Below are 46216 nucleotides of genomic sequence, written 5' to 3'. Positions count from 1 at the left end.
AGAACGACCGAAGAAAGAACTCAGCGGGCTGACGCCCGCTGACTACGCTGCGCGGATGGCCGCAGAAGCGGCCATTTAAACCCTGGGGCTCTGGATCGAAACGCTACTGAAACCGGGGTATGGTCGGCCCCACACTCTCTTCCTACCTATCCCATTCGTCGGAACGTTCCGACAGATGTTGCCCCGCACTCTCTTCCTACCTATCCCATTCGTCGGAACGTTCCGACAGATGTTGTCCCGGGAGCAAAGGCCGACGGTGATCAACGGTGCGACGCAGCGTTTCGCCAAGTGGCTTAGCGAAGTCTAGGCGACGGTCGCCCACGAAGACTCACTGCCTGTCCGCTTCGCGGCCACCACCGATGCGGTTTCGGGCTCAATGAACGGCCCTCCATCGCATTGGCGGCGAGAGCTGTGGATTTCGTGGGCGATCCCACTCATGGGGTGGGGTGCCTAATAAATAGACCCTTCGTGGGGGCGACCTGTCGGCCCGGGCCGACGCAGCGCAGTTTGCGTCTCACGTAATTTGCGGAGATGACGCTAAGAACGAGGTCTAAGATCCGCCATTCTTAGATGGGTTTTAGATCGCTTGAGAAATCTGCCGCCCGGCCGTCCGGCTTCGCTCGGCGACATTACCAATCAGCGACGAGCTCAGGGTCAGCATCGATGCATTTACCTTGTACGCTGCCGGTGCAATGCTCTGAATTGAGACACTTCTGAAGTGGAGGAATCATGATCAACATTCTAGGCATCGTCGGCGTCCTGGCTACGGTTGCCGTAGTCATCGGCGGTCTCGCATACGCTCAAAAGAAACACCGAAATAGCCTCCACCATTGAGCCTAGAAGCCCTGCAGAGGCCAGTATGGGGTTCGGTCGCTAAGTTCCAGTAGCCCGATTTTCGCCAGGCACCATGACGCTTAGTAGTACACAGTACTTGTGGATAAGCCCGTGGGTATGTCCATGTGCAAGGGTACGTTTAAAGGTCTCGGATACCTCTGGTTAAAACTCAACCACACTGAGGCGCAATGCGCGTCGATACGTCGGCCATCTTGGCCTGCGTCATGCAGCCGCGACCGCTATCCCCCCAAGGCTCGACGACGACCGATTCCCTGAAACAGCGGCCTTTCGACCCACAATGACGCGGTGTCGTGAGCGGCAGGTCTGTTTCGTGGCCAGCGAGCGATCAATAGGCGCGACCGCTATCCCCCTTGGGGCATTTCGCCACTCGCGTTGCAGAGGCTATCTGCGTTGGCTGTTATTCCATAAGTACAAACTGGTCATATTCGAGCTTTAGATCGTATGACACCCTCTGGGAAGGCTGATGCTGACGGTCGTCCGGGCCATAAGCGATGCCCTCTAGATGAAGTATTTCATCTCTTGCAGACATACTGCGGAGTTTTACCAGCTCCAGGTTCGGGATGGTGAAATCCGCTTTAATCACTGGCTCGGCCGAGCCGAATCCGCTGTGTTCGACAACAGTGAAGTGCGGAAGGGACGTGCCATTCCCGCCGCTACAACCATAATCACCGTTCCAGTGAACAACCCAAACAGCGCCGAAAGTGCTTAAGCCGGCTTCCATTCCCTCCTTGATCTGTACCGCCTTGTATTGATTCGGCGGATAGTCACTTGGATCAGGTAACTGGCACGCAATGAGTTCGCTGTATTGCTGCACTTTTTTCGACGCGTCACTAGTATCGAACGCGTGAGCCGACGTGGCGACAGCGACGAGAGCGAGCCCGGTGGTTACCTTTCTCATTGTCTTGCCTCATTAATGTTCCTCGATACCTCAAGATCGGTATCGGCGTCAGGCATGGGGCCTTTAGCATTCCGCAAGAGTGAGCTGCTCAACTATATTGAGTAATCGTCATTCGCACGGTTGCCGATGCTTTCGCTAATGACCCAACTCTCGTAAGCCGGATAACGACCCTCGCGCAGTAACCCGTTTAGTGCCGAGATGTCCTTATCGGGGCTAAGCCATTTTCGTGCAGCCTCGGCCGTGAGTGCTTGAGGCTGGCGATCGTGGATATGCGCGATGTCATCGTTCGCCGGGCCCGTCAGGATTGCGAACGTGACTTGCCCACTAGCCGCATGATCGTCAGGTAGTCGGGATGCTTTGGACCAGATGCCGGCGAAGAAGAATGGCTGCTGGGTTTTTGGTTGGATAGCGTAGGGCTGCTTGCGATCGCCGGCGCGCTGCCATTCGTACCACCAGTCCGCTGCGATCAAGCATCGCTGGTGTCGAAATGACTTGGCGAAGAGCTTTTTCTCGTGGGCTGTCTCTGACCTGGCGTTGATAGGAGCCAATTTAGTGCCGGCCGCCCAGTTCGGTATGAAGCCCCACCATCCGGGGCCAAGTGTCAGCTCGCCAGTATCCGGATTCTTCAGCGCGCAGAGCTGGAACGTACCCGGCGGCCGGTTATAGCTCGCCGTATCGTCTAGTTTTGGCGAGACCGTAGCGCCGATGATTTTCGCGTAGGCCTCGGCAGCAGTGGTTCGCCCATAACTTCCGCACATCGGTTATCGACTGCGTACTAGATCCACTTCGCGCTCCAACGTCTTCGCACGAGATTCGGCTGCTTCTCGTTCTTTGCGTTCCTCGTAGCGATGCTGAAGAACGGCCACCGCTATGCCGGCGACTAAAAGGAACGCCAACACGCAGAACAGTGGTATTAGGCTCGCCATAGCAGGCACCTCGTTGTCCGCTTACCGTTTTTCTTATCGTCGCATCAATCCGTCTTGAGCTGCCGACTCGGTGCTTATCTCCAACAAGAGATGCTTGCGCAAAGCTGCTGAATTTCGCGCTCCGACTGCTGCGATTTCGACTTTTCCACAGTTTTTGGCCGCCTACTATAGGACTCCTCCTATAGGTACTATAGGAGGGGCTCTGAAGCCATTGGGGCGCAATGGTTTCAAGCGGTCTTGGTGACCGTTTATGCGTAATTTTGTGACCGTTTATGCGTAAAACCGGCAAAATTTGGTGACCGTTTATGCGTGGATAAGTTGGGCTATCCAGAGGGTTATCCACAGTTGATCAACGCGCAGCCTGATCGACAGCTGGGTTCTTCTCGCCAGCTGAACCGGCTCATCTGGCAGGTGCAATAGAGGTACATCCGCAAGTTGCGCCAACAATGCGTAAAACACCGTAATTAGCTGTTTATAAAGAGCAATCGTGTTTTATAGAGTGCCGTCGTATGTTGTTGATTTGCCTTATAATCACCTATTGCTGCAGAACTCATAATCCCTTGGTCGCAGGTTCGAGTCCTGCCGGGCCCACCATATTTGCTGCAGCCCTCCGCTACTAAGTCGTTAACCAATTAAGTGTTTCGAATGCACGTAATTGGTTTGCATCTGAGTAGCGCCAATACCCTGCCCCGCGCGCGATTTCTGAGGAAATAGCGTTAACAACTGATCGTTAGACCTACGCATCGGGACCGTTGACACCGAGCAAGAAATCGCCTGCGATCCGGCCGAACCAGCTGCGGGGTGATGTCGTCGGAGATCTACGTATATGCCAGTGCGGTTTCGATTCGCACACCGCCACCGTCGAAAAGACTGGCCATGAGTCGCGGGATCGCTAGGTGAACATGGCGGAGGCTGTGTCTGTCACGGCGTCAAAACTGTTCACGCTGTCGTCCATGCCTCCGGAATGGCTGTGCGCAGGTAGTCGAGCAGGCATTTTGTCTTGCGCGGCAGCTGACCGAACGGATAGGCCAGCGATACAGGCACGGCGGGCAGGCGCCAGTCGTGCAGGCAACGCAGCAGCTCTCCGGGATGCGCCCGCGAACGACGTTCGGCCGTCCAGTCGTAAAGCACGCCCAGGCCCTTGCCGCGTACGATTGCGTCGGCCTGGAGCACGACCTGGTCCGCGCGCGACCGCGTATGCACCGGCGCCATGCGGTAAGGCTCGCCGTCGACATGTTCCAGCGTCAGCCCGTCGTCGAGCACGCCGAGCATGTCTACCCAGGCGTGGTCTGCAAGATCACGCGGATGGCTCGGGGCGCCGCGCGCGTGAATATACGACGGCGCCGCATAAATTCCGCGAGTGAGTGCCCCGACCTGCTCGACGCGCAGCCCGCAGTCGCCGAGGGCACCGGGCCACAGGCAAATGGACACGCCGGCGTCGTGCTGCGGTGGCGTAGTCAGCGTGGAAAGGGTCAGTTCCATCTCGACAAACCGTGCCAGAAAATCCTCGATGCGATGCGCAAACCAGCTGCGCATAAACAGAGGATGCGCGTGCACGGTGATCCCGCCGCGCACACGCTCGCGCAGGTTATCGAGCGCGAGTCGGCTTTCGCGGTTCAGATCGAGCATGCGCTGACAGTAGTCGGCGAACGTATCGCCCGCTTCAGTCGGCACTAACCGGTTTGACTGACGGCGCAGCAACGGCTGGCCGAGCCGCCGTTCAAGACGACTCAAACGCCGGCTCAACGTTGATTTCGCCACCCCCATGGCGCGAGCGCTGGCAGACAGGCTCTGAGCCTCTAGTACCGCCACGAATACCGCGAGCTCGTCGAGATGATGCATGCACATTCCTTTCGTGTAGGTGCAGACAGCCACGCTGCGTTGCGTTTTCTGAAACCGGGCGTTGCCTCTGCTGCAGACGGCTTTATAGCACAATATTAATGAGAATGATTCGTATTCATTAGACGAGGGGGATACATGCGTTTGGTACAGCGTAGCGGCCTGTCTCTGGCCGCGGTGGCGGCTTCATGCGGAACTGCCCATGCCCAGAACGATATGGCGCTGAGCGAGGTCGTGGTAACAGCCGCCGGCTACGAGCAGGCGGTCGAAAACGCGCCGGCATCCATTAGCACGGTGGACCGTGAGACGCTTGAAAAGCGCTACTACCGCAATGTCACCGATGCACTGCGCGAAATTCCGGGCGTGATCGTGACCGGCGGCGGCGCAGGCGACAATGGCCGCGACATCAGCATTCGCGGCCTGCCCGCCCAGTACACGCTGATCCTGGTCGACGGCAGGCGTCAGAACACGCGCGAGACGCGCCCGAATGGCAGTGCCGGATTCGAACAGGATTTTCTCCCGCCACTACAGGCAATCGAGCGCATCGAGGTCATTCGCGGCCCGATGTCCACGCTCTACGGCTCGGACGCGATCGGCGGCGTGATCAACATCATCACCCGCAAGGTACCGGATGACTGGGGCGGCGCAGTACAGCTGGATACCTTTATTCAGGAAAACGGTGATTCCGGCGACCGGCAGCAGGCTAATTTCTACACCGGCGGACCGCTGGTCGAGGATCTCGTCGGGCTACAGCTGTACGGCCAGGTCAGCCGCCGCGAGGAGGACGAGATCATCAACGGCTATGAAGGCAAGGAGCTGCGTAATCTCACGGCCAAGCTTGCCTTCACACCTAGCGATAACCACGACCTCATTCTGGAAGCAGGCGCTGAAGAACAGACCCGCGAGCAGAACGTCGGCCGTTCCGGGCAAGTGACCGGCTGTCGCGGCGGCTGCACGGATTCCTTCGGCCGCTATCAGCGCGAACACTATTCGTTAAGCCATATGGGCCGCTGGTCGTTCGGCACCACCGACTCTTACATCCAGCGCGAGGTGGCGGAAAACCGCAGCCGTGAAATGGAAATCACAAACACGGTGGCCAAATCCAGCCTGGTCATGCCGATGGGCATGCATATCGTCACGCTCGGCGGCATGTTCGAAAAAGAAGAACTCTATGACGGCACGTCGAATCAGATATCCGATCGCACGAATATCGATAACACCAAATGGGCGGTGTTCGCGGAAGACGAGTGGATGATCACGCAGACCTTCGCGCTGACCGGCGGCGTACGTCTGGACGAGGACGAAAACTTCGACAGCCACGTGAGTCCGCGTCTGTATGGTGTCTGGAACGCGCTAGAGAACTGGACCCTCAAGGGCGGCGTATCAACCGGCTTCCGGGCCCCGGATCTGCGTGAAATCACGCCGGACTTCGGCCAGGTCAGTCGCGGCGGCAATGTGTACGGCAACCCCGACCTCGAGCCTGAAACCTCGGTCAATAAGGAGCTCGGACTGCTCTACGCGGCCGGCTGGGGTGCCAACGCGAGCGTGACCATCTTTCATACCGACTTCAAGGACAAGATCACCCGCGTCGCCTGCCCGATCGAGATCTGCGCCGCGGGCCCCAACCAGTTCGGCTCGGATCCAACTTATCGCATCAACGTCGACGAGGCCGTCACGCAAGGCGTGGAAGCCAGCGTCTCGGCGCCTTTGGGCGACAGCCTGAACTTCACCGCCAGCTACACCTACACCGATTCCGAACAGAAATCCGGCGAGTACGAAGGCGAGCCACTCACTCAACTGCCCAAGCATCTGGCCACGGCTACGCTGAACTGGCGGCCCACCGTGCGGCTCTCGCCGTGGGCGCGCCTGACCTACCGAGGCGAGGAAAGCCAACCCACGACGGGACCCTCACAGAACGCGCTGATTGCGCCTTCCTACACCTTCGTCGATGTCGGCACGAGCTACCTTTTGGCCGAAGGCACCACCGTCAATCTTGGCGTCTACAATATGTTCGACGAAGACGTCACCTACGACGAATACGGCTACGTCGAGGACGGCCGGCGCTACTGGTTGGGGCTGAACCTGGAGTTCTAGACCGGCACCGCGCGCTTTTATCCATGCGCGGTCGCCGCAGCGCCCGCGTTTTTCACGGAGTTCGAACCATGTTTTTTAATCGATCCCGCCCGCCCCGCGTATCGGGCATCGCCCTGTTGTGCGGCGTCGCGCTGCTTGTCGTCAGTACCGTCGGCGCGGCACGCACCCTCGATACGAAATACGGCGATGTCGAGGTCGATGGCACCCCGGAACGCGTGGTCACCCTCTACGAAGGTGCGCTCGATGCGGCCGTCGCGCTCGGCGCGACACCGGTCGCGGCCATCGCCACGCGCGGCGGCGACGGGGTGGCGCGCTATATGAGCGACCGCGTGGGCGCCATCGACATCGTCGGCACCGCGCGCGAGACCAACATCGAAGCCGTCGTCGCCCAGCGGCCGGATCTCATCCTGGCTTCGTCCCGACTCACGCAAAAACAGTACGCGCTGCTGTCGAAGATCGCGCACACGATCGTACCCGCAAACGATACGTTTGCGTCCGATGCCTGGCAGCAGGAGACCCGGCTTTACGGCGCAGCGCTCGGTCGAGGCGAACAGGCCGAATCGTTGATCGCGCAATACGAAGCACGCGCTGCGGCGATCCGCGCGCGTGTTTCCGACGACACCAGCGCTAAGCTCGTGCGCTGGATGCCACAGGGGCCGCTCGTTATGGCCGATATCATTTTCTCCTCGCGCGTACTGGCCGATGCCGGCTTCGACGTCGACGATGACGCACTGGTGCCGCAAGGCCGTCCGCACAGTGATCCGCTGAGCCTGGAGAATGTCGACCGCATCGACAGCGACTGGCTGTTTCTCGCCACGCTGAACGCCGATGGCGAGAAGGCGCTGGAAACCGCTCGCACGTCACCGGCCTTCACCCGCCTGAACGTCGTCAAGCGTGACCAGGTCGTGCCTGTAGACGGCCAGTTATGGACCAGCGCATCGGGCCCGATCGCCGCCGAAGCCATCCTCGACGATATCGCCGGCGCGCTGGGCGTCGACGCGCCGCGTTGAGCAGGCCGCCGGCCGCACGCACCCACACGCGCCGGCGGCCGGGCCTTTGGTTCGCGCTGCTGACCGCAGCGCTCGCCCTGGTCTGTATCGCCAGTCTGATGTTCGGCGCCGGCTCGACCGGCCCGATCACATCCCTGGCCACGCTGCTGCATGCCCCGGCCGGCGATGGCGGCTGGGCGTCGAGCGGTGAAGCGCGTTTCGTCATCGAATCCCTGCGTGGGCCGCGCACGATCGTCGGCGTGCTGGTCGGCGCAGCGCTTGGTGTTGCCGGGGCCCTGCTACAGGCCGTCACGCGCAACCCGCTGGCCGAGCCCGGGCTGCTCGGGGTAAGCGCGGGCAGCGTGCTCGCGGTCGCCCTGGCCCTGGCCTTCGGCGAAAGCGCGGCCACGCTGCGGGTGCCCGTCGCCCAGCTCGGCGCGCTCGCCGGCTGCATGGCGGTGCTCGCCGCGGCTCGATTGCGCGGCGTGGGCAACGACCCGGTCCGGCTGGTGCTGGCCGGCGCAGTGCTTTCGGGCGTGCTCGATGCGCTGACCTACATGATTCTGCTCGTCGACGAGCGCACCGCCGACGAGATCCGCTTCTGGATCGTCGGCAGTCTGGCGGGCCGTCGCCTGACAGATGTCACGGCGCTGCTGCCGGGACTCGCGATCGCGGCTGCGATCGTGGTTGCGATCGCCCGTCCGCTGGCCGCACTCGCGCTCGGCGAACGCGTGGCCACAGGGCTTGGCCACCGACCACGCCTCGTGCGCTTCATGGTCGTGATCGCGGTTGCATTGCTGGTGGGGTCGGCCACTGCCATCGCCGGGCTGATCGCGTTCGTGGGTCTGGTCGCCCCGTTCGCCGCCCGCGCGCTCGCCGGCCCCGACGTGCGCCGTACGCTCTGGCTGTGCCTGCCCGCGGGCGCGCTCATGGTTGTGACCGCCGATATCGTCTCGCGCCTGGTGGTGCGCCCTTCGGAGCTACCGATCGGTGTGCTGACCGCACTCATCGGCGCGCCCGTTCTTGTTGCGGTAGTGCGGCTGCGGCGGCTGCCAAGCCTGTGAGCACGGTGCGAACGCTCTCTAACGCGCGCGACCCCGTCGCGCCACCGGCCGGGACATGGCGGATTGGCCTTTCGCGCGGTCCGACCCAGCGCGCGGTACTGATCGACCGGCGAACCGTCGCCGCAAACGGGCTGCTCGCCCTGCTTCTGGCCGCTGTCGCGCTGGCCTCGCTATGTCTCGGCAGCGTGCCGATCGCACCGCAGGCTGCGCTGCGGGCGATTTTCGGCCAGGGCGATGCGATGGACGTGTTCGTGATCCAGGAACTGCGGCTCGCCCGTGTGGAGGCCGCGCTGCTGACCGGCGCGGCATTTTCGCTGGCAGGCTGTTTGACTCAGACGCTGGCGCGCAACCGACTCGCCACCCCGGGCATCATCGGCATCGATAACGGGGCGACCGCCTTCGCCGTAGCCACAGTCACCGGCGTGAGCGCGCATTTCGCGCCGGCGGTAATGGCACTGGCCGGGGCGGCGACCGCCACCGCCGTCACGTTCTCCCTGGCCGGCGGCATCGGCACGCGCGGCTATCGCTTCATCGTTGCCGGCCTGGGCGTTGGTGCGGCCTTTCGCGCGGTCACCCATCTCATGCTCGCCCGCGCGCCCATTGATGATGCCAACGCGGCCTACGCCTGGACGGTCGGCAGCCTGAACGCGCCCGAGGCCGGCTCGATCGCGCTGCTCGCTGCTGGGCTGGTCGTCGGAATGGTCGCGGCGCTCATGCTGGCACGCTCGCTGGCCGTGCTGCGTTTTTCCGACGCGACGGCGCAGACGCTGGGTATCAACGTGCGCGGCTGCCGGCTCGCCGCACTTGCGATTGCGGTCGTGCTCAGCGCGCTGGCGGTGGCGGTAGCCGGTCCGGTCGCGCTGGTCGCGCTCATGGGCCCGGAGATCGCGCGGCACCTGTCCTCGCATCGTGGCGTGCCGCTGGTCGGCGCCGCGCTCGCGGGGGCTGCGATCATGACCGCGGCAGACTTGGCCGGGCGCCTGCTGCTCGCGCCGATCGAGATTCCCGTGGGGCTGGTCACGGCGGTGGTGGGCGGGCCGTTCCTGCTCTGGATACTCCTGCGTCCGGGCCACAGAATAGCGCCATGAACGATCCAGCCTTCGACTCGTCGGCGCTCGCGTCGAGCCCGCTCGGTGCGCAGGGCCTGACGCTGGCCTACGGCAAGCGCGCCGTCATCCGGAACCTGGATCTGGCCCTGCCCGCGCGGCGCGTGACCGCGATCGTCGGCCCAAACGGCTGCGGCAAGTCGACGCTGCTCGCGGGTCTCGCGCGCCTGCATACGCCCGAAACGGGCCACGTGACGCTTGACGGGCGGGATATACGCGAATTCGGCGGGCGTGAGCTGGCCCGCGCGCTCGCCCTGCTGCCGCAGAGCGTGAGCGCGCCGGAGGGGTTGACCGCCGCAGAGCTCATCCGCTTCGGCCGGCAGCCGCATCAGGGTTGGCTGCGCCACTGGTCAGCCGAGGACGCGCGCGTGGTCTCAGCAGCACTGGCCGCCGCCGATCTCGAGGCGCTGGCCGATCGTCCGCTGGACGCCATGTCGGGTGGTCAGCGCCAGCGGGCCTGGATCGCCATGACCGTTGCCCAGCAGACACCGCTGCTGCTGCTCGACGAGCCTACGACCGCGCTCGATCTCGGCCATGCCATCGAGGTCTTCGAACTGATCCGCGAGCTCGCAGCGGCCGGCAAGACCGTCGTCATGGTACTGCACGACCTGGTCAACGCCTGCCGCTACGCCGATCACCTGATCGCGATGCGCGCCGGCGAGATCATCGCCGCCGGCGCACCGAGCGAGGTTGTGACAACTGATCTCGTGCGCGAACTCTACGGTATCGACTGCACGCTGCTCGCCGACCCGGGCACCGGCTCGCCCGTGCTCACGAACCTTCGGCGCACGCGCGAACCTGCACCCGCGTGCGCCGTAAGTCGATGAATGGTCAGGTATCGAACGCCGACCATCTGACCGCCGTATCCGACTTCATTGTTACGCGAGGTGACCATGGGCGAACGCATTGAGGACGTGCTCGCACACTACGACGAACTGCTGCGCGAAGAGCGTGCCCACCGCGACGATCCCGCGGTACAACGCGACCGACATACCGACCGCGACCGCCGTCTGCTCGCCGTCGGTCCGCATACCGGCCGGCTGATCAACGTGCTCGCGCGCAGCCTCGACGCCCCGCATATTCTCGAGCTGGGCACCTCCTACGGCTACTCCACGATCTGGCTCGGCGAGGCGGCACGCGCCGCCGGCGGCCGCGTGACGACCATGGAAATGCAGGACTACAAATCGCGATACGCCCGCGATATGGCAGCACGCGCCGGACTGGACAGCCATATCGACTTCCAGGTCGGCGATGCGGTCGAGATGATCGACGAGCTGACCGATCCGATCGATTTCGTGCTGCTGGATCTCTGGAAGGATCTCTACATGCCCTGCCTGAAGGCCTTCTATCCGAAGCTGGCGCCCGGCGCGATCGTCGTGGCGGACAACATGCTGCGGCCGGGTGGCGAGAACGTGCAGCGCTATGGCCAGGCCGTGCGCGCCAAGGCGGGCATCGACAGCGTATTGCTGCCGGTGGGCTCCGGACTCGAAGTCAGCCGTCTCGCATCGGCCTGAGCGGTCGGCCGCGCTGTCGCGGTAGCCGCATGTTGCGGATTTTACAACGCGCCGTTGCGTCTGCGTCGGTTGTGCAACGCAAACGAACCGAACCAAAATCTGCGCTAGAACGAAATAACGACTGCTTCAACACGACCCCGCGCCTGATCGCGAGGTCAAGAACGGAAAAAGACGATGGACACGCGCGTAATGGACCACGAACACGGCTACGGGCTCGCCAGCCGTTTTTTCCACTGGTCGATGTTTTTGCTGCTGCTCTGGCAGATCACCTCGGCGGTACTGCACTACGCTCTAGACGACACGGCGATTACGGACTTCTTCTTTGGCTTTCATTTTTCCAACGGCGTACTGATTCTGGTCCTTGCCGTGCTGCGCGGTGCCTGGGGCCTACTCAATCTTTCCCGCCGCCCGTCACACGCGGGCGCGCTCAACAGGCTCGCCGCTCTCGGTCATGTCGCGATGTATTTGCTGCTGATCGCCGTCCCCGTGGTCGCGATAATCCGCGCCTACGGTTCCACCCGCCCCTTCTCGGCGCTGGGCATCGACATCTTCGCGAGCCGCGCAAACGAGATCGCATGGATGACCGATCTCGGCGGCGCCTGGCACGGCTTCCTCGGCTGGACCCTGTTCGCGCTCATCGCTGGGCACATCGCGATGGCGTTCATGCACACCTACGCGTGGAAAGAGCCGCTGATCGCGCGCATGACAAAGGGCGACGAGCTGGGCTAACCGCCCGCGCCAAGGTATTCAGTCCGCCGCGTTGAACGCGTCCATCACGCGATGACGCTCGCCGTGGTAGTGCTCCTCGGCCGCCGCGGCCTTCCAGTACGGCACGGTGTAGATACAGCGCCGATCGTAGCCACGCACGCGGAGCAAATGATCGCGCAGCGCTAACACTGTCGCGTTTTCCCCCGCCACCCACGCTGCGCTGCCGACCGGGGCGACGTCGGCACGCACCGCGCGTATAAGTGCGGTATCCAACGCACCCGGGAGCGTATCCGACACCAACCAGGTGATCGGCACATCGGCCTCGTAAACCAGCGACTGCCGATCGTCAGCGTGGGGAATTTCGATGAAAGCCCGGCCGGTCGCGCTGGCCGGCAACGATTCCAGCAGCGCACTGATCGCCGGTAGCGCGCTCATGTCGCCGGCCAGCAGCACGTCATTCGTCGCCGCGAGCAGCGGGTAAGGCCCGCCGGGGCCGGCGAAGCCGATGACATCGCCGGGCGCCGCCCGCGCGGCCCAGGCCGAGGCGGGGCCATCGTCGCCGTGAAGCACGAAATCGACCTCGACGGCGGGCGCGGCAGCATCGAAGCGGCGGATCGAATAAGTCCGCGTGATCGGCCTTGCGTCGGCACCCGGCCAGACCAGCCCATTCGGCCCCAATTCGGGCAGACACGGCACGCGCTGGCCCGCGCGCGCAAAGAACAGCTTGATGTGGGCACCGGCGCAGTCTTGCGGCAGCGCGACCAATGGTCCGCCGGTTAGACGCACGCGGGCCATCCTCGGGCTCACGCGCATAACCGCGGTCACGGTCAACAATGTCGGCTCGAGCCGCGAGCGGCCAACCTCTTTGCGTGCTTCGTCGACCATCCCTGCTTCCTCAGTTTCCGTTCGTACCGCGGGGCGCATCACCCAGCCAACGGTCGAGAGCGGCGAATAGCCCCGCGCGCAGGGCGTCGCGATGGCCGGCCTGGGCGAGCACGCGCTGGGCCACGTCCAGTCCACCGCAGCGACGCAGCTCGCGTGCCGCCCAGCGCGTATTGTCCACCATCCGACGTGTTGCCAGACGCTCAACACGCGCTTTTCCCAGCCGCGCACGGACGTCACGATCCACGGGCTGCTCGTTACGACCGACCGTGAGTGTGACCTGTTGTGACTGCGCTGCTTCGCCACAGCCGCCCGCCGCGAACGCCGCCAGCCGGGGCTTGAAGGCCCCCTCTCCCCACCAAAGCGAGGGGCTCGCGGCGAAGTAGGCAGAAAACGCCGTTGGGTCGCGCACCAGCTGGGCCAGCACCGTCAACCCGCCGAGCGAATGCCCGTACAACGCCTGACGCGCTTCGTCGAGGGCAAAGCGTTCGGCGATGCGCCGGCGCACCTGTCGGGCAACAAAATCGAGAAACGCATCCGCCCGACCACTGCCGGCGTGTTCGGCCCCCGAAACCGGGGTGAGATCGACGAAACGACGCGGGATATTGAAGTTGTCCGTATCCGGATAACCGATGCCCACGACCAACACACGGCCCGCGAGTCCGTGATCGGCCAGCCACTGTCGCGCCAGCGGCGCGGTGGCATTGCCATCGAGCAGATAGATTGCCGGATAACCGGCGGGCGGCGGCGGCGCGGTCGGCCGCGAGACGAGCAGCTGATAGGTCTCGCCGCCAACCCGATCGACCACGTTCGTGATATCGAAGCCCGCGGGCGTCCGCGCCTGGACGCTGCCCACGACACCCAGCGCCAGGCCGACCGAAGCCACACGCATGATCGCCACCAGAGCTTGCCGCTTGCGACCGGCCACGCGCGATCAGAAGTCGTAGCGCAGCGACGCCACCAGACTGCGCGGCGCGCCGTAGAAGTTGAACGTGCCGGTGCTGCCGACGCGGTTGTAATACGCCTTGTCTAGCAGGTTGTTGACGTTGAGCTGGCCGGACAGCTGATCGGTGAATTCGTAGCCGAGCATGGCGTCGACCACCGCATAGCCGGGCGCCTCGACCCCCTGCGACGAGCTGAAGTCGCTAAGCGCGGTCACGCCGCCGCCAACGCTGAAGCCGTCGAGGGTCCCGCCTTCGAAACCGTATTGCGCCCATAGGTTGAGGATGTGATCGGGCATGAGCAGGAAGGTGGCGTCCGGGTCGCCGCGCTCGACCTCGGTATCCATATAGGTATAACCGGCGATCAGATCGAACTGCTCGATCGGCGAACCGCTGATCTCGACTTCAGCCCCCTTGATCGTACGCTTGCCGATAGCCGCGGAATAGGTTTCGCCCGGCACGCCGGCGGCGTAGTTTCGATCGGTGAGATTGAAGGCGCTGACCCGCGCGTTCAGGTTGCCTGCGAAATAGCTGCCCTTGATGCCCGCTTCGTATTGGGTGCCCTCGCGCGGCTCGATCAGATCGTTGTTCTCGTCGTTCGCCGTCTGCGGTTTGAAAACCTCCGAATAGCTCGCGTAAAGCGAGTGGTGGGCATCCAGGTCAAACACGAGGCCGCCGTAGGGGGTGAGCTTGCCATTGCGGTCACGCTCGCTGGTGGCACCTGTCTCGAGATCGGTGAGTTCGACCTTGTAATCACTCACACGCGCGCCGCCGATCAGAGCCAGGCGCTCGATCGGGCGGAAGGTCAGCTTGGAATAGACGCCGATCTCCTCGAGTTTCTGGTTATTGGCGGATAACGCGCCGGTTTCGAGAAAATCGACGTAAGCGATCTCGTCGAAATCCTCCAGCTGGGTGGCGGGCAACCGCGCGCGCGCACGGATCGAATCGGTGTCGTAGTGCTTGTAGTCCGAGCCAATCACGAATTCGCTAACCTGTCCGAGCGCCTCGAACGGCTGGCTGTAGCTCGCGTCGGCGGAAAACGCGGTTTCGTCGATGTCGCCGGCCGTTCCGGCCACAGTGACGGTCCCGTCGTCGCCGAGCGGCCCGCCGCCGAAGGCGTAGTTGTAGTCGGCGTTGCGGTCGGAATAGCGCGCGGCGACGCGCCCGTAGCCGCCATTTTCGAAACGGTGGGTGAGTTCGCCAATGACGTCGTCGCTGTCCATGGAAAAATCGTTCCAGTCGGCGCCGAAGAACGTGGAACGGTCGATGTCCAACAGATTGCCGTCGGCGTCGGTGGCCAGGCCGTTGTTGACGGTAATATCGCGCTCCTGACGCAGATAGGCCAGCGACACGGTAGTGTCCGGGTCGATGTCGTACTCGAGCGTGCCGTAGAAGGTCTGGCTGGCGTTGTCGTTGTGATCGACGAAGCCGTCGGTGTCGCTGTCGGCGGCCACTGCGCGTCCACGCAGCCGCCCGTCTTCGGTGATCGGCCCGCCGACGTCGGCTTCCAGATAATGCTGGTTCCAACGTCCATAGCGGCCGGTGATGTGGCCCTGGAAGGTATCGGTCGGGCGCTTGCGCACGAGATTGACGATGCCGCCCATTTCGCTGGTGCTGTTGAACAGACCCGAAGGCCCGCGCATGACCTCGACGCGATCAAAGGCGGCGAGATTGGGCAGCGTGCCGTTGATACTGGCCATCGGCGCGGGCAGACCGTCGATGTTGTATTCATCGTACTCGTAGCCGCGCGCGTAAATAGATGAGCGTCCAGCGTCGTTGGTCAAGACCCGCAGGCCTGGCGTGCGCCGGGCGAGTTCGTCGAGGGTGTCGAGGTTGCGATCCTCGATCGCGTCGCGCGTCACCACCGTAACCGACTGCGGGATGTCACGCAGCGCCGCCGGCGTCTTCGTGCCCACGGTGGCGGCGTCCACCGCATAACCGCGGGTTTGTTCGGAGGGCAGCATGTCGTAGAGAAGGTTGCCTTCCACCGTGACCATTTCGAGCGTCAGCGCGTCGGCCTCATTGTCCTGGGCATGGGCCGAACAACCGGCCCACAGCAGACAACTGGTCAGTCCGGTCGTAGCGATATGGCGAAGCATTTGCGTCATGTGCAGCGAGTCCCCTTGTGCAAGGCCCTCAGCCGTAAGTCGGGCGTAGGCATTCGGCGTGATCGCAAATGCGAATCTTTTGCATTTGCAGCGTCAGCGCTGCATTATTTCAGACGTTTTGCACTCGCACCTTTGCCCTCGGATCAAATGTTTTTGCAATCGGATACCTCGGCGCAAGTTACCGCCGGCCACGAGCCTTCTACCCTTGCTGGCGGCCGAGCGATCCGTGAGGCCGAGTTGTCTCACCATGCCGCCCAGTTGGGCCATAGCTACCGAACGCAGACATCTGCCGGCCGCGCCGCCGCCCCACTGGAAGGCGATGTCGGGGTCGATGCTTTGGCGGGCGGTCTTTTGCTGCGCCGCGCCCAAGTACACAACACCCAGGACATGCGGTGTTTCGCCCGGCTCAGCCCCGGGATCAAGATCGTGCTGGTACTCGACGGCGAGGTCGACGTGCGCTTCGGCGGTCAACCCTTACCGACCGACGGGCGGCAGTGTTGCTTCGGGGTCGTCGTAAACCTGACCCAACCCACCGATTTCGAGCGCCGCGCGCGAGCCGGCACCCATGAAAAAAGCCTGACGCTCACGTTGCCCGGCGACTGGCTAGAACGGCGCGCGGCACGCCTGAGTCGCGCCGTGCCGCGCTTGGGCTGCGGACTGGCCCATCTCGCAATGGCGCCGTGGCAGCCGAGCGACACACTGTGCGCACTCGCGCAGACGCTATTCGACCAGCGCCCGGCCGTGATCGACGCGGCTTGGCTGCTCCATTGCGAAAGCCTCGCCTTGGCGATGGCGGCCGCAGCCTGGCCGGCATTGATCGATACGCCGGTCCCGGTCAAACCGGAGACGGCGATCGACAATCGGCGCACGCGACGCATGCGCGATCTAGCCGACAGCGGACGCATGGAACGAATGACGCTGGATGAAATCGCGCGTGAGACCGGCATGAGCCGCGCAAGCCTGCAGCGTCATTTCCGCCGCTGCTATGACATGAGCGTACAGCAGTACGCCCGCCACCAGCGCTTGCAGCGGGCCCGACGAGCGCTGGCGGACACTGACTGCAGCGTGGCTACGGCCGCTGAGATTGCAGGCTATACAAATGCCGCCAACTTCACCACGGCATTCAAACGCATGTTCGGCGAGACTCCAAGCCGGCTTCGTCACCACGTGGCCGATTGAGGCAGCCGTCGTCCAACCTACCCGCCAGCACCAATAGAGCGGCGCGCTTTGACTGCCAACGGAATCGGCATGGACTGAAATGTTCACCCGAGAGTTTTTCGCATTTCTTGTCCAGTAGGCGGCCGATACTCTGATGGCACAACCAAACGGGCACACTCAGCATTAGTGGATCTTCGACCACGCCGCCGAATTATCATATCGGCAGGAGAGACGCCGTTTCCGATGTAGCCAGAATTTGAACGCCTGTTGACAATGCGGCGCAGGCATCGAGCCCCTGGTTTGAGAATTAAGCCATTTGATCGCCTCACATTCGCAAATGGGCCAGTTCTTAGCGGAACAATCCCCTGCTCTGTGCGACTGTCGACAATAATAGAGCTGACGACCAATAGTTAAGCGGATAGCTGTTGGCCTCGCGAACGGCGCTGCTGTCGAAACCCCCTGTGGGCTGAATCAGATTTCTTCGCCCTATTTTGACCTACTAGCAGTCGTTCGCTGCGAACCGCGTGGTACCAGCAGGCGCACAATCGTTTTACGGTTCAACTGCCACAGCGCACGCGGTCGACTGGCCAAAGATCTCCTACGGTAACGCGCACGACGGCCGATAATGTCAGAGCCTGTCCGAGCGCTGGCCACAGCCGACGCTCGGAGAGCTGGACAAACGTTCACCCCCAGGGGAGCGGGCTCATGAGTGACCATAACGCACGCGTTTCCGATGTGATCAGCGGCCGCGCGCTTGATGCCGCGGCCACGCAGATCTTTGCCAACATCGCCGACGGCGTGGTCCTGACTGACGAGAACCGGCGCATCATCTTCACCAACGAGGCCACCGACCAGATGTTCGGCTACGGCGAGGCCGAACTCGTGGGCCAGAGCACCAGTACGCTGTACGCGAACAGCGATGAGTTCGCCGTGCAGGGTGCGAAGCGTTTCAACCCGACCGCGTCTGACGACCACCAGACCTACGTCACCCGCTATCGACGCAAGGACGGCACGGTCTTCGACGGCGAAACCACCGGCGGCCCCATTCACGAGCCGGGCACGGGGCGCGTGCTCTATCTCGGCATCGTGCGCGACGTCACGACGCGACTGTCTGCCGAAACGGTACTCAACCAGTTGCACCGGGTCACATCGGACCGCTCGCTGGAGTTCGACGCCCGTCGCACCGAAATCCTGCGTCTCGGCTGTCGTCATTTCGGCCTGCCGATCGGCATCGTGAGCCATATCGACGGGGATCGCTACGAAGTCCTCGAAGCGATTCATCCGGAAGACGCGATTCCGCCGGGGGCGACATTCGAACTCGGCGAGACCTATTGCTGCCATACCCTGGCGGCCGACCAGCCGATCGGATTTCATCACGCCGGGCGCAGCGAAATTCGCGACCATCCCTGCTACAAGGGCTTCCAGTTGGAAAGCTATCTCGGCAGCCCGATCACGGTCGACGGCGAGCTTTACGGCACGCTCAATTTTTCGAGCCCGGCACCGACCCGCCCCTTCAATCGACAGGATCTGGAACTCATCGGCCTGTTCGCGCAATGGCTCGGCCATGAGCTTGCGCGAGAGGCCGATCTTCAGGCGCTTCAGGCCGCGCAACTGCTGCTACGCCGTGCCGCCACGACCGACGAACTCACTGGGCTCGCCAACCGCCGTCTGCTCGGCGATCGCCTTCAGGCCGAGCGCCAGCGCATGAACCGTTATGGCGGCAGCTTCGCGGTGGCGCTGGTCGATTTCGACCACTTCAAGAAGCTCAATGATCAGTACGGCCATGCCACGGGCGACGCCGCACTTGTCGAGTTCGCCGGCATCGCGAAGAAGCTCCTGCGCGCCGTGGATACGGCCGGGCGCTGGGGCGGCGAAGAATTTCTGATCCTACTGCCCAATACCACGATGGAAGGCGCACTCACGATCGCGCAACGCCTGGCCGACCGAATTGGCGAAGCCACGCTCGAAACGGACGGCGGCGAGAGCGTTGCGCTGAGCGTCAGTATCGGCGTGACCATCTCCAGCGGCGAAGAGGCCATCGAGACCGTGATCGCCCGTGCCGACGAGGCACTCTACACCGCCAAATCCGACGGGCGCGGCTGCGTGCGCTGGCTCGGCGGTAATCCTAGCGTACCGTTGGGTACGCTGCGGACCACGGCCGGCTGAAGGCCTCACCGCCCGGGCCTCGCGCCGCCTATCGCTGCAGCACGAGCAGCGGATCGATCCGGGTACTGAACCAGGTCATGCCCCAGTGCAGATGCGGGCCGGTGGCACGTCCGGTGGCGCCGACCGCGCCGATGATTTCACCCTGCTCCACGGTATCGCCCACAGCCACGTCGAGCCGCGACAGGTGCAGGAAATTCGACCCGATACCGTAGCCGTGGTCGATGAGCACGGTGCCGCCGGTGAGATACAGATCAGGCTCGGCGAGCACGACTTCACCCGAGGCCGGCGCCTTGACCGGCGTACCGGTCGCCGCGGCGATATCCATGCCGGAATGAGCCGAGCCAGGTGTGCCGTTGTATATGCGCTGGTTGCCGAACCGGCCGCTGATACGACCTTCAACCGGCCAGATGAAATGCTGGGCAAAACCCAGGCCATTATTGCTCGTCGCCCGCGCGCGACTCACGGCCTGCTGTTCGCGAGCGATGCGTTCGGCGATGGCCGGTGGCGGCGAGACGGTCTTGGGCGGCACGCCATTGATACGTTCGACCGGAAAATCCCGGGGGCGTATCTCGACCGCGACCCGGCGGGGTTGGCCATTGGGCGGGGTTACCGCCACGCGGGCGCTTCCCCGGGCATCGCGCCCGACGCCGAACACGATGGTGCCGTAGTCGGTGACGTCCAGCGTACGGCCGTCGTAGACCACACGGCTGCCGGCCGGGACCTTGCCAATTACCATCGCGCCCTGCTGCACATGCGCCGGGAGGACCACCTCGTCGGTTGCAGCAAGGGCCGTGCCGGCGAAAGACAACACGGCGCCGAGACACGTTATGAAAAACGAACGGCAGCGGCGCCGATACAGGGCTTTTGATTCGATCATCAGTGGCGTTTAGGTCGTGGAGGGAGTTGTATAGCGCGATGATACGCGCCGCGTGGCGGTAATCCGGCACATGAGTATCGACGCCGCATGATGACTCGGCCGGATAATCAAACGCGCTTCAACCCCTCGGGTTATTGGCGTGGCGCAACAGGAATCCGCCGGTATCGGCAGTGTCGATATCGTTCAGAGAGACGCGTCGCGCAATCAGCCGTTCGCGAGCCCGTCGAGATCATCGTCACCGCCGAGCGCGCGCTCGGCAGGCTCAGGGCGATGAAAGAGATAGCCCTGGAAGCGGCGCATGCCGGCGCGCCGCAGCAGGGCGAGCACGGCTTCGGTCTCTACGCCTTCTGCCGTAACGCCAATATCGAGGGCACGCGACACCGCGCCTATGGAGCGCACAACGGCTCGATCGATCGGATCCTTCTCAAGACCCCCGACGAATGAACGGTCGATCTTTATGCCATCGACCGAGGCCCGCTTGAGCATGTCGAAGCTGTTGTAGCCGCTCGCGAAGTCGTCGAGCCAGACGCCGTAGCCGCGGTCCCGCAGGCTCTGGATCAGCTGCGGGTAGTGCTCCCCATAGAGGGCCTCGCTCTCCGTAATCTCGAAGATGAGCTGACTCGCGCTCGCGTGCTGTTGTTCGAGCAACACCATCAGCTCTGCATGGAATTTCGGATCGGCCACACTGACAGGGCTGAGATTGACGCTGAGAACGCAATGCTTTGGCCAGAGGCCGCGGCGCTCGTAGTGCTTGATCAACGCGATCGCCTGCGTGATCACCCAGCGATCAATACGGCTCATCAAACCCAGACGCTTCGCTGTCGGCAGAAAGGCATCCGGCCCGATTACGCCGTCGTCGGCGTTGAATCGCAGCAGTGCCTCGTAACCTAGCCGCTTGCCGTGTTCGTCGACAATCGCCTGAAGGTAAAGGGTGAACCGGTCCTGTTCCAGGCCGCTTCGCAGCAGTTCCGCCGTATCGACATAGCGCGACGCTTCGGCGCCGGCTTCGTTGCTGTCGCTATAGACATGGTAACGATTGCGCCCCGTATCCTTGGATACGTAAAGCGCAGCGTCGGCGTGGATGAGCGCGACTTCGGTCGACGCCAGCCGCCGATCCAGGGCGGCGATACCGATGCTCACGCCCACCGCGTAGCCTCGCCCTTCATGCACAAAATCGAGCGACGAGACCGTATCGACGATCTTGTCGGCCACGATACGCGCGCCTTCGGCGTCCTCGCTGTGCACGATGGCTGCAAATTCATCACCGCCCAGTCGGGCAAGCACGTCACTCCCACGCAGCAGCGCGCGCAGGCGCAGCCCGATCTGGCGCAGCAGTTCGTCGCCCGCCGAGTGACCGCCGGTGTCGTTGATGGTCTTGAAGTGATCCAGATCCAGATACAGCACGAAGGCACGCAACGCGCCCTGCTTCACGCGCGCCCAGGTATGGTCCAGCGCCTCCTGGAACCCGCGCCGATTCGGCAGTCCGGTCAGCGCATCGTGGCTGGCCTGGTGGACCAGCTCGTCGGTCATGCGACGCGCTTCGCTGATGTCCTGGAACACGAACACTGCGCCCTGAATCTCGCCGGTGTCGTCGTGGATGGGCGAGATCGAGTCCACGATCGAAATATAGTCGCCGTCGGCGCGCTGGAGCCGCGTGAAGATCGGCACCCGCACGCGGTCGCCGATACTCAGCACACCGGGCAAGGGATCGGGCAGCTGGCGATCCTCATCGGCATCGAAAAAACGAACCGTTTCGCCGAACGGCTTGCCGATGATCTGCGAACGCGGCACGCCCAGCAGCTGGGCCGCCGCGCTGTTGAGTTCGGAGACGATCGCGTTCGCATCGACCCGGATCACGCCTTCACCGATAGCCTCGAAGGTGACGTCGGCCAGCTCCTTGGCTTCGAACAACTCGCGATGCGCGCGCTTGCGCTCGGAGATGTCCTGGATATGGGATATGAAATACAGCGGCTCGCCCTGCTCGTCGCGCAGCAGCGAGACATCGAGCTGAATGTCGACGACGTGACCCTGTTTGTGGAAGTACCGCTTTTCCATCCGATAGCCGACACGGCGACCGTCGAGCAGTTCCTGGACATAGGTCAGGTCGGTCTCGAGATCGTCCGGATGGGTGATCTCCTGAAACGTCGTGCGCAGCAGTTCGACTTCGCCATAGCCGACGATTTCGCACAGCGCGCGGTTGACCGACAGCCAACGGCCATCCGGCGATACCAGCGCAATGCCGGTCGGGGCGTGGCTGATCGTTTCCTTGAGGCGACGCTGTGACTGGTGCAATGCCGCCTGGCTGCGTTTACGCGCGGTGATGTCGGATAACGTGCCGACAATCCTTCGGTCGGCGGCGTCATCGAGCTTCTGGCCAGCCTCCTTGATCCATATCTCGTCGCGATCCGGGACGTTGAGGCGGTATTCCGTGAGATAGGACGGCGAGTTGCCGGCCAGGTGCGCATCGATCTGGCGCTTGCGCTCGGCCCGGTCGTCTTCGTGAATCCAGGCCAGCCACTGGTCGCGGGCAAGCGTGGCCTCGGCCGCCTCGCTGAGCCCTGCACGCGAATTGAACCGTCCGTAGATACGGTAAATATCGCGATCCATGTCGATATCGATCAGCCCGAGACCGGCGTTCTCGCCGGCCGTACGCCACCGCGCGGTTTCTTCGAGCAAGCGGCGCTCGCGCTCGGTGCTCTCGTTCTGGCTGACGACCTGGTCATGGACGTCCAGCAACGCACCGGCAATCAGTGGCGGCCGGCCTTCGCGAACCTCAACCTGGCCGATCGCCTGCACGTAGCGGCGCGTGCCATTACTGCGACAGATCTCGGCGGTTACGCTGTATCCCGACCCCTCGGACGTGGCGCGTTCCAGCGCCGCCTCCAACTGCGTGCGAGACGCTTCGGTATAGAACGACAGCGCCGATTCGAGATCCGGGGTGTATTCCTCGCGGGTCAGCCCATGCAGCGTGTAGATCCCGTCCGACCAGTAGATCACGCCGGTTTCGGTGTCGTACCACCAGGTCCCGCCACGTGCGTGGCGTTCGAGCACTTCGATTCCGACCTGATGCATGCGTTACCTTTACCTGCCGGTCGAGGCGTGCAGATCGCATCGCGTGGCGGCGAACACGCGCGCGTGCCGGCAGCGGCACAACGCCGGGTCGCTGCGGCAGACGCCAATCCTGCACGGAGTCCAGCTTCCGTTCGTTACGCAGATTCTATCGTGTTTATAGGGACAGGCCCATGTCGGCCCCGATCAGGGCTCTGCATGGGGCAGTGCCACATTGCACAGTGCCTCGCCGAATTCGCTGAGCCGGATGGTGCAGCGCTCGATGTTCGGATACTGATTCAGGTCTGTTTCGACCTGCGCCATGGCATCGCGCACGAGGGTATCGGCCTCGAGAATCTCGTAGTCGGGCTCCAGGTCGCTGTCCTCGCCGCCCACCGAGATCAGGCCGAGCGCGAACATGTGCGCGATGAAGTTCGGCACCTGCGCACGCAGAAGCACGCCGGCTTCCTTGCCGACGCTCGACGCATACGACAGAACCCGGTGCGAGCCCACGCCGGGCAGCATGCCGGCGTTGACGTGGACCATGGGCCACACGCTGCCGTCGGCCATGAGCACCAGGATGCGCGCCTGCGAAGGATTGAGCTGGCGCAGCAGGCGGACATAGAAATCCTGCTCGATAGCCTCCTGGTCGGTGCCGCGAGAGGCGTCGAGCAACTCGGCGAATATCTGGGCCGGCAGGCTCGAACTGTCGCTGGCCGGCACGTTGCCGAGCGGATCCGCCGGCGTCACGCCGGCGCGGTCCAGGCGTTCGCCCAGTCCCTTGAGGGCCATGTACTCGGCGCGCCGCAGGGCACGAATCCCGATGCCCGCGACCGGCCGTCGACCGAGCCAGAGCGCGGTGCGTCGCAACAGATGAAGCGGCAGCGGCGGTTTGTCCTCGGCCTGGAACTCGGGCGCGAAGGCGTCGTAACGCTGCTTTTCGTAATCCCTCGATGCCACGTTGTCGAACTCCTTGATGAACTGGACGCGGTTAGGAACCGCCGCCGAAAAGCACGATGAACTGGAACACGCCGACCGCGAAACCGAGCGCCGCGCCGACGGCGATCAGGATCCATTCATCCTCTTCGAACGCCGGCCGCAGCATACCTTCGAACTTGCGCGGCGGAAGCTGGCGCATGCGGTCCACGAGGGTTTCCTCGATCGCCATGGTCTCGTTCGTATAGCGGATGAATTCCTGCATGGCAGGCGAGGCGCTGCCCTGCGCGTCGGGCGTGTACTCGATCAGCCGGTCCACGGCGGTCTGCTTGAGACGAATATAGTTCACGTCGCCGACCGTCCAGCTCACGAACGACCGTATCGGCCCCGCGCTTTCGTCGATCGCCTCGCCGACGTGATGGGCGATGATCGCGAAGATGCGATCGGAATACGGCCCCTTGAGCACCTGCTGAAGAATGTTCGCCGGCGCGAGCACCTCGTTGGCGACGAGATCGCCATAGGCGCGTGCGACGTCTTCCTGGCGCTTGAAAAACAACCCGTGCAGCGTGAATGGCCCCACGCGGTATTTTTCCTTCGGGTTGAAGATCATCTTCAGCGCGGCCCAGTTGGTGAGCCAGCCCACGAGCATTCCGAACAGCGGCAACAGCCACCAGGGCTGAAAGAACATCCACACGAACATCTGGATCATGCCGAGCGGAAAACCGAAATACGCCCCCGAGCGCGCGATGAACTTGAACTCCTCCTTGCCCGTCTCGAGAAATATCCGGTTCATCAGCTCCTTGTGATGCACCAGGTTGGTGACCACCATATCCTTGAGGTCGAAGACCTGATTCACGTCCGTACGCAGGTCGCGCACCGTATCCGCAATGGCCTGCGGTACCGCGGCCTGTACGCGCGCGACTATGGTTTCGCGGGCGGCGAGCGGCGTACGCTCCCAGACATCCGAGTGGTGGCTGCGCATGACCTCAGCGACGAGATCCTCGGTCATTTCGTTCAGCGGCACCTTGAGCTTTTCGGCCACCTCCTCCGGGTCCAGACGCGAGAAGATCTCTTCGCTGTCGATGAGGTTCTGGGTGATGGTGTCGGTCGCGATCGCCGACATCTTCGCCGCCTTGCGCGGGACGATGCCCTGCCAGCCGAGAAACGGTTTCCAGACGCCGAAGAACTCGATCGGATGAAACATCATCCAGATCGCGACGCGGTTGGTGATATAGCCGATTATCGCGCTGATAAACGGCATGGACGCATACTTCCAGAACGTGGCCGTTCCGAGAAATGCCAGATCGATCATGCGGCCCGTCTCCTCCAGTGTGCGCTATGCGGGCATTTTCTTTGTGGCGACCGATCGACCGCGCGGCTGATCGAAAAGATCGCGTTTCGGATCAACATACAGTGATCGACCGCCGCTGTCCCGTGCATTCGTTCGCTGCTCGGACCGCGCCGAAGCAGGGGACGGCCACAAAAAAAGGCCCCGCCGGAGCGGGGCCTTGATGCCAACCTAGGGCGTGGCGTTTCAGCTGTGGCGCAGGGCGCCCGGCACGCGGACGTCCTCGATCAGCGCCTGGACATCGGCGGGCGGCGGTGCCGTCGCGCGCGAGACCAGGAAAGCCACCACGAAGTTGATCAGCGCACCGAGCGCGCCGAAGGACTCCGGCTGGATCCCCATGAACCAGGCACTCGCGTCATCCGGGAACACGTTGGTGCCCGGGATGAAGAAGAAGCCCTTGAAGATGAAGATATAGGTGATCGTCGCCAGCAGACCCGCGAGCATGCCGGCAATGGCGCCCTCACGGTTCATGCGCTTGGAGAACACACCCATCAGCAGCGCCGGGAAGATCGAGGAAGCGGCCAGGCCGAAGGCCAGTGCCACCACCTCGGCCGCGAAGCCTGGTGGATTGATCCCCAGATAGCCCGCGACCAGAATCGACCCCGTCATGGCGATACGTCCGGCCATGAGTTCGCCCTTCTCGGAAATATCCGGCTTGAGCATGCTCTTGAGCAGGTCATGCGATATCGCCGACGAGATCGCGAGCAACAGACCGGCGGCCGTCGACAACGCGGCGGCCACACCGCCCGCAGCCACGAGCGCGATCACCCATGCCGGCAACTGTGCGATCTCCGGATTGGCGAGCACCATGATGTCGCGGTCGACGTTGACCATTTCGTTGCCTTCCCAGCCGTAGCTGTCGGCCGTGGCCTGGAATTCCGGATTCTTGTCGTTGTAGTACTGAATCCGGCCGTCGCCGTTCTTGTCCTCGAAGCCGAGCAGGCCCGTGCCTTCCCAGGTCTTGAACCACTGCGGACGGTCTTCGTAACGCAGGTTGGCGGTCTGTTCACCGACCGGACCGGTCTGCACCGTTTCCATCAGGTTGAGACGCGCCATGGCGCCCACAGCCGGGGCCGTGGTGTAGAGGATGGCGATGAAGAACAGCGCCCAGCCCACCGACTTGCGCGCGTCGGTGACCTTGCGCACGGTGAAGAAGCGGATGATCACGTGCGGCAGACCCGCGGTACCGATCATCAGCGACAGCGTGAGCATGAACACGTTCAGCGTCGAATGCTCTGGCGACGTGAACTTGTCGAAGCCGAGCTCCGTTATCACCCCGTCGAGTTTTTCCAGCAGATAGACGCCGGAACCGTCGGCCATGGTCGAACCGAGGCCGATCTGCGGCAGCGGCACGCCCGTGAGCTGAATGGAGATGAACACCGCCGGCACCGTGAACGCGAAGATCAGCACGATGTACTGCGCGATCTGGGTGTAGGTAATGCCCTTCATGCCGCCCAGCACGGCATAGACGAAGACCACGAACATGCCGATCAGCACGCCGGTCTCGAACTCGACTTCAAGGAAGCGGCCGAAGGCCACGCCCACGCCCTTCATCTGGCCGATCACATAGGTGATGGAGGCCACGATCAGGCAGATCACCGCCACGGTACGTGCGACGTTCGAGTAGTAGCGGGCACCGACGAAGGCCGGAACCGTGAAGCTGCCGAACTTGCGCAGATACGGCGCAAGCAGCAGCGCCAGCAGCACGAAGCCACCGGTCCAGCCCATCAGGTACGGCGATGCGTTATAGCCGAGGAAGGCGATCAGGCCAGCCATCGAGATGAACGACGCCGCGCTCATCCAGTCCGCGGCGGTGGCCATGCCGTTGGCGACCGGGCCCACGCCGCCGCCGGCGACATAGAACTCGTCCGTGCTCCCCGCACGAGACGCGATTGCGATGATGAAGTACAGCAGAAAACTGCCGCCCACCATCAGGTAAATCCAGGTTTGTGTATCCATGCCCCTTCCCTATTCTTTTTCTTCGACGCCGAATTCCCGGTCGATCTTGTTCATGCGCCAGGCATAGAAAAAGATCAGGAACAGGAAGACGTAGATTGCCCCCTGCTGAGCAAAGAAATAGCCCAGTGGGTAGCCGCCGATCTGAAAGTTGTTCAACACGTCCACGAGCAGAATCCCGCAGCCGTAGGAGACGACGAACCAGACGACGAGGAGCTTGAGCAATAACCGGATATTGGCCTGCCAATAGGCAGCCGCCGCACCGGACGACTGTTCGGACATATCCCCCTCCGTTGTTATGAATTGTCCGCGATCATCCTCGTTCAGCAGCCGGTAAGCGGCAATGAGACTTTCGGCTATTCAACCATTTGTGCAAGCAGCCAGATTGAGGGTCTGTTTATCAATTTTAGTGCACAGTGCAGCGAGCTCGACCAACTCGGCCCTACTGGCTAAGGCGCGGGACGATTCGCCGTCCACGCGGTGCCACTTTTTGCAGACCACGGGCACAAAAAAAAAGCCCGGCCGAAGCCGGGCTTTTTCGCATCGACGATCGCGGAGTCGATCAGCCGGCGCGCTTGGCCTTGAGCTCGCGGCGACGCGCATGCAGAACCGGCTCGGTGTAGCCAGAGGGCTGTTCAAGACCCTTGAAGATCAGGTCGGAAGCGGCCTGGAAGGCGACCGAATCGTCGAAGTTCGGCGCCATGTTCTGATAGCTCGAATCGCCCTCGTTCTGGCGGTCCACCACTTCAGCCATGCGCTCCAGCGTTTCGCGCACCTGCTTTTCGTTGGTCACGCCGTGATGCAGCCAGTTGGCCACATGCTGCGACGAGATCCGGCAGGTCGCCCGATCTTCCATGAGCTGGGTGTCGCTGATGTCCGGCACCTTCGAGCAGCCCACGCCGTGATCCACCCAGCGCACGACATAGCCCAAGATGCCCTGGCAGTTGTTGTCGAGTTCCTTCTGGATTTCGTCGGCCGACAGCTCGCGTTCCAGCAGCGGAATCGTAAGCAGATCGCTGATGTAATCCTCGTTGCGCGATTCCAGCTCGGCCTGCCGGGCCAGCACGTCACAGCGATGATAGTGAATGGCGTGCAGTGTCGCGGCGGTGGGCGACGGCACCCAGGCACAGTTGGCACCGGCGTTCGGGTGGCCGATCTTGGCTTCCATCATGTCGGCCATGTTGTCCGGCGCGGGCCACATGCCCTTGCCGATCTGCGCCTTGCCACGCAGGCCGACCTTCAGACCGGTATCGACGTTGTTGTCCTCATAAGCCTTGAGCCAGGGCTGCGACTTCATCTCGCCCTTGGGCAGCATCGGGCCGGCTTCCATCGACGTGTGCATCTCGTCGCCGGTGCGATCGAGGAAGCCGGTGTTGATGAAGATGGTGCGCTCGCGCGCTTCCCTGATGCAGGCCTTGAGGTTGACGGTGGTGCGCCGCTCCTCGTCCATGATGCCCATCTTGAGCGTGTTCGGCGCCATGCCGATCGCCTTTTCGACGGCTTCGAACAGCTCGACCGTGAAATTGACTTCGGCCGGGCCGTGCATCTTCGGCTTGACGATATACACGCTGCCGGCGCGGCTGTTGGTACGCGGGCCGTTGCGCTTGAGGTCGTGCAGCGCGATGGTGCCGGTGCACAGGGCGTCGAGAATGCCTTCCGGAATCTCGTTGCCGTCGGCGTCCAGCACCGCCGGCGTGGTCATCAGATGGCCGACATTGCGTACCAGCATGAGGCTGCGGCCCGGCAAGGTCAGCTTGGAGCCATCGGCGCCGGTGTACTCGCGGTCGTCGTTGAGCTTGCGGGTGATCGTCTTGCCGCCCTTCTCGAGCTTCTCTTCGAGATCGCCCTTCATCAGGCCGAGCCAGTTGCCGTAGACCAGTGCCTTGTCTTCGGCGTCGACCGCAGCGACCGAGTCCTCGCAGTCCTGGATCGCGGTGACGGCGGCTTCCATGAGCACGTCCTTCACACCGGCGGCGTGGTCCTTGCCGATCGGGTGTTCCGAGTCGATCTGGATCTCGGCGTGCAGGCCGTTATGGGTCAGCAGCACGGCCTTGGGCGCGGACGGATCGCCCTGATAACCGGCGAACTGCTTGCTGTCCTTGAGCGTGGTGTGGCTGTCGCCCACGTCCACGGCCAGCGTGTTGTTGTCGATGCGATACGCGGTCGCATCCGCGTGCGAACCGTCGGCCAGCGGGAAGGTATCGTCGAGGAACTTGGCCGCCCATTCGACCACCTTCGCGCCACGCTTGGGATTGTAGCTCGTGCCCTTCTCGGCGCCGTTGTCCTCGGGAATGATGTCGGCGCCGTAAAGCGCGTCATAGAGGCTGCCCCAGCGCGCGTTTGCGGCGTTGAGCGAGAAACGCGCGTTGGTGATCGGTACGACCAGCTGCGGGCCCGGCACGGTGGCGATTTCCGGATCGACATTGTCGGTGGACACCTTGAAGTCTTCGACATCGCCGACCAGATAATCGAGCTCTTCCAGCAGCTTGCGGTACTCACCCGCGTCGAAGGCATCGCCGCGGTGTTCGCGGTGCCACTTGTCGAGGGTTTCCTGAATGTCTTCGCGGTGACGCAGCAGTTGCGCGTTGCGCGGGCCGAAATCGGCAACCAGCGAAGCCAGCGTCTGCCAGAACGTGTCGGGATCGACACCGGTGCCCGGCAGGGCCTTCTCGATCAGATCATGCAGGGGCTTGCCGATCTGCAGGCCCGCTTTTTCGATACGGTCAGTCATAAAACGCCTTTCACTTGTGCCAATCGCAGCCGCGTTCGCCGTCGGCTACGCAGATTCAACAGACGCGCATCATAACAAAGCCCCGTGGAGCAAGGTGCGCAGCGCTTGCGGGCGTGCCGCTAGGCGCTGCGGCGTGCGCGTTTACGGGTGCGGCGTCGCAGCCGCTGCAGGAATTCATCCATGATGCGGTCATACAGGGCATCACCGAGCACCGCGTCCTCGATACCGGCATCGATGCTCGGATTGTCGTTGACCTCGATCACGCGAATGCCGTCGGCCGTCTGCTTGAGATCGACGCCGTAGAGACCGTCGCCGATCAGATTCGCGGCACGCACGGCGGTCTCGACCACGTCGGCCGGCGCATCCTCGACGGCCAGTGTGGCCGAATCGCCCTCGCTGAAGTCACCGTCCTCGCCGTGCTTGACGATCTGCCAGTGCCCGCCCGCCATGGCGTACTGGCACACATACAGCGCCTTTCCGCCAAGCACGCCAACCCGCCAGTCGAACTCGGTGGGCATGAACTCCTGGGCCAGCGCGAGCTCGGAGTCGTCCAGCAGACGTGCCGCGATCTCGACCAGTTCGGCGTGATTGGCCGCCTTGAATACGCCCTTCGAGAACGCGCCTTCGGGTGCCTTGAGCACCATCGGGAAACCGAGCAGATCGGGCAGCCGGTGGACCTCGCGCTCGCCGAAGATACAGGCCTTCGGCGCGGCCACCTTGTAGCGCGTGAGCAATTCGGCGAGATAGACCTTGTTGGTGCATCGCAGAATCGAGGTCGGGTCGTCCATGACGACCAGGCCTTCGCGCTCGGCACGACGCGAGAACGCGTAGGTATGGTGACCCAGCCGCGTGGTTTCGCGAATGAACAGCGCATCGAACTCCGCCAGCCGGCCGAAGTCGCGGCGGGTAACGGTTTCCACTTCAAGGCCGAGTCGCCGCCCGGCCGCGACGAATTTATCCAGCGCTTCGTTGTTCGACGGCGGCTGCGGGTCATCCGGGTCCACGAGCATGGCGACATCGAAACGCGCCGGGCGGCGCTTGCGTGCGCTGCGCCAGCCCTGGGCGACGTGCGCCTCCAGCGCCTGACTCAGAAAATCCACCTGGTCGGCCTCGAGCGACCGCATCGACAGCGTACGCAGACCCGCGACCGCCACACGGCCCTGCCGGTGGCGTAGTTCGACATGCAGCAGCGGCACGGCAAACTGCTCGAACAATCGACGTGCCAGCGGCGCAAGCAGCGGTTCCGCGCACTGGCCGAGATACACATTGAACTCGCGCGGCAGGGCCGCGCGCTGGGCGTCGTCGAGCGTATCGAGATACTGGGCCAGCGCCGGAATCTCGCTGCCGTAGAGAATCTTGCGCGACAGATCCTGCAGCGTGGCCACGGATGCGAGCACGCGATGGCCGCGCGCCTCGGCCAGCAACGAACAGTAATAACCCAGACTTTGGTAACGGGTGCTGCGGCAGAGATTGATCACGTGCAGCTCGGCCTCGGCAAAAGCCGGGTCGCTCAGGTAATCGTCCGCCAGCACCAGTCGCATGGCGGGCAGCGGGGCCTTCCAGTCGCGCAGCGATTCAACGACCACGATCGGTTCTGCCATGGGCTCGGTGTTCTCGGGTTCAGGTAAGAGGTTTTTCCAGACGCACGCCGTCTTCACGCCGGCCATCGCGGCCCGCGTAATAGCTTGGCAGGCTGGCGTTTTCGCGATAGCCCGCGCGCTGGAACAGACCGCGCGATGCCAGGTTGGACAGCCGCGCCTCGGCGCGCATTACGCGACATCCCCGCCGCTGCGCGCCCGTCTCGCATTCGCGAAGCAGCGCGCTCGCCACGCCGCGCCCGCGTGCCGACGCGCCGACCGCGATCGAATACAGGCGGGCGACGCCGCTGTTGCGGCGATAGAGCACGACCGCATCCGCGACGATGCACGCACCATCGAGCGCGACAAGAAAGTCCGCCTGAGCGCGAGAGGCTAGATAGCGCAGGCTGCGGCGGCTTTGCGCGTCGATATCGAAACAGGCTTTTTCGAGCGCATGCACGCCGTCGAGGTCGGCGAGAGTCGCCGGCCGGATCACACAGTCATCATGCGCTGCCATTGGCTTGAGTATACGCCGGGCGCATGCGCCGCAAACGGATTTTCAGGCGCTGCAAATACGCGCGCGGGGGGGGGCGCCTACTTCGGCTGCAGCTGACTCAGCAGCATACGCGCGGCCGCGGCGGACGATGCCGGATTCTGGCCGGTGACCAGATTGCCCGCGATCGCCACATGCGATGCCCAGTCCTTGCCGCGGGTGAACTGGCCGCCGTTGTCGGTCAGCATGTCCTCGACGCGGAACGGCACCACATCGGACAGCCCCACGGCCTGCTCCTCGCTGTTGGTGAACCCGGTCACCTTCAAGCCGTGCACCAGCGGCCCGCCGCTGGCGTTCTTTGCATGCCGCAGCACGCCCGGCGCATGGCAAACGAGCCCGAGCGGCGTGCCCTGCGCATGGCTGCGTTCGATCAGCGCGATGGAGTCGCGATTTTCGGCGAGATCCCAGAGCGGGCCGTGGCCGCCCGGATAGAACACCGCATCGAATCGCTGCCCAGAGACCGCAGCGAGCTCGTGCGTATTCGCGAGTGCCTGCCGGGCTGCTGTATCGGCCTTGAAGCGCCGGGTCGCGTCGGTCTGGGCGTCGTCGCCGTCGCTGGCCGGATCCAGCGGCGGCGCCCCGCCGGCCGGAGACGCCAGCACCACGTCGGCACCGCCGTCGACGAACACATAATAAGGCGCGGCGAACTCCTCCAGCCAGAACCCGGTGGGCTTGCCGGTATCGCCGAGCGTGTCGTGCGAGGTGAGTACCATCAGAATCTTCATGAGCGCACTCGGGCTTTGATTGACAGGCGTTAAATGCGGCCGCCCATCGCTAAAGGCAAGCATTTATTTGAGGCTTCGAACAAACGCCCACGCAATCCGTGCCGGCGTCGTTTCGGCCAGGCCCGTCGAACCTCGGCGTTGCCATGCCGGCCGCACCGAGCCGCCGACCAACGCGATCTGTAGGGCGGGCGAGATCCGGCTAACCGACCGTCACCACAATCTTGCCGAGCTGCTGGTTGGATTCCATATACCTGTGCGCGTCGACCATCTCGGCGAAGTCGAACGTACGATCCACGGTAGGCACCAGATCGCCGGCCTCAACGCCCTCGTAGATGAAGCCCTTGGCGCGTTCCAGACGCTCGGCGTCGCCGATTACTTCGAACAGGGTATAGCCGCGGACCGACAGGCCCTTGCCGAGCGCGGCAAACAGCGGGAACGGCGTGGCATCACCGCTGAGCGCACCGTATTCGAAGATCGTACCGCCCGGGCCCATGGCGTTGGCCAGGGTATCGACCATCGGTCCGGCCACGGGGTCGAAGGCCAGGCGCGCGCCAGCGTCACCAGTGATTCTCATCACCTCGGCGGCCAGATCCTGCTCTTCGGTAACGATCACATACGCCGCGCCCGCCTTGCGTAGGGCGTCCGCTTTGGCCGCGGTGCGCGTGGCCGCGATCGAGATCGCGCCGATATGGTTGGCGATCTGGATCGCTGCCAGACCGACACTGCTGGAGGCCGCCGGGATGAGCACGGCCTCACCCTTCGACAGGCCACCGATATCCACCAGCGCGCCATAGGCAGTCAGATACGGCATCCAAACCGCCGATGCCTGCACCGCATCCAGACCATTCGGGCGCGGGGTGACCGCGTAGGCCGGCACAACGGCCTGTTCGGCATAGAAGTGGTAATCGTTCATCGAGAACGCCGGCATGACGCTGACTTCATCGCCTTCGGCGATACCGTCGACGCCGGATCCGACGGCCTCGACGACGCCCGCGCCCTCATAGCCGAGGCCCGCGGGTAGCTTCGGGTCTTCCAAATACTCACCGTAGCGAAACATCACCTCGGCGCGATTGAGGCCGATCGCCTCGACGCGTACGCGTACTTCACCCTCGCAGGGGTTGCCGACCTCGACGTCCTCGAACTTGAGCACGTCCGGGCCGCCGGTCTCGTGGAAACGAATTGCCTGGGTCATGTGGGTTCCTTCCGCGGCGCCATTGCTGCCGCAGTCTTGATGAGAGTCGTACGCCGCGCGATACGATCGAACGGGGAAATAAATCGATACGCTCGGCGCAACGATTACTGCGCCATGCAGCGATCGATGGTGCCGATCGACCGCCAAATCAAGCCGCGGTCAGGCCAGCCCGTCTCGCGGCAAGCGGATCTGAACGCGCAGGCCGCCTTTTTGATGATTGATCAGCACGATCTCGCCGCCGTGGCCCTGGATGACCGAACGCGCGATCGAAAGCCCCAGGCCAGTGCCGCCCGTGTCTCGGCTGCGTGACGACTCCAGACGCACGAACGGATCGAACACCCGTTTCATGTCCGCCTCCTTGATGCCCGGTCCGGCATCGACGATGTCCACCGTGATCGCCTGGTCGCCATCGGCCAGCACGATGCGCGCTTCGTCGCCATAGGCGAGCGCGTTGTCGATGATGTTGCGCAGTGCGCGCCGGATGGCGACCGGGCGACAGACCAGTGCGATACGCGTCTCGGGTTCGAAGGTTACGGTCGCCCCGCTGGCGCGGTAATCCTCGCAGAGCGCATCGATCAGTGCCGACAGATCCACGTTGCGCGTGGCTTCGTTGGCCGCTTCCTCGCGCATGAAGGTCAGCGACGCCTCGCTCATGTTGGCCATGTCGTCGAGCGTGGCGGCCATGGCGCGAGTATTGTCGTCGTCGGGCAGAAACTCCAGGCGCAGACGCAGCGCGGTGATCGGCGTGCGCAGATCGTGCGCCAGGGCGGCAACCATACGGGTGCGCTCGGCCACGAAACGGGCCAGGCGTTCGCGCATGCGATTGAAGGCGGCGACCGAACGCCGGATTTCCTCGGCGCCCGTCTCCGGCAAGGGTGCCACGGCTTCGCCCCGGCCGAAGCGCTCGGCAGCCCGCGCGAGATCGCGCAATGGCCGGGTCATCCGCCGGCTGGTCACGATCACGATGCCGGCCATCAACAGACCGCTGACGACCAGCGTGATCAGCGAAAAACGCGCCCAGCGCCGGGTCGGGTCGAACAGACGCTGGCGCGCCCGCAGCCAGGCGCCATCGTCGAGCTGCACGGCCACGCGCAGCGCATCGCCCGCGCGCCGGCTCGGCCCATGCGCCAGCCCGGGGCCGATCGCGACCCGTACGCGCTCGACATCCACACCGACCCGGCGCGCGAACTCCTGCTCGAAGCCGCGCGCCTGATCGCGGTTGTCGTTGTCCTCGTTGGTGAACCCGCGCCCCGGGCCGGGCGCCAGCCGGTAACGCAGGTCGTCGGTCGACATCGCGGCGAGTGCCTGCCCGCGATCGGCCATCGGCACGAAGTCGATGGTGCGTATGGCGCTGGCCACGCTCTCGCTCATGTTGCCGACGATCACGCGTTCGAGAAATCGATCGCGTTCGTGTGTCCAGATCGCAAAACTCACCAGCTGCGACACCACGAGCGCCAGCAGCGTGAGCAGCACGATCCGTCCCGACAGACTGCGCGGCCAGAGGCGCATCAGGCCGGCTCGCAGGTGGCGGTGAAACGATAGCCGCCGCCCCAGACGGTCATGATCAGGCGGGGGTTGGCCGGGTCCGACTCGATCTTGCGGCGCAGCCGGCTGACCTGATTGTCCACACTGCGGTCGAAGACCTCGGCATCGCGCCCCTGGGTGAGATCGAGCAGCTGCTCGCGCGAAAGCACATGGTTGGGATGATTCACGAACGCCAGCAGCAGCCGGTACTCGCCGGTCGACAGCGCCACCGCCACACCATCCTCATCGACGAGTTCCTGCTGGGCGGTATTGAACGTCCAGCGGTCGAAACACACGGCCGCGCTCTCGGGCTGGTTGCGCTGCGCGGGCAGCGCGCTCGCCCGCCGCAGCACGGCGCGAATGCGGGCCAGCAGTTCGCGCGGCGAAAACGGTTTGGTGACGTAGTCGTCGGCGCCCATTTCCAGACCGATGATGCGATCGGTCTCGTCGGCGACTGCGGTGAGCAGCACCACGGGTACGTTCGTGGTTTCGCGCAGCCAGCGACACAGGCTCAGACCGTCCTCACCGGGCATCATGATATCCAGCACCACCAGATCCGGCGCGCCGTCGCGAATCACCCGCCGTGCGGCCGCCGCATCCGGCGCCGCGGACAGACGAAAGCCGTGATCACGCAGATACCGCGTGAGCGATTCGCGGATGTCGCGGTGGTCATCGACCACGAGAACATGCGGCTGGGGATCGGCCATGAATGCGTGCCTACACGGGTGACGGCGTCAATATAACGCGCGCCGCATCCGCGTTTCGGCTGGGTGTGTATCGGATTCTGGCGCGTACCGCGCTCTGACACACTTTGCGACAAAATCGTCGCCCGCCGACAGATTTCCACGACATTTCTGCGCGTTAATAACCCTCGACGTGTGGTCGAACGGCCCACGAACGACACCCCTCAAAGGAGATGACCATGAAATATCGGGTACTGATGACGGCGATCACGGCCGGGCTGATCGGCATGACGACCGCCCAGGCCAAGCCCATGCACGACAAGGGCGAGATGTTCACCGCCCTCGACGCCGACAAAAACGGCGAGCTAAGCCAGCAGGAACTGTCCAACATGCGCGAGACCATGGCGAAAATGCGCTTCGACGCCGCCGACACCAACAGCGACGGCCAGATCGACAAGGACGAGTTCATGGCCAAGGCCGAGGAGCGCGCCGCGCGCATGTTCAAGCATATGGACGCCGACGAGAACGGCACGCTCGATGCCGACGAGGCCCAGCCGCCCCGTCACGGCAAACACCACGGCAAGCATCATGGCGACAAGGGCCACGGCGACCATGCCAAGAGCGACAAGCGCGACCATGCCAAGAGCAAGCGCCACGACAAGATGCTCGAGCGCATGGACAGCGACGGCAACGGCAGCGTGTCCAAGGCCGAGTGGGACAGCGCGATGGCGCGCCACCATGAGCGCCGCGAAGAGATGAAGGACGCACAGTAAACGTGCGCGAGACCTTCGCCCCGCGACGCCGGCGCACACGCGCCGGCGTCGTTCGTGTTGCATGCGCCAGCGCGCTTGTACTGCTCGCCGCCGGCTGCGCGACGACGCCGCTGAACGAGCTCGCCCGGCCGCGGTTCGAGATGCCGGCGCGCTTCGCCCAGACCGGCAGCGCCGACATGCGCGCCGACTGGTGGCAAGCCTTCGACGATCCGGAACTCGACCATCTGGTGAACCGTGCACTGGCGCACAATTTCACCCTCGCTTCGGCCTATGCCCGGGTCGAACAGGCCCGGGCGACGCTGGGCAGCGCGCGCGCCGACCTGTTCCCGAGTGTCGACGCCAGCTTCGAGCAGAGCGCGACTCGCCGCGCCAACGGCGACTCCGATCTCGCCACTACCACCGGCAACAACGGGTTCAGCATCGATCAGGACAACGGCAACTGGAGCGACACGCGCACGTTCCAGTTCTCGGCCGCCTACGAGCTCGATCTCTGGGGGCGATTGCGCAACGCGCGTGACGCTGCCGCGTTCGAGGCCAGCGCCAGCGCGGCCGATCTGCAGGCCGCCGCAATCACGCTGGCCGGCGATATCGCCAGCAACTGGTATCAGCTCCAGGAGCTCGAGGCACGCATCGCGCTGCTGCGCAGCCAGATCCAGACCAATCGCGACGTGCTCGACCTGACCACCTATGCCTTCACGCACGGCCAGGCCCAGGCCGCCGACGTGCTGCGCCAGCGTCAGGCCGTCGAGTCGGTACGCGGCCAGTTCGAACAGACCCAGGCCAGCGCGGCCGTGGTGGAAAATGCACTGGCCACGCTGGTGGGCGTACCGGCCAACGATTTCAACGCCCCCGAGGGTGAGCTCGTGGACCTGCCCGCAATCCCCAACACCGGCGTGCCGGCGGGCGTGCTCATGCGCCGCCCGGATGTCCGCCAGCAGTTCTATGCGCTCGCCGCGGCGGATCGCCGCGTGGCCGTGGCCGTGGCCGATCGGTATCCGCAGCTGTCGCTGTCGGCCAGCCTGTCGACCACCACCGATTCGGCGGCGCTGTTCAGCAACTGGATTACCCAGCTTGCCGCGAATATCACCCAGCCGATCTTCGATGCCGGCTCGCGCGCGGCCGAGGTCGACCGCACCGAGGCCGTGGTCGCCGAGGCGGTCGCCGACTACCAGCAGACGCTTCTCGAAGCGTTGCAGGAGACCGAGGACGCGCTCACCAACGAATACCGCCAGCAGCGTTACCTCGAACGTCTCGACGAGCAGCTGCGTCTTTCGCGCGAGACCGTCGACAACCTGCGTCTGCGCTATCTGCGCGGCGCGACCGACTACCTCGACGTACTCGACGCTCTGCTCACGCGCCAGGACCTGCAGGTCGAATACCTGACCGCTCGCCGTCAGCTGCTCGACTACCGCATCAATCTCTATCGTGCCCTTGCGGGTGATATCGAAAGCGGCCCGCGCCCCGATATCGACGCGCCGGCCGTGCCGCTTGCCCGTTCCTCCAGCGACAACGCCTTATGAACACCTCGCGCAATGTTTCCCGCCTTACGCGCCGCACGGTCTGGCTCGCGCTGCCGCTGCTGATTCTCGCCGTCGGCGTGATCGCGGCCCTGTGGCTGCTCGAAAGCCAGCCGAGCGCGCCGCGCGCCAAGGCGCAGCAGCGCCAGGCCCGGCTGGTGACGGTCACGCCGGCCGAGGCCGCGCCGGCCACGCTGGATTTCGATGCCAACGGCACGGTCGAAGCCGCGGATGCCACCACCCTGCGCGCTCGCGTCTCCGGCCAGATCGTGGCCCTCACCGACAAGCTCGCTCCGGGCACGCGCTTTGAAAAAGACGAGGTGCTCGCGCGCATCGACGATGCCGACTACCGGCTCGCGCTCAACAGCACGCGCACCGATCTCGCCAACGCCCGGGCCGCACTGCGCGTGGAACAGGGCCAGCAGGCGGTCGCCGAACGCGAACTGTCTCTGGTCGGCACCGAGGTCAGCGCCGACGAGCGCGACCTGGCCCTGCGCGGCCCGCAGCTGGAACAGGCCAAGGCAGACGTCGAGGCCGCCCGTACCGCCGTCGAGCAGGCGCAGCTGGATCTCGATCGCACCACGGTACGCGCGCCGTTCACCGGCATCGTGACCGAACGCAGCGCCTCGCTCGGCGACGTGGTTGCCACCAGCGACACCCTCGCCACGCTCGCCGCCACCGAGGCGTACTGGGTCAACGTCTCGCTGCCCGTCGATCAGCTGCGCTTCATTCATGCCGCCGGTAGCGACCGCGCCGGCACGCCGGCACAGATCTATTACCCCGACGCCTGGGGCGACGATGCGTTCCTGCCCGCCGAGGTGCTGCGCATCCAGCCGGCGCTGGAAACCTCCGGGCGCATGGCACGGGTGCTGCTGCAGGTGCCCGACCCGCTCGGCGACAACACGCCGGCAGACAGCCGCCTGCTGATCGGCGCCTATGTGCGCGCCGCCCTCGAGGCCCGGATTCCGACCGGCAGCGTGCTCGTCGATTCGGCGTTCGTGCACGAGAACAACAACGTCTGGGTGATGACCGACGAGAACCGGCTGGATATCCGCAGCGTCGATATCCTCTACCGCGATGCCAACCAGACCGTCATCGCCAGCGGACTGGCGCCGGGCGACGCCGTGATCACCAGCGAACTGACCGCGCCGATCCAGGGGCTGCCGATCCGGGTTGAATCCGCCACGGTCGACGAGCAGGCGCCGGATGACGCGCCCGACCGCGAAGCCACGTCGCTGGCCGACCAAACGGGCAACGAGGCCGACCACGCAGTTGAAGGCGTAGCGCGTTCACTGCGCCTGACCGGTCCGCCGGCCGACGCCGGGGATGCCGTCGATGGCAGCCGCCAGGCGCGTGCCCGGGCCCACGCCACGGAGCCGCGCTCGTGAGCGATGCCAACCGTCGCGGACCGATGGCCTGGATGGTGGCCAACCGGGTCACCCCGAACCTGCTGATGCTCGCGCTGCTGGCCGGCGGCCTGCTGATGACGACGCTGATCAAGCAGGAAGTCTTTCCCGAGTTCAGCCTGGACATGGTCACGGTGTCCGTGTCGTATCCGGGCGCGACGCCCGAGCAGGTGGAACAGAACATCGTGCTCGCCATCGAGGAGAAGGTGCGCGATGTCTCCGGCATCGACGAGATGACCGCGACCGCCTCGGAAGGCAGCGGTACGGTCACACTGGAGCTATCGGAGTCCGCCGACGGCCAGGCCGTATTTCAGGACGTGCAGCAGGCGATCAGCCAGATCACGACTTTCCCGGACGATGCCGAACAGCCGGTGATCTCGTTGTCGGATCACCAGCGCGACGTGCTCGATATCCAGATTTATGGCGATGTGAGCGAGACGGCGCTGCGTGCCTACGCCGAAGAGGTGCGCGACCGGCTGCTGCAGTCGCCGGACATCACCCAGGTGGAACTCGAGGGCGTGCGCGACTACGTGATCCGCATCGCCATCGCGCAGGAGCGCCTGCGCAGCTATGGCCTGACGCTCGGCGAGGTGGCCGATACCGTCGCCGCATCCGCCGTGGACGTGGCCGGCGGCAGCGCCGATACCGCGTCGGGCGAGGTGCTGCTGCGCCTGGAAGGCCGGCGCGACGCCGCACGCGAGTTCGAGCGCATCCCGCTGCTCACCACGCCCGAGGGCACGGTGGTACGTCTGGGCGACGTGGCGGATGTCGAAAACGGGTTCGAGGACAGTAAGACCGAGGCCACCTACGACGGCGCGCGCTCGATCGGGATCGAGGTATTCCGGGTCGGCAAGCAGACGCCGATCTCGGTATCGGAGGCCACGCGCGAGGTCATGGATGATCTCGAAGCCGACCTGCCGCCGTCGCTGCAGTACGCAATCAACGGCGACAGCTCCGAGATCTATCAGCAGCGCCTCGAACTGTTGCTCAAGAACGCGTTCATGGGCCTGGTGCTCGTGCTCGTCGTACTCAGCCTGTTCCTGGAAATGCGCCTGGCGTTCTGGGTGACGATGGGCATTCCCACCGCGTTCCTGGGCGCATTCCTGTTCCTGCCGTTGATGGGCGTGACCATCAACATGATCTCCATGTTCGCCTTCATCATCGCGCTGGGCATCGTGGTCGATGACGCGATCGTGGCCGGCGAGAACATCTATGAACATCGCGAACGTGGCGCCGGCGTGCTCGAAGCGGCGATGGCCGGCGCGCGCGATGTGGCGATGCCCATCTCCTTCTCCATTCTGACCAACATCGTGGCCTTCCTGCCCCTGCTGCTGGTCCCGGGGTTTCTTGGCAAGCTGTTCGGCGTGATCCCGCTGGTGGTGATCACCGTGTTCCTGGTGTCGTGGGTGGAAGCGCTGTTCATTATGCCGGCGCATCTGGCCCACGGCCGGCCGCGCCAGCGCAACCGGCTGTCGGCCGCCATTCACCGGCGCCAGCAGGCGTTTTCGCGCGGCTTTTCGCGGCTGGTGTCCGACTATTACGCACCGTTTGCTTCGAAGCTGGTCGTCCACCGCTATGTCACCTCGGCGTTCGGCGTCGCGGTACTGCTCGTCGTGCTCGCCTGGGCAATGTCGGGGCGCATGGGTTTCACGCTTATGCCGAAGGTGGAATCCGATCGCGCGCAGGCCACGCTCACGCTGCCCTACGGCAGCCCGATGCCGCGCATGACCGAAACCCGCGACCGCCTCGAAGCCGCAGCCGAGCAGGTGATCGCAGACAACGGCGGCGACAATCTCGCCACCGGCGTGTTCGCCACCATCGAGGAAAACACGATCGAGATGCGCGTCTATCTGCAGCCGGCCGACGTGCGGCCGATCAGCACCGCTGCCTTCGTCCAGGCCTGGCGCGAGCAGCTCGGCGAGGTCGCCGGTCTGCAGTCGGCCCAGTTCCAGTCCGATGCGGGCGGGCCGGGCGCCGGCAAGGCGATCACCGTCGAGCTGTCGCATCGCGATACCGATACGCTGGATCGCGCCGCGGAATCGCTGGCCGCGCGGCTGGGAGAATTCGCCGGCGCCACCGATATCGACAGCGGCGTGGCCCAGGGCAAGAACCAGGTCAGTTTCACGCTCAACGACGCCGGGCGTTCGCTGGGCCTGACCAATGCGGACGTGGGGTCGCAGGTGCGCGCGGCCTTCTACGGCGCGGAGGCGCTGCGCCAGCTGCAGGGGCGCAACGAGGTGAAGATCATGGTGACGCTGCCCGAAGCGCAGCGCGACAGCGCGGCGGCGATTCGCAACCTGCTCATCCGCACGCCGGATGCGACCTATGTGCCGCTGCATCAGGTCGCCGATATCGACTACAGCCGCGCCTTCACCCAGATCACGCGCCGCAACGGCCGACGCAGCGTCGAAGTCACCGCCAACGTCACACCCTTCGATGCCACCAGCCGCATTACCCAGACGCTGAATGCGCAGACGCTGCCGCAACTGGCCGAGGACTACCCGGGCCTGACCTACGGCTATTCCGGGCGCCAGGAAGACACGGCCGATTCGCTGCACGCGCTGTTCGTGGGGTTCGTGCTCTCGCTGGCCGGCATCTACATGCTGCTCGCGATTCCGTTCGCGAGCTATCTGCAGCCGGTCATCGTGATGGTCGCCATTCCGTTTGCCGTGGTCGGCGCCATCATCGGCCACGAAATCATGGGCTATTCACTGTCGGTGATCAGCCTCATGGGCATGCTCGCCCTGGCCGGCGTGGTGGTGAACGACTCGCTGGTGCTCATCCACTACGCCAACACGCTGCGTCAGCGCGGCGAAAACGCGGCAGACGCGGTACGCTTGGCCGCCGTGCGCCGTTTCCGGCCCATCCTGCTGACCACGCTCACGACTTTCGGCGGTCTGGCCCCGATGATCTTCGAGACATCGCTGCAGGCGCGCTTCATGATCCCGATGGCCATTTCCCTGGGCTTCGGCATCCTGTTCGCGACCGGCATCACGCTGGTGCTGGTGCCCTGTTTCTATGTGATCGTCGAGGATCTGCGCAGCCGCCTGCTGCCGCGGGCGCTCGTCGAAACACCCGACACGGCGTAAACCCACGCCGGCGGATTGCGCTTTGCCTGCGGACCCTGCCCGTCAGCGGTTATGCTGTAGTGCCCTGCGCGCCAAGAAACCGATGAAGCTTCGCCAGATTGCCCATTCCGCCGTCGCGATCCTGCTCTACGGGATGCTGACCGCCTGTGCAGGTGCGCCGCTGCCCCCGGCAGACAACGGCGCATCGCGGGCCATGGCCATACCGCAGGACGACGGCATGCTCGCGCGCGGGCTGCGCGACGAACTGCGCGAGCGCGGCTGGTCTTTGCTGGAATACGACGCCGACGCGCTGGCACGAAACCGCGGCTACGCCGGGCTTGCCCGTCAAGCGAAGTACCGGCTCACGCTTTCGGGCGATCGGATCGGCAACTGCCGGGGCGGCACGCCCAGTTTCCTGTACAACATCGCCGTGATCGAGAACGCCACCGGCGATGTCCAGCTCGGCCTCACCGGCGCGAACTGTCTCGATACCACCGTCACCCGGTTTGCCGAGGGGCTGGATCGCAAGGCGCTGGTCATCCCGACAGTCGGCGCCGGGGGTTAGCCGCGGTCAGTCCAGAGGCGGTTCGGCACGCAGGCTGGCCGCAAGGCCGTCGCGAAAATCCGCGAAACTGAAGACGTAATCGGTATCGGCGAGCAGCCGCTGATTGGTCAGTCGACGCGATTCGCGCAGAAACGACAACCGCATGGCCGAAAAGCGCGCTTGCGCCTGAGTCCAGGAAATACGCGGTGGCGGTGCTGCACCCAGCATGTGGGCGAGCGTGTCGTAGTAGACGCCGAGGCCGGTGGGGTTACCGTCGCAGGCGTTGTAGACGCTGTGCGGCATCGCGCGCGTACCCGCCAGCCATGCGATCCCGGCCAGATCGTCGATATGAATCCGGTTGCTCCAGCCGCCGTCGGCATCGTCCAGGATCGGCGTGCCATCGAGCACGCGCTGGATCGGTAGCCGGTTCGGCCCGTAGATGCCCGGCGCACGCAGTATGCAGGCGTGGCCGCAGTAGGCGAGCATGCGCGTCTCGGCGTCGACGCGACGCTTGGCGCGCTCGCTTTCGGCATTCACCCGGCGATTTTCATCGACCCAGGCGCCACCACAATCGCCGTACACGCCGCTGGTGCTGATATAGACGGCGCGCTGCGGCATCGAATCGGCCAGCGCATCGAGCACGCCTGCCATGCGGGTATCGGCCGTGCCCTCGCGCGGCGGCGGCGCGAAGTAGAACAGGCGATCCACCTGTGGCAGGTCGTCGAGCGGGTCGTTGTCCAGATCGAGAACGCGGGCATGGGCGCCCACGGCGCGTACGCGCGCAGCACTGGCGTCGCTGCGGACCACGCCGGTGACCGTGTCGCCCGCCGCCACGGCGCGCGCCGCGACGCGCACGCCGGTATCCCCGCAACCGATGATCAGGGTCTGCATGATGCGCAACGATCAGCTGTCGTTGCCGCGCAACTCCAGGCCCTGACGATAGGCCGACCGGGCCTCTTCCTTTTCGTTGATCTCTTCGAACAGACGGCCGAGTTCGAGCAGCGCATCCGGGCGCGACTGATTCTTCTGGCTGGCCTCGAAGTAGCTGCGCGCACGCCCCCAGAGACGGTTGCGCAGACACAGCCGACCGGCAACCAGCAGCAGCTCCGGCTCTTCGCCGTACTGCTTGAGCCAGCCTTCCGCCGTGGCCAGCTGCGCGGTCCGATCGTTGCACTGCAGATCACCGAACAGCAGCACCAGCGACGCGCTCCATTCGTGCTTGAGCGCATCACGGATCACGTCGGCGGCCTGATCGTCGGCGCCGGCACGCTTGAGCAGCTTGGCATAGCGCTCGACCATGCCCGGCTGGGAACGCAGGCGCTTGGGCACCCGTTTCCAGGCGGTGCTCAGCGCGATCGCATCCTTTTGCTGGTGATTCGCGAGTTCGTCGTTCCAGGCGTCCACAGCCAGCCGGTCGATGTTCTCGGTGGGCATGTCGCCATGCTTGTAGAGCGCGGGCACCAGCGCGCGCAGCTGCTTGTAGTCGCCCACGCTCGCGGCCTGCGCGCTGTAGAGCTGCAGCACCTGCGGATGCGTGGGTTCCATCTGATAGAGACGCGCCAGACTGGCCATCGCCTCGGCACTCTGGCCCTGCTGGATCTGCATCTGGGCCTGGGTCAGCAGCACGGCGAGTTCACTCGCACCACGCTTGGACGAGGCCATTTCCAGATAGCGATCGCGATCCGAGACATGGCCCTGGAACTGGGCGGCACGCGAGGCCAGCAGGTAGTTCAGACCCGGCGCTTCGTGGCGGTCGGCCAGACGCGCGAGCTCTGTTTCGGCTCGCGACCAGCGGCCTTCCATCAACAGCAGCAGGCCGTCGTAAAGCGAGTTGCGCGCCTTGCGCTCGCGCCGGGCTGCAAGCCGGTTGCGCAGGGAACTGGGCAGCAACACGCCGGCCACGATCAGCTTCCAGACCGTGATCGCCACCCACAGCGCGACCAGCAGCACACCGACCGCGAACAGCAGCGAGGTTTCAATCTGCCAGCCGCCGAAAGACAGCAGCAGATAGCCCTGCTGGTCGCGAAAGACCAGCGCGACGGTGATCCCGACGATGACGAACAGCGAGAAGACCAGCAGCAGACGTCGCATCACTGACCGTCCTGCGCGGCTGCCTCGCCGTCGCTCGTGTTCTGTTCATTCGCCTGGGCGCCGTTGCCGGCGCTCGCGCTACCCGTACGCTGCGACATCATTTCGCGCAGGTTCACGAGGCTCGCCGTGATGTCGGGTGCGTCCCAGTCGAGCTTGACGTTGCTCATCTGATCCAGACGCTCGGCCATGTTGGAGACCGGCGCGGCACCGGTATCGTAATAGTCCTCGAGCCACTGCCGGGCATTCGCGAGGCTGTCGCGATAGTTCTGCGTATCGCGCTCGAGCAGCGCCAGGCGCGCCGCGCGCAGCTCCAGCTGGAGGTTCTGATTCAGGAAGAACGCCTGATCCGGCGGCAGCAGCGCGCGCTGTGTGCCATCGGCGCGGCGGATCGTGAACATGCCCGACATGGCCTCGCCGAC

Annotated in this window: 36 protein-coding genes (1 of these 36 running past the window's edge); 14 read left to right on the top strand and 22 right to left on the bottom strand. The window is 64.3% G+C overall.

The genetic code is table 11. The annotated features are described in order from the left end of the window. Window positions 1–1252: 1252 nt before the first annotated feature. The 3 genes from J7355_RS02220 to J7355_RS02210 form a co-directional block, all read right to left on the bottom strand. Complete coding sequence (locus J7355_RS02220; protein ID WP_123592297.1) at window positions 1253–1753, bottom strand: hypothetical protein; 501 nt, start codon at window positions 1751–1753, stop codon at window positions 1253–1255. 92 nt (window positions 1754–1845) lie between these two features. Continuing rightward, complete coding sequence (locus J7355_RS02215; RefSeq protein WP_123592298.1) at window positions 1846–2511, bottom strand: SOS response-associated peptidase; 666 nt, start codon at window positions 2509–2511, stop codon at window positions 1846–1848. A gap of 1107 nt (window positions 2512–3618) precedes the next feature. Then, window positions 3619–4521 carry a LysR family transcriptional regulator gene (locus J7355_RS02210; RefSeq protein ID WP_209059458.1) on the bottom strand — a complete coding sequence of 301 codons (903 nt, stop codon included), beginning with the start codon at window positions 4519–4521 and terminating at the stop codon, window positions 3619–3621. Between the two features lie 135 nt (window positions 4522–4656). On the opposite strand from J7355_RS02210, the gene J7355_RS02205 reads away from it, so the two are divergent. The 7 genes from J7355_RS02205 (at window position 4657) to J7355_RS02175 (ending at window position 12014) form a co-directional block, all read left to right on the top strand. After that, a complete protein-coding gene (locus tag J7355_RS02205; RefSeq protein ID WP_209059455.1) occupies window positions 4657–6612 on the top strand; it encodes a ligand-gated channel protein in 1956 nt (651 codons plus the stop codon). 68 nt (window positions 6613–6680) lie between these two features. Continuing rightward, entirely contained in the window at window positions 6681–7622 is a 942-nt protein-coding gene (locus J7355_RS02200; RefSeq protein WP_209059453.1) for an iron-siderophore ABC transporter substrate-binding protein, read from the top strand. Continuing rightward, the gene (locus tag J7355_RS02195; RefSeq protein ID WP_280637541.1) at window positions 7619–8665 is read left to right on the top strand and encodes an iron ABC transporter permease; all 1047 of its coding nucleotides are present in this window, start codon (window positions 7619–7621) and stop codon (window positions 8663–8665) included. The genes J7355_RS02200 and J7355_RS02195 overlap by 4 nt, the downstream gene beginning before the upstream one ends. A gap of 5 nt (window positions 8666–8670) precedes the next feature. Then, entirely contained in the window at window positions 8671–9753 is a 1083-nt protein-coding gene (locus J7355_RS02190) for an iron ABC transporter permease (RefSeq protein ID WP_348522986.1), read from the top strand. Beyond that, on the top strand, window positions 9750–10598 hold the full coding sequence (locus J7355_RS02185; protein ID WP_209059446.1) for an ABC transporter ATP-binding protein: 849 nt from the start codon (window positions 9750–9752) through the stop codon (window positions 10596–10598). Before J7355_RS02190 ends, J7355_RS02185 begins: the two co-directional genes overlap by 4 nt. A 66-nt stretch (window positions 10599–10664) precedes the next feature. Further along, window positions 10665–11285, top strand: coding sequence for a class I SAM-dependent methyltransferase (locus J7355_RS02180; protein WP_209059444.1), 621 nt, complete (start codon window positions 10665–10667; stop codon window positions 11283–11285). Between the two features lie 174 nt (window positions 11286–11459). Beyond that, entirely contained in the window at window positions 11460–12014 is a 555-nt protein-coding gene (locus tag J7355_RS02175; protein ID WP_209059442.1) for a cytochrome b, read from the top strand. An 18-nt stretch (window positions 12015–12032) separates the two neighbouring features. Here the strand turns inward: J7355_RS02175 and J7355_RS02170 are convergent, their stop codons facing one another. From J7355_RS02170 to J7355_RS02160, 3 genes are read right to left on the bottom strand one after another with little or no spacing between them, the layout of a single operon-like run. Further along, on the bottom strand, window positions 12033–12878 hold the full coding sequence (locus J7355_RS02170; protein WP_209059439.1) for a siderophore-interacting protein: 846 nt from the start codon (window positions 12876–12878) through the stop codon (window positions 12033–12035). Between the two features lie 10 nt (window positions 12879–12888). Beyond that, window positions 12889–13803: an alpha/beta hydrolase-fold protein gene (locus J7355_RS02165; protein ID WP_209059437.1), complete on the bottom strand. Its 915-nt coding sequence runs from the start codon at window positions 13801–13803 to the stop codon at window positions 12889–12891. Window positions 13804–13809: 6 nt separating this feature from the next. Then, window positions 13810–15924, bottom strand: a complete 2115-nt coding sequence (locus J7355_RS02160) for a TonB-dependent siderophore receptor (protein ID WP_209059434.1) — start codon at window positions 15922–15924, stop codon at window positions 13810–13812. 387 nt (window positions 15925–16311) lie between these two features. On the opposite strand from J7355_RS02160, the gene J7355_RS02155 reads away from it, so the two are divergent. Both J7355_RS02155 and J7355_RS02150 read left to right on the top strand, forming a co-directional pair. Next, window positions 16312–17103, top strand: a complete 792-nt coding sequence (locus J7355_RS02155) for an AraC family transcriptional regulator (protein WP_209059433.1) — start codon at window positions 16312–16314, stop codon at window positions 17101–17103. Between the two features lie 684 nt (window positions 17104–17787). Further along, window positions 17788–19248: a diguanylate cyclase gene (locus J7355_RS02150; RefSeq protein WP_209059431.1), complete on the top strand. Its 1461-nt coding sequence runs from the start codon at window positions 17788–17790 to the stop codon at window positions 19246–19248. A gap of 28 nt (window positions 19249–19276) precedes the next feature. Here J7355_RS02150 and J7355_RS02145 read toward each other — a convergent pair whose 3' ends face one another. From J7355_RS02145 to J7355_RS02085, 13 genes are all read right to left on the bottom strand, one after another. Beyond that, window positions 19277–20125 carry a M23 family metallopeptidase gene (locus J7355_RS02145; protein WP_247739689.1) on the bottom strand — a complete coding sequence of 283 codons (849 nt, stop codon included), beginning with the start codon at window positions 20123–20125 and terminating at the stop codon, window positions 19277–19279. A gap of 204 nt (window positions 20126–20329) precedes the next feature. Then, the gene (locus tag J7355_RS02140) at window positions 20330–23197 is read right to left on the bottom strand and encodes a PAS domain-containing protein (protein ID WP_209059429.1); all 2868 of its coding nucleotides are present in this window, start codon (window positions 23195–23197) and stop codon (window positions 20330–20332) included. Window positions 23198–23380: 183 nt separating this feature from the next. Continuing rightward, window positions 23381–24133, bottom strand: coding sequence for an Abi-alpha family protein (locus J7355_RS02135; RefSeq protein WP_209059427.1), 753 nt, complete (start codon window positions 24131–24133; stop codon window positions 23381–23383). Window positions 24134–24164: 31 nt separating this feature from the next. Then, window positions 24165–25421, bottom strand: coding sequence for a DUF445 family protein (locus tag J7355_RS02130; RefSeq protein WP_209059425.1), 1257 nt, complete (start codon window positions 25419–25421; stop codon window positions 24165–24167). 222 nt (window positions 25422–25643) lie between these two features. Further along, window positions 25644–27416 carry a sodium:solute symporter family protein gene (locus tag J7355_RS02125; protein WP_209059423.1) on the bottom strand — a complete coding sequence of 591 codons (1773 nt, stop codon included), beginning with the start codon at window positions 27414–27416 and terminating at the stop codon, window positions 25644–25646. Between the two features lie 9 nt (window positions 27417–27425). Then, entirely contained in the window at window positions 27426–27695 is a 270-nt protein-coding gene (locus J7355_RS02120; protein WP_209059420.1) for a DUF4212 domain-containing protein, read from the bottom strand. A gap of 280 nt (window positions 27696–27975) precedes the next feature. Continuing rightward, a complete protein-coding gene (locus J7355_RS02115; RefSeq protein ID WP_209059417.1) occupies window positions 27976–30144 on the bottom strand; it encodes a malate synthase G in 2169 nt (722 codons plus the stop codon). Between the two features lie 119 nt (window positions 30145–30263). Further along, complete coding sequence (locus J7355_RS02110; protein WP_209059415.1) at window positions 30264–31745, bottom strand: RimK family protein; 1482 nt, start codon at window positions 31743–31745, stop codon at window positions 30264–30266. A 19-nt stretch (window positions 31746–31764) separates the two neighbouring features. After that, window positions 31765–32238, bottom strand: coding sequence for an N-acetyltransferase (locus J7355_RS02105; RefSeq protein ID WP_209059413.1), 474 nt, complete (start codon window positions 32236–32238; stop codon window positions 31765–31767). A 77-nt stretch (window positions 32239–32315) separates the two neighbouring features. Further along, window positions 32316–32999 carry a type 1 glutamine amidotransferase domain-containing protein gene (locus tag J7355_RS02100; protein WP_209059411.1) on the bottom strand — a complete coding sequence of 228 codons (684 nt, stop codon included), beginning with the start codon at window positions 32997–32999 and terminating at the stop codon, window positions 32316–32318. Window positions 33000–33198: 199 nt separating this feature from the next. After that, window positions 33199–34191, bottom strand: coding sequence for a zinc-dependent alcohol dehydrogenase family protein (locus J7355_RS02095; protein ID WP_209059409.1), 993 nt, complete (start codon window positions 34189–34191; stop codon window positions 33199–33201). A 159-nt stretch (window positions 34192–34350) separates the two neighbouring features. Continuing rightward, on the bottom strand, window positions 34351–35700 hold the full coding sequence (locus J7355_RS02090; RefSeq protein WP_209059407.1) for an ATP-binding protein: 1350 nt from the start codon (window positions 35698–35700) through the stop codon (window positions 34351–34353). Next, window positions 35700–36422 (bottom strand): response regulator, encoded by a 723-nt coding sequence (locus J7355_RS02085; RefSeq protein WP_209059405.1) that lies wholly within the window; start codon window positions 36420–36422, stop codon window positions 35700–35702. Before J7355_RS02085 ends, J7355_RS02090 begins: the two co-directional genes overlap by 1 nt. A gap of 215 nt (window positions 36423–36637) precedes the next feature. Here J7355_RS02085 and J7355_RS02080 point away from each other — a divergent pair, with 215 nt between their 5' ends. The 5 genes from J7355_RS02080 (at window position 36638) to J7355_RS02060 (ending at window position 43727) form a co-directional block, all read left to right on the top strand. Continuing rightward, window positions 36638–37171 carry an EF-hand domain-containing protein gene (locus J7355_RS02080; RefSeq protein ID WP_209059402.1) on the top strand — a complete coding sequence of 178 codons (534 nt, stop codon included), beginning with the start codon at window positions 36638–36640 and terminating at the stop codon, window positions 37169–37171. A 2-nt stretch (window positions 37172–37173) separates the two neighbouring features. Next, complete coding sequence (locus tag J7355_RS02075; protein WP_209059400.1) at window positions 37174–38691, top strand: efflux transporter outer membrane subunit; 1518 nt, start codon at window positions 37174–37176, stop codon at window positions 38689–38691. After that, a complete protein-coding gene (locus J7355_RS02070; RefSeq protein ID WP_209059398.1) occupies window positions 38688–40076 on the top strand; it encodes an efflux RND transporter periplasmic adaptor subunit in 1389 nt (462 codons plus the stop codon). Before J7355_RS02075 ends, J7355_RS02070 begins: the two co-directional genes overlap by 4 nt. Then, complete coding sequence (locus tag J7355_RS02065) at window positions 40073–43183, top strand: efflux RND transporter permease subunit (protein ID WP_348522985.1); 3111 nt, start codon at window positions 40073–40075, stop codon at window positions 43181–43183. Before J7355_RS02070 ends, J7355_RS02065 begins: the two co-directional genes overlap by 4 nt. 82 nt (window positions 43184–43265) lie before the next feature. Further along, window positions 43266–43727: a hypothetical protein gene (locus J7355_RS02060; protein ID WP_209059397.1), complete on the top strand. Its 462-nt coding sequence runs from the start codon at window positions 43266–43268 to the stop codon at window positions 43725–43727. A 6-nt stretch (window positions 43728–43733) separates the two neighbouring features. Here the strand turns inward: J7355_RS02060 and J7355_RS02055 are convergent, their stop codons facing one another. The 3 genes in view from J7355_RS02055 to J7355_RS02045 are tightly spaced (at most 12 nt apart) and all read right to left on the bottom strand, a layout consistent with a single transcriptional unit that may run on beyond the window. Beyond that, entirely contained in the window at window positions 43734–44597 is an 864-nt protein-coding gene (locus J7355_RS02055) for an SDR family oxidoreductase (protein ID WP_209059396.1), read from the bottom strand. A gap of 12 nt (window positions 44598–44609) precedes the next feature. After that, complete coding sequence (locus J7355_RS02050; protein ID WP_209059395.1) at window positions 44610–45797, bottom strand: heme biosynthesis HemY N-terminal domain-containing protein; 1188 nt, start codon at window positions 45795–45797, stop codon at window positions 44610–44612. Then, window positions 45797–46216 carry the 3' portion of a uroporphyrinogen-III C-methyltransferase gene (locus J7355_RS02045; RefSeq protein WP_209059394.1) on the bottom strand. It continues 1155 nt past the right edge of the window, so only the last 420 of its 1575 coding nucleotides appear in the window; the start codon falls outside the window, past its right edge — the gene reads right to left on this strand; the stop codon is at window positions 45797–45799. The genes J7355_RS02050 and J7355_RS02045 overlap by 1 nt, the downstream gene beginning before the upstream one ends.

Origin of the sequence: Endozoicomonas sp. G2_2 (assembly GCF_017744135.1) — a bacterium.
In the GTDB taxonomy this organism is placed as follows: Bacteria; Pseudomonadota; Gammaproteobacteria; order Nevskiales; family Salinisphaeraceae; genus Salinisphaera.
The sequence above is the reverse complement of the archived record's forward strand: the minus strand, read 5'-3'. Positions and strand labels throughout refer to the sequence as shown.

Bases quoted from the DNA above. Each gene is read 5' to 3' on its own strand.
- J7355_RS02220 (WP_123592297.1), bottom strand. From the start codon at position 1,753: ATGAGAAAGGTAACCACCGGGCTCGCTCTCGTCGCTGTCGCCACGTCG.
- J7355_RS02215 (WP_123592298.1), bottom strand. From the start codon at position 2,511: ATGTGCGGAAGTTATGGGCGAACCACTGCTGCCGAGGCCTACGCGAAA.
- J7355_RS02210 (WP_209059458.1), bottom strand. From the start codon at position 4,521: ATGCATCATCTCGACGAGCTCGCGGTATTCGTGGCGGTACTAGAGGCT.
- J7355_RS02205 (WP_209059455.1), top strand. From the start codon at position 4,657: ATGCGTTTGGTACAGCGTAGCGGCCTGTCTCTGGCCGCGGTGGCGGCT.
- J7355_RS02200 (WP_209059453.1), top strand. From the start codon at position 6,681: ATGTTTTTTAATCGATCCCGCCCGCCCCGCGTATCGGGCATCGCCCTG.
- J7355_RS02185 (WP_209059446.1), top strand. From the start codon at position 9,750: ATGAACGATCCAGCCTTCGACTCGTCGGCGCTCGCGTCGAGCCCGCTC.
- J7355_RS02180 (WP_209059444.1), top strand. From the start codon at position 10,665: ATGGGCGAACGCATTGAGGACGTGCTCGCACACTACGACGAACTGCTG.
- J7355_RS02175 (WP_209059442.1), top strand. From the start codon at position 11,460: ATGGACACGCGCGTAATGGACCACGAACACGGCTACGGGCTCGCCAGC.
- J7355_RS02170 (WP_209059439.1), bottom strand. From the start codon at position 12,878: ATGGTCGACGAAGCACGCAAAGAGGTTGGCCGCTCGCGGCTCGAGCCG.
- J7355_RS02160 (WP_209059434.1), bottom strand. From the start codon at position 15,924: ATGACGCAAATGCTTCGCCATATCGCTACGACCGGACTGACCAGTTGT.
- J7355_RS02155 (WP_209059433.1), top strand. From the start codon at position 16,312: ATGCGGTGTTTCGCCCGGCTCAGCCCCGGGATCAAGATCGTGCTGGTA.
- J7355_RS02150 (WP_209059431.1), top strand. From the start codon at position 17,788: ATGAGTGACCATAACGCACGCGTTTCCGATGTGATCAGCGGCCGCGCG.
- J7355_RS02145 (WP_247739689.1), bottom strand. From the start codon at position 20,125: ATGATCGAATCAAAAGCCCTGTATCGGCGCCGCTGCCGTTCGTTTTTC.
- J7355_RS02140 (WP_209059429.1), bottom strand. From the start codon at position 23,197: ATGCATCAGGTCGGAATCGAAGTGCTCGAACGCCACGCACGTGGCGGG.
- J7355_RS02130 (WP_209059425.1), bottom strand. From the start codon at position 25,421: ATGATCGATCTGGCATTTCTCGGAACGGCCACGTTCTGGAAGTATGCG.
- J7355_RS02125 (WP_209059423.1), bottom strand. From the start codon at position 27,416: ATGGATACACAAACCTGGATTTACCTGATGGTGGGCGGCAGTTTTCTG.
- J7355_RS02120 (WP_209059420.1), bottom strand. From the start codon at position 27,695: ATGTCCGAACAGTCGTCCGGTGCGGCGGCTGCCTATTGGCAGGCCAAT.
- J7355_RS02115 (WP_209059417.1), bottom strand. From the start codon at position 30,144: ATGACTGACCGTATCGAAAAAGCGGGCCTGCAGATCGGCAAGCCCCTG.
- J7355_RS02110 (WP_209059415.1), bottom strand. From the start codon at position 31,745: ATGGCAGAACCGATCGTGGTCGTTGAATCGCTGCGCGACTGGAAGGCC.
- J7355_RS02105 (WP_209059413.1), bottom strand. From the start codon at position 32,238: ATGGCAGCGCATGATGACTGTGTGATCCGGCCGGCGACTCTCGCCGAC.
- J7355_RS02100 (WP_209059411.1), bottom strand. From the start codon at position 32,999: ATGAAGATTCTGATGGTACTCACCTCGCACGACACGCTCGGCGATACC.
- J7355_RS02095 (WP_209059409.1), bottom strand. From the start codon at position 34,191: ATGACCCAGGCAATTCGTTTCCACGAGACCGGCGGCCCGGACGTGCTC.
- J7355_RS02090 (WP_209059407.1), bottom strand. From the start codon at position 35,700: ATGCGCCTCTGGCCGCGCAGTCTGTCGGGACGGATCGTGCTGCTCACG.
- J7355_RS02085 (WP_209059405.1), bottom strand. From the start codon at position 36,422: ATGGCCGATCCCCAGCCGCATGTTCTCGTGGTCGATGACCACCGCGAC.
- J7355_RS02080 (WP_209059402.1), top strand. From the start codon at position 36,638: ATGAAATATCGGGTACTGATGACGGCGATCACGGCCGGGCTGATCGGC.
- J7355_RS02070 (WP_209059398.1), top strand. From the start codon at position 38,688: ATGAACACCTCGCGCAATGTTTCCCGCCTTACGCGCCGCACGGTCTGG.
- J7355_RS02060 (WP_209059397.1), top strand. From the start codon at position 43,266: ATGAAGCTTCGCCAGATTGCCCATTCCGCCGTCGCGATCCTGCTCTAC.
- J7355_RS02055 (WP_209059396.1), bottom strand. From the start codon at position 44,597: ATGCAGACCCTGATCATCGGTTGCGGGGATACCGGCGTGCGCGTCGCG.
- J7355_RS02050 (WP_209059395.1), bottom strand. From the start codon at position 45,797: ATGCGACGTCTGCTGCTGGTCTTCTCGCTGTTCGTCATCGTCGGGATC.